Origin of the sequence: Streptomyces camponoticapitis, from assembly GCF_014646115.1 — a bacterium.
GTDB lineage: Bacteria > Actinomycetota > Actinomycetes > Streptomycetales > Streptomycetaceae > Streptomyces > Streptomyces camponoticapitis.
Window position 1 is genome coordinate 115093 of record NZ_BMMV01000010.1, and the last position, 57671, is coordinate 172763.

At 69.2% G+C, this 57671-nt stretch carries 51 protein-coding genes (2 of these 51 only partly in view); 30 read left to right on the plus strand and 21 right to left on the minus strand.

What is annotated here, in order from left to right; genetic code table 11:
• Nucleotides 1–1054, minus strand: the 5' portion of a protein-coding gene (locus IEY79_RS17465; RefSeq protein WP_189108418.1) for a phage tail sheath family protein. The gene continues 494 nt to the left of window position 1, outside the view; the window shows 1054 of its 1548 coding nt (coding positions 1–1054); it begins with the start codon at nt 1052–1054; the stop codon falls past the left edge of the window.
• 259 nt (nt 1055–1313) lie between these two features.
• Here IEY79_RS17465 and IEY79_RS17470 point away from each other — a divergent pair, with 259 nt between their 5' ends.
• The 5 genes from IEY79_RS17470 to IEY79_RS17490 all read left to right on the plus strand — a co-directional run bounded on the left by IEY79_RS17470 (nt 1314) and on the right by IEY79_RS17490 (nt 8382).
• Nucleotides 1314–5054: a phage tail protein gene (locus tag IEY79_RS17470; RefSeq protein ID WP_229700932.1), complete on the plus strand. Its 3741-nt coding sequence runs from the start codon at nt 1314–1316 to the stop codon at nt 5052–5054.
• Between the two features lie 31 nt (nt 5055–5085).
• Nucleotides 5086–5778 (plus strand): hypothetical protein, encoded by a 693-nt coding sequence (locus IEY79_RS17475; protein ID WP_189108419.1) that lies wholly within the window; start codon nt 5086–5088, stop codon nt 5776–5778.
• A 517-nt stretch (nt 5779–6295) separates the two neighbouring features.
• On the plus strand, nt 6296–7207 hold the full coding sequence (locus IEY79_RS17480) for a cellulose-binding protein (protein WP_189108420.1): 912 nt from the start codon (nt 6296–6298) through the stop codon (nt 7205–7207).
• Nucleotides 7208–7702: 495 nt separating this feature from the next.
• On the plus strand, nt 7703–7984 hold the full coding sequence (locus IEY79_RS17485; RefSeq protein WP_189108421.1) for a hypothetical protein: 282 nt from the start codon (nt 7703–7705) through the stop codon (nt 7982–7984).
• Nucleotides 7981–8382 (plus strand): type II toxin-antitoxin system VapC family toxin, encoded by a 402-nt coding sequence (locus tag IEY79_RS17490; protein WP_189108422.1) that lies wholly within the window; start codon nt 7981–7983, stop codon nt 8380–8382. The genes IEY79_RS17485 and IEY79_RS17490 overlap by 4 nt, the downstream gene beginning before the upstream one ends.
• Before the next feature lie 14 nt (nt 8383–8396).
• Here IEY79_RS17490 and IEY79_RS17495 read toward each other — a convergent pair whose 3' ends face one another.
• The 4 genes from IEY79_RS17495 to IEY79_RS17510 all read right to left on the minus strand — a co-directional run bounded on the left by IEY79_RS17495 (nt 8397) and on the right by IEY79_RS17510 (nt 14028).
• Entirely contained in the window at nt 8397–10427 is a 2031-nt protein-coding gene (locus tag IEY79_RS17495) for an ATP-binding protein (protein ID WP_189108423.1), read from the minus strand.
• Nucleotides 10424–11158, minus strand: coding sequence for a Pvc16 family protein (locus tag IEY79_RS17500; protein WP_189108424.1), 735 nt, complete (start codon nt 11156–11158; stop codon nt 10424–10426). The genes IEY79_RS17495 and IEY79_RS17500 overlap by 4 nt, the downstream gene beginning before the upstream one ends.
• Nucleotides 11159–11174: 16 nt before the next feature.
• Nucleotides 11175–13082, minus strand: a complete 1908-nt coding sequence (locus IEY79_RS17505; RefSeq protein ID WP_229700933.1) for a DUF11 domain-containing protein — start codon at nt 13080–13082, stop codon at nt 11175–11177.
• Nucleotides 13083–13404: 322 nt separating this feature from the next.
• The gene (locus IEY79_RS17510; protein ID WP_189108425.1) at nt 13405–14028 is read right to left on the minus strand and encodes a helix-turn-helix transcriptional regulator; all 624 of its coding nucleotides are present in this window, start codon (nt 14026–14028) and stop codon (nt 13405–13407) included.
• Between the two features lie 212 nt (nt 14029–14240).
• On the opposite strand from IEY79_RS17510, the gene IEY79_RS17515 reads away from it, so the two are divergent.
• Complete coding sequence (locus IEY79_RS17515; protein ID WP_189108426.1) at nt 14241–15575, plus strand: COG1470 family protein; 1335 nt, start codon at nt 14241–14243, stop codon at nt 15573–15575.
• A 23-nt stretch (nt 15576–15598) separates the two neighbouring features.
• On the opposite strand, the gene IEY79_RS17520 is transcribed toward IEY79_RS17515, so the two are convergent.
• Complete coding sequence (locus IEY79_RS17520) at nt 15599–16465, minus strand: eCIS core domain-containing protein (RefSeq protein WP_373292567.1); 867 nt, start codon at nt 16463–16465, stop codon at nt 15599–15601.
• Nucleotides 16466–16693: 228 nt separating this feature from the next.
• Here IEY79_RS17520 and IEY79_RS37400 point away from each other — a divergent pair, with 228 nt between their 5' ends.
• The 3 genes from IEY79_RS37400 (at nt 16694) to IEY79_RS17535 (ending at nt 19555) form a co-directional block, all read left to right on the plus strand.
• Nucleotides 16694–17689 (plus strand): hypothetical protein, encoded by a 996-nt coding sequence (locus IEY79_RS37400; RefSeq protein ID WP_229700934.1) that lies wholly within the window; start codon nt 16694–16696, stop codon nt 17687–17689.
• 210 nt (nt 17690–17899) lie between these two features.
• Nucleotides 17900–18562: a histone protein gene (locus tag IEY79_RS17530; protein ID WP_189108428.1), complete on the plus strand. Its 663-nt coding sequence runs from the start codon at nt 17900–17902 to the stop codon at nt 18560–18562.
• Nucleotides 18563–18568: 6 nt separating this feature from the next.
• Entirely contained in the window at nt 18569–19555 is a 987-nt protein-coding gene (locus IEY79_RS17535) for an SRPBCC family protein (RefSeq protein WP_189108429.1), read from the plus strand.
• A 101-nt stretch (nt 19556–19656) separates the two neighbouring features.
• Here the strand turns inward: IEY79_RS17535 and IEY79_RS17540 are convergent, their stop codons facing one another.
• On the minus strand, nt 19657–19923 hold the full coding sequence (locus IEY79_RS17540) for a hypothetical protein (protein WP_189108430.1): 267 nt from the start codon (nt 19921–19923) through the stop codon (nt 19657–19659).
• Nucleotides 19924–20063: 140 nt separating this feature from the next.
• Nucleotides 20064–20432 carry a hypothetical protein gene (locus IEY79_RS17545; RefSeq protein WP_189108431.1) on the minus strand — a complete coding sequence of 123 codons (369 nt, stop codon included), beginning with the start codon at nt 20430–20432 and terminating at the stop codon, nt 20064–20066.
• Between the two features lie 134 nt (nt 20433–20566).
• Between IEY79_RS17545 and IEY79_RS17550 the strand changes: the two genes are divergently transcribed.
• Nucleotides 20567–21232 (plus strand): TetR/AcrR family transcriptional regulator C-terminal domain-containing protein, encoded by a 666-nt coding sequence (locus tag IEY79_RS17550; protein ID WP_189108432.1) that lies wholly within the window; start codon nt 20567–20569, stop codon nt 21230–21232.
• Between the two features lie 174 nt (nt 21233–21406).
• On the opposite strand, the gene IEY79_RS17555 is transcribed toward IEY79_RS17550, so the two are convergent.
• Nucleotides 21407–23152, minus strand: a complete 1746-nt coding sequence (locus IEY79_RS17555; RefSeq protein ID WP_189108546.1) for a SpoIIE family protein phosphatase — start codon at nt 23150–23152, stop codon at nt 21407–21409.
• A 503-nt stretch (nt 23153–23655) separates the two neighbouring features.
• Here IEY79_RS17555 and IEY79_RS17560 point away from each other — a divergent pair.
• Nucleotides 23656–24525: an ATP-grasp domain-containing protein gene (locus IEY79_RS17560; RefSeq protein ID WP_189108433.1), complete on the plus strand. Its 870-nt coding sequence runs from the start codon at nt 23656–23658 to the stop codon at nt 24523–24525.
• A complete protein-coding gene (locus tag IEY79_RS17565; protein WP_189108434.1) occupies nt 24522–25346 on the plus strand; it encodes an ATP-grasp domain-containing protein in 825 nt (274 codons plus the stop codon). Before IEY79_RS17560 ends, IEY79_RS17565 begins: the two co-directional genes overlap by 4 nt.
• A gap of 131 nt (nt 25347–25477) precedes the next feature.
• On the opposite strand, the gene IEY79_RS17570 is transcribed toward IEY79_RS17565, so the two are convergent.
• Entirely contained in the window at nt 25478–25885 is a 408-nt protein-coding gene (locus IEY79_RS17570) for an HGxxPAAW family protein (protein WP_229700935.1), read from the minus strand.
• A 142-nt stretch (nt 25886–26027) separates the two neighbouring features.
• Here IEY79_RS17570 and IEY79_RS17575 point away from each other — a divergent pair, with 142 nt between their 5' ends.
• The 3 genes from IEY79_RS17575 (at nt 26028) to IEY79_RS17585 (ending at nt 28067) form a co-directional block, all read left to right on the plus strand.
• Nucleotides 26028–26510, plus strand: coding sequence for a MarR family winged helix-turn-helix transcriptional regulator (locus tag IEY79_RS17575; protein WP_189108435.1), 483 nt, complete (start codon nt 26028–26030; stop codon nt 26508–26510).
• A 269-nt stretch (nt 26511–26779) separates the two neighbouring features.
• Complete coding sequence (locus tag IEY79_RS17580; RefSeq protein ID WP_189108436.1) at nt 26780–27271, plus strand: hypothetical protein; 492 nt, start codon at nt 26780–26782, stop codon at nt 27269–27271.
• A 64-nt stretch (nt 27272–27335) separates the two neighbouring features.
• Nucleotides 27336–28067, plus strand: a complete 732-nt coding sequence (locus IEY79_RS17585; protein ID WP_189108547.1) for a DUF1775 domain-containing protein — start codon at nt 27336–27338, stop codon at nt 28065–28067.
• Between the two features lie 51 nt (nt 28068–28118).
• Here the strand turns inward: IEY79_RS17585 and IEY79_RS17590 are convergent, their stop codons facing one another.
• From IEY79_RS17590 to IEY79_RS17600, 3 genes are all read right to left on the minus strand, one after another.
• Nucleotides 28119–28763: an NADPH-dependent F420 reductase gene (locus tag IEY79_RS17590; RefSeq protein WP_189108437.1), complete on the minus strand. Its 645-nt coding sequence runs from the start codon at nt 28761–28763 to the stop codon at nt 28119–28121.
• Nucleotides 28764–28919: 156 nt separating this feature from the next.
• Nucleotides 28920–29384, minus strand: coding sequence for a hypothetical protein (locus IEY79_RS17595; protein ID WP_189108438.1), 465 nt, complete (start codon nt 29382–29384; stop codon nt 28920–28922).
• Between the two features lie 72 nt (nt 29385–29456).
• The gene (locus tag IEY79_RS17600) at nt 29457–29894 is read right to left on the minus strand and encodes a VOC family protein (protein WP_189108439.1); all 438 of its coding nucleotides are present in this window, start codon (nt 29892–29894) and stop codon (nt 29457–29459) included.
• 155 nt (nt 29895–30049) lie between these two features.
• Between IEY79_RS17600 and IEY79_RS17605 the strand changes: the two genes are divergently transcribed.
• The 4 genes from IEY79_RS17605 to IEY79_RS17620 all read left to right on the plus strand — a co-directional run bounded on the left by IEY79_RS17605 (nt 30050) and on the right by IEY79_RS17620 (nt 33000).
• Complete coding sequence (locus IEY79_RS17605; protein ID WP_189108440.1) at nt 30050–30442, plus strand: VOC family protein; 393 nt, start codon at nt 30050–30052, stop codon at nt 30440–30442.
• 45 nt (nt 30443–30487) lie between these two features.
• Nucleotides 30488–31291 carry a hypothetical protein gene (locus tag IEY79_RS17610; protein WP_189108441.1) on the plus strand — a complete coding sequence of 268 codons (804 nt, stop codon included), beginning with the start codon at nt 30488–30490 and terminating at the stop codon, nt 31289–31291.
• Between the two features lie 165 nt (nt 31292–31456).
• Nucleotides 31457–32350 carry a metallophosphoesterase family protein gene (locus IEY79_RS17615; protein WP_229700943.1) on the plus strand — a complete coding sequence of 298 codons (894 nt, stop codon included), beginning with the start codon at nt 31457–31459 and terminating at the stop codon, nt 32348–32350.
• The gene (locus IEY79_RS17620; protein WP_189108442.1) at nt 32347–33000 is read left to right on the plus strand and encodes a 4'-phosphopantetheinyl transferase family protein; all 654 of its coding nucleotides are present in this window, start codon (nt 32347–32349) and stop codon (nt 32998–33000) included. The genes IEY79_RS17615 and IEY79_RS17620 overlap by 4 nt, the downstream gene beginning before the upstream one ends.
• Before the next feature lie 59 nt (nt 33001–33059).
• On the opposite strand, the gene IEY79_RS17625 is transcribed toward IEY79_RS17620, so the two are convergent.
• Entirely contained in the window at nt 33060–33482 is a 423-nt protein-coding gene (locus IEY79_RS17625) for a DUF350 domain-containing protein (protein WP_189108443.1), read from the minus strand.
• A 475-nt stretch (nt 33483–33957) separates the two neighbouring features.
• On the opposite strand from IEY79_RS17625, the gene IEY79_RS17630 reads away from it, so the two are divergent.
• Nucleotides 33958–36084 (plus strand): glycoside hydrolase family 3 N-terminal domain-containing protein, encoded by a 2127-nt coding sequence (locus IEY79_RS17630; protein WP_189108549.1) that lies wholly within the window; start codon nt 33958–33960, stop codon nt 36082–36084.
• Nucleotides 36085–36199: 115 nt separating this feature from the next.
• Nucleotides 36200–36553, plus strand: coding sequence for a GNAT family N-acetyltransferase (locus IEY79_RS17635; RefSeq protein ID WP_189108444.1), 354 nt, complete (start codon nt 36200–36202; stop codon nt 36551–36553).
• Nucleotides 36554–36946: 393 nt separating this feature from the next.
• Here IEY79_RS17635 and IEY79_RS17640 read toward each other — a convergent pair whose 3' ends face one another.
• Together IEY79_RS17640 and gnd are read right to left on the minus strand one after the other, a co-directional pair.
• A complete protein-coding gene (locus IEY79_RS17640; protein ID WP_189108445.1) occupies nt 36947–39400 on the minus strand; it encodes a GH92 family glycosyl hydrolase in 2454 nt (817 codons plus the stop codon).
• A gap of 247 nt (nt 39401–39647) precedes the next feature.
• Nucleotides 39648–41087 (minus strand): NADP-dependent phosphogluconate dehydrogenase, encoded by a 1440-nt coding sequence (gnd, locus tag IEY79_RS17645; protein WP_189108446.1) that lies wholly within the window; start codon nt 41085–41087, stop codon nt 39648–39650.
• Nucleotides 41088–41516: 429 nt separating this feature from the next.
• Between gnd and IEY79_RS17650 the strand changes: the two genes are divergently transcribed.
• From IEY79_RS17650 to IEY79_RS17685, 8 genes are all read left to right on the plus strand, one after another.
• Complete coding sequence (locus IEY79_RS17650; protein WP_189108447.1) at nt 41517–42614, plus strand: DUF1996 domain-containing protein; 1098 nt, start codon at nt 41517–41519, stop codon at nt 42612–42614.
• 227 nt (nt 42615–42841) lie between these two features.
• On the plus strand, nt 42842–44560 hold the full coding sequence (locus IEY79_RS17655; RefSeq protein ID WP_189108448.1) for a discoidin domain-containing protein: 1719 nt from the start codon (nt 42842–42844) through the stop codon (nt 44558–44560).
• Nucleotides 44561–45174: 614 nt separating this feature from the next.
• Nucleotides 45175–45936, plus strand: coding sequence for a DeoR/GlpR family DNA-binding transcription regulator (locus IEY79_RS17660; protein ID WP_189108449.1), 762 nt, complete (start codon nt 45175–45177; stop codon nt 45934–45936).
• 152 nt (nt 45937–46088) lie between these two features.
• Nucleotides 46089–47447, plus strand: coding sequence for an ABC transporter substrate-binding protein (locus tag IEY79_RS17665; protein ID WP_189108450.1), 1359 nt, complete (start codon nt 46089–46091; stop codon nt 47445–47447).
• Nucleotides 47444–48427 (plus strand): carbohydrate ABC transporter permease, encoded by a 984-nt coding sequence (locus IEY79_RS17670; RefSeq protein ID WP_189108451.1) that lies wholly within the window; start codon nt 47444–47446, stop codon nt 48425–48427. The genes IEY79_RS17665 and IEY79_RS17670 overlap by 4 nt, the downstream gene beginning before the upstream one ends.
• On the plus strand, nt 48424–49341 hold the full coding sequence (locus IEY79_RS17675; protein WP_189108452.1) for a carbohydrate ABC transporter permease: 918 nt from the start codon (nt 48424–48426) through the stop codon (nt 49339–49341). The genes IEY79_RS17670 and IEY79_RS17675 overlap by 4 nt, the downstream gene beginning before the upstream one ends.
• Nucleotides 49338–50327, plus strand: coding sequence for a zinc-dependent alcohol dehydrogenase family protein (locus IEY79_RS17680; protein ID WP_189108453.1), 990 nt, complete (start codon nt 49338–49340; stop codon nt 50325–50327). The genes IEY79_RS17675 and IEY79_RS17680 overlap by 4 nt, the downstream gene beginning before the upstream one ends.
• Nucleotides 50324–51277 (plus strand): PfkB family carbohydrate kinase, encoded by a 954-nt coding sequence (locus IEY79_RS17685; RefSeq protein WP_189108454.1) that lies wholly within the window; start codon nt 50324–50326, stop codon nt 51275–51277. The genes IEY79_RS17680 and IEY79_RS17685 overlap by 4 nt, the downstream gene beginning before the upstream one ends.
• A gap of 65 nt (nt 51278–51342) precedes the next feature.
• Here IEY79_RS17685 and IEY79_RS17690 read toward each other — a convergent pair whose 3' ends face one another.
• The 4 genes from IEY79_RS17690 to IEY79_RS17705 form a co-directional block, all read right to left on the minus strand.
• Nucleotides 51343–52698 carry a GH1 family beta-glucosidase gene (locus IEY79_RS17690; RefSeq protein ID WP_189108455.1) on the minus strand — a complete coding sequence of 452 codons (1356 nt, stop codon included), beginning with the start codon at nt 52696–52698 and terminating at the stop codon, nt 51343–51345.
• Between the two features lie 62 nt (nt 52699–52760).
• Nucleotides 52761–53639: a carbohydrate ABC transporter permease gene (locus IEY79_RS17695; RefSeq protein WP_229700936.1), complete on the minus strand. Its 879-nt coding sequence runs from the start codon at nt 53637–53639 to the stop codon at nt 52761–52763.
• Nucleotides 53629–54639, minus strand: a complete 1011-nt coding sequence (locus tag IEY79_RS17700) for a carbohydrate ABC transporter permease (RefSeq protein WP_189108456.1) — start codon at nt 54637–54639, stop codon at nt 53629–53631. Before IEY79_RS17700 ends, IEY79_RS17695 begins: the two co-directional genes overlap by 11 nt.
• 10 nt (nt 54640–54649) lie before the next feature.
• Complete coding sequence (locus IEY79_RS17705) at nt 54650–55966, minus strand: extracellular solute-binding protein (protein ID WP_189108457.1); 1317 nt, start codon at nt 55964–55966, stop codon at nt 54650–54652.
• Nucleotides 55967–56105: 139 nt separating this feature from the next.
• On the opposite strand from IEY79_RS17705, the gene IEY79_RS17710 reads away from it, so the two are divergent.
• A complete protein-coding gene (locus IEY79_RS17710) occupies nt 56106–57461 on the plus strand; it encodes an ROK family transcriptional regulator (protein ID WP_189108458.1) in 1356 nt (451 codons plus the stop codon).
• A 66-nt stretch (nt 57462–57527) separates the two neighbouring features.
• Here the strand turns inward: IEY79_RS17710 and IEY79_RS17715 are convergent, their stop codons facing one another.
• Nucleotides 57528–57671: the final stretch of a LacI family DNA-binding transcriptional regulator gene (locus tag IEY79_RS17715; protein ID WP_189108459.1), read on the minus strand. It continues 1002 nt past the right edge of the window; the window shows 144 of its 1146 coding nt (coding positions 1003–1146); its start codon lies beyond the right edge, outside the window; the stop codon is at nt 57528–57530.

Sequence of the window (57671 nt, forward strand, 5' to 3'; positions counted from 1 at the left end):
TCGCCGGGGCCTTGTGCACCCCGCGCGTGTCGTCGTTGCGCGCCCAGACCCCGGCGATGTGCCCGCTCGGCGGTACGAGGGTGGCACGGCCGGACGCCGGGTCGGCGACGCTGATCCACGGGTAGTAGAGCGTGGCGTACTTCGAGTCGAAGTTCGCCCGGTCCGTACGCCAACTCCGGACCTGCTGCGGTGAAAGGCCCGGCGGGGGATCCAGGATGGCGACGCGGTCGCCCATCAACTCGCAGTGGGAGATCAGCCCTTGCTGGACGGCGATCACCGAATCCAGGTCCAGCAGACCGCGTTGGTAGGCGCTCATCAGGTCCGGGACGGCGATCATCGTGATCTCGTCGACCGCCTCCAGACCGCCCAGACCCGTCCGGCGGTCGGCGTCGCCGACGTACACCTCGGGGGCGAGCGCACCGGCACTGCCGGCGGCGGGCGCCGCGGGTGCGGCGGGTGCGAGGGCCACCGTCTGCGGCTCGGGCCGGGCGGGGGCGGCACCGCGCCCCGGGTCGCGTATCTCGATCAGCTCCGACTTGGCGTTGACCCGGGTGGCGACGTTCTCCTTGCTGCGCTTGGTCGTCACGGAGGGGTAGGTCTCCGCGACCTGACCGTCCCGGCGCACGATGAGCTGGAAGGTGTCGGAGGGGGGATCGTCGCCCTCCGCCGCGGTCACCTCGACGGTGATCTCACCGCTCACGCCCGGCCGGGGCTTCACGGCGTACGGCCCGACCTGCACCTCGGCCCCGGCGGCGAGTTCGCCGGTCTCGCCGTCGCCGCTCACGGAGGTGCCGTCACCGATCCGTACGACGTAGCAGACGCCGCCGCCGTTGGAGAAGAAACCGTAGACGGACGAGGCGAGGTACGTACCGTCGACGAAGTCGCCGAAGGTGGTCACGTACTGCGTCCAGTTCGTGATCAGCGTCGGCTCGTCGAACGGCCCCCTCTGGGCGAAGCCGACGAAGGCGGCTATCGAGGTGCCCACCCCTTCGATCGGCCGGGACCCGGACTCGACCTCTTCGACGTAGACGCCGGGGGACAGGTACGACGGCATATGTGCCTCTCTTCGACGCGCTCCTCGACCGTGGAACGCCGGCCATTCTCGCCACTGAGCCGATCACCCGGAACGGATACTCGGCCGCCCTGCCGTGCACGGACGACTGCCCGAAGAGGCAACGCGACCGCTCCCGCCGTGCCGGCGAGATGTGCCCCCACTCCGGTCCGCGCATCCTGCGCGCCGGGGGTGGGGGCCGCACACCCTGACAAGTCACGTCCGAGAACGCGGCCGGCGGCCGAAGGGGAGGGGCGAACGGATGAAGGCGGTCCCGGAGAAGGGCGGCAGCCCCACCCGGCCCGGCTCCCCCGCAGCCTCCCGGGTGGACGTCTCCCGTACGGAGACGGCTCCCGCGCGTCGTCAGGACCGCCGCGGCCTCCAGCGTCTTCAGAGCGCGGCCGGGAACGCCGCGGTCTCGCGCCTCGTCGCGCAGCGGTATACGGCTCCGGTGAAGCCGTCCCCGGCGCAGGCGGCCGGTTTCCGCAAGGTCAAGGCGGATGTGGCGGCGAAGAAGGCGCGCGTCGCCGCACACCCGCCGGCGGCCGGTGAGGCGAAGGCCTCGCAGGATGCGGCGGTGGCGCCGCCGGACGACAAGGAGGCCCAGGGCAAGGCCGCGAACGCCGAGAAGATGAACGAGGCGAAGCCCGGCGAGTTCGACAAGAAGGCGTTCGTCGACGCGGTGAACAAGGCGATCGACGCGCAGGCGCCGAAGAACCTCGACGAGGCGGACAAGTTCTCCGAGTCGGGCAAGGCGGACCAGGTCAAGGCGGAGGTCGACGGGAAGGTCACGGACGGCAAGGAGTCCTCGGCCAAGGACATCGACACCGCGACCAAGGCGCCGCCGGACACCTCGGCGGCCAAGGAGAAAGAGGTCACCCCCCTCACTCCGGACCGGCCTCCGGCCAACCCGGGCGCCCCGTCCGCGTCGGACGCGATCCCGGAGAAGCAGCCGGCGGCGGTGACGGACTTCTCGGAGGGGCCGACACAGAACGACCAGGCGATGGCCGACGCGGAGGTCACCGAGGAGCAGCTGGCGAAGGGCAACGAGCCGGAGTTCAACGAGGCGCTGTCGGCGAAGAAGACGTCGGAGGCCGACGCGGCGAAGGCCCCGGCGAAGGGGAGGGCGGCCGAGGAGCAGCAGCTGTCCACGGCGAAGGAGGGCGCGGCGGCGTCCGGTGCCCAGGCGATGACCGCTCTGACCGCGACGCGTGACGCGGCCGGGAAGCAGGTGGACGGCGGCAAGGGCGACACCAAGACGAAGGACGAGAAGAAGCGCGCCGAGGTCACGGCGAGGCTCCAGAAGGTCTACGACGGCACGAAGAAGGACGTCGAGGAGACGCTGTCGGGCCTGGACAAGAAGGTCGACACGGCGTTCACGTCGGGGGAGAAGGCGGCGCGCGACGCGTTCACGGCGGACCACAAGCGCCGGATGAAGAAGTACAAGGACAAGCGCTACTCGGGCCTGATGGGCAAGGGCCGCTGGGTGAAGGACAAGTTCGCGGGGCTGCCCGAGGAGGCGAATGACCTCTATCAGGAGGCGCGCAAGCTCTACGTCTCGAAGATGCAGACGGTCATCTCGTCGGTTGCGGACATCATCGGCACCGAGCTGGGGCGGGCGAAGGCGCGTATCGCCAAGGGCCGCGCCGAGTTGAAGGCGGAGGTGGACAAACTCCCCGCCGATCTGAGGGCGTTCGGCGAGGAGGCGGCGAAGGACTTCGCCGGCAAGTTCGACGACCTGGAAGCGACGGTCGACGAGAAGTCGGAGCAGCTGGTCCAGGACCTGGCGTCGAAGTACACCGCGGCGCTGAACAAGATCGACGAGGAGATCAAGAAGCTCCAGGAAGCGAACAAGGGCCTGATCGACAAGGCGAAGGACGCGATCGTCGGCGCGATCAAGACGATCAACGAGCTGAAGAACCTGCTCCTGGGGATCCTCGCGAAGGCCGCCTCCACGATCATGAAGATCATCAAGGACCCGATCGGTTTCCTGCGGAACCTGGTCACGGCGGTCGGCGCGGGCCTGAACCTCTTCATGACGAACATCGCGGACCACCTGAAGACCGGGGTGGTGTCGTGGCTGCTCGGCACGGCGGTCAAGGCGGGCCTCGAACTCCCGCAGAGGTTCGACCTCAAGGGCATCATCCAGCTCATCGGCTCACTGCTGGGGCTGACCTGGGACATCATCCGCGCCCGCGTGACGCGCAAGGGCGTCCCCGAGGAGGCGATGTCCAAGGTCGAATCCTCGGTCCCGGTGGCCGGGAGCCTTGCCCGCGAGGGCCCGGCGGGCGCGGTGAAGGAGATCCAGGCGGAGACGGGTGACCTGAAGGCGACGATCCTCTCCAAGCTGACGACGTATCTGATCCCGACGGTGATCATCGCGGGGATCACCTGGATTCTCTCCCTACTGAACCCGGCGTCGGCGTTCGTCAGGGCGGTGAAGGGGATCATCGACATCGTCACGTTCATCGTGACGCAGGGCGCGCAGATCGTGGAATTCGTGAACGCGGTGCTTGACGCGGTAATCCAAATCGCGAACGGCGGCCAGGCGGGCGTCCCCAAACTGGTAGAGGCGGCCCTGGCGGCCAGCGTCCCCCTCCTGATCGGCTTCCTCGCGGCCCTGCTGGGCATCGGCGGCCTGGCGAACAAGGTCAAGTCGGTGTTCCAGTCGGTCTCCCGCCCCGTCACCCGGGCGATCGACAAAATTGTCGACTTCATAGCGAAGCGGGGCAAAGCGCTGTGGGTCAAAGGGAAGGGAGGAAAGGGAAGGAACAGAGACAAAGGTGATGGGCAGGACTCGAGACCGAATCGCCCCGGTCGCACCGGCGCCGACACCAGTAAGGCACAGGACAAGAAACCATTCCTGTACACCCTCCCGAAGAGAAGATTCCGCACGGCAGATTCTGAAAGCCATACGCTTCTCTTCAAGGAAATGGGAAACCGCAGAGAACTGACGGTCCACAGCACGCCAGTTTCGATAACCGATTATCTGGCACGCTGGAAGGACTCCCTGCCAAGCGTTTCTCCACCCGACAGAACGACCCAGGAATCCGCGCACAGCAACGCACTCAGGCAGCACGACGAAGTAATGAGCGCGGAGCGGGCGCTACCAACGAGGAGGTCTGTCGCAGCCAGTCATCCCAACATGCAGGATCGCTTTGATGAGCTGGTACTCAAATTTGAGCGGCTGGCCGAACTCCTGTCCCTCCAGAAGAAGCCGCTGCCACCACTTCCTCCTCCCGTACTCCCACCGTTCCGAAACAGTGTTCTGGCTACGAATTTTACCGCCCATTACATAGTGTGGCCACCTCCCGAAGGTCAGGTCTCCACAGCGAACAAAGGGCTCACACTGAAGGGCTGGCGTTATGTCGATGCCAGAAACCTTCAGGGCCCGCAGGAATACTGGCTGAAAATGCATCTCCTTCCTGGTCGACTAGGAGGGATGGCGACCGACTCAAATCTTGTGCCGGCACGCCAGAGCGTAAACAATCCAGACTTCTTGACAAAAGTCGAGGAGCCTGCTCATTCATTTCTTGCGTCCTCGAATGAGCATCCAGGGAACCCAGCGATCTGGTACCAAGTAAAGGTTGAGTTCGGGCACGGAGCGCGATATGAGGGCTTCCCGAGTCTCATAGACGTCTCCTGGGGGACTTACGACAGTGACGGCAGCCAATGGATACGCAGGCAAACCCCTTCGGGGTCATACTCAGACCCTCAAAACCCCCCGCCGAATACAGCTGTCCAGACGATCAGCCTCAACACGGCCGGAGAAGCGAGAATCGCTTCCCGCATGGGTGGGGAGGAATACCTTTATTTTGCGCGCCAGGTTGTTTTACTCCGAAAAAATTCCCAAGGAATACAAGAACCTTACGACTCGGTTACCGACCTGGAAGACCGGCTGGAGGCATGGAACCAGTCAAAACCCACCCCATGGGCCGATCTACCTGTGATGCTCAACGTACTTAAATCTGTAATTCGACTTGGAAAGATCACGATTCCCTGAACACTTCGAAATTCCCGCGAGAGGGGCAACTGTGACCGAGCTGAGCACTATCGAGCAGAAGTTCGTCCAGGTAACAGAAGATCTCATTGCATCCCCAGCGGTGACTGTACTTTCCAGTAATCAAGGTGATCTCCTCAAGCGAGCCGGGGACGCTCAAAAGGTGTTCGAGCAGCTTGCTTCTCAGGGCTACGCCGTCCTCCCCGAGGAGATGCGGCACTGTTTTATGCGATTCCGAGATGTCGGAGCTCATTGGCAAGCACCCGATCCAGAATCGGAGATAGGTGGCGAATTCAACCTGCTCCACCTTTCCGAGAGTATACGAATGGGTCCACCGCCATGGCACAACCGCAGCGAATGGAGCCCCGAACAGCAGGACCTATTTTCTCGATTCCGGATTTTCGACACCCACTTTCAAAGCGGGTCAGGTACCCTGGGAAGTCTGCGGATGATGCCGTTCGGTGTGACGCCGGAGATTTGGTTCTACGACAATACCCGAGGGCCGTTCAAGCTGCATATTAACTACTGCTCCTACCTTGACAATATCCGAATCACCAAAGGTGGACACTATTGGCAGTACCTCTTCTCGGACATATCCCTGACGGAACCGGGCAACACCTACATCGCAACTTACTTAAGGAAATTACTTGACTTCCTGCAGATTGAGTTCCCTGATGTCGAGTACGGCCCTCTTCTTGATCGCTTATCACTAAAGACCTCGCACTGAGCCTATTTCATCCTGAATAGTTGCACGTTCAAACAGTTGCTTGCCGAGTCAGGGAACGCCCACAGATTCACCGACACGGCTCTGTGCACGGTGCGTCACGGTCGGACGGCCGTGTCGATGCGGCCCGGGGCGCGGGGGTGTCGGAACCTGGCGCGCGCATGGGCGGGAAGCTTCACGCTGAGCGCTACCCGGAGCAGTTTTCTGATTGCAGGACGCTACGATCATGTGATCGTTTCCGGCTGCTGCCCCAGCCGCCGTTGCGTGGTGGAGGGACCCCCGTGCGCAGATATCCGATCGCCGACAGGACCGCACTGTGACAGACCAGAACAGTTCTGACAGCTCACCAGGTGACGTCGGGTGGCGAAAGCGCCACGCTGCCCGCGTATTACGCGGATACCTGCCATGGGGAAGCCGACTTCCGCCGGCCGAACGGATCGATGCGGCCCCCGGTGCTGCGGACCAACGAGAGTTGGAGTGCCAGCGACGTCCATCCCTCTTTTTCTCGAACAGGAAGTCCATGAACGACGCCTCTGTCCGCTTTGAGCTTGTGCGCCGCGGCTATGACAGCGAACAAGTGGACGACCTCGTCACCCAGGTCGTCGGGGACCGGGACAAGGCTCTGGCCCGCATCGCCGCGCTGGAGCAGCGCATCGGAGAGCTGACCGTCGAGACGGAGAACGCCCAGCCGCACGTCGTCGAAAGCTCCCCGTCCTTCGCAGGCCTGGGGGCCCGCGTTGACGAGATCCTGTGGTTGGTTGAGGAAGAGGCCGCGGAACTGGGTGAGGAAGCTCGCGAGGCTGCCCGAGACCACCACAAGGTCGCCAGCGATGCGGCCGAACGGATACAAACCGAAGCCGAGGCGTACATGGCGGATCTCAAGACCGCCAGCGATCGGGAATGCGCGCGGATCGTGGAGAAGGCCCAGGCGGAGGCCGACCGCCTGTACAGCGAAGCGCACGAGAACGCGCAGGCCACAGGCCAGGAGGCCGACGGCTTATTCGAAGACACCCGCGCCAGGGCCGCGCACGCCGCAGCCGACTTCGAGGCCAAGCTCGCCAAACGCCGCCAACAGGCGGGGAACGACCTCGCCTCCCGCCAGTCCGAAGCTGAAGAACGACTCCAGCAGCTCCAGCAACGCGCCGAGCAACTGCGCCTGGAAGCTGAGAAGCGACACAGAGACGCCGAGCACCAAGCCCGTCAACTTACACAAAACGCGCGCCACCAAAGCGACGAGGCCATCTCTGAAGCGAACGCCATGGCCGTCCGGATCCGCACCGAATCCGAACGCGAACTCGCCGCTCTCGCCAACCGTCGCGACAGCATCAAGGCGCAGCTGACCAACGTCCGCGCCATGCTCGCCACACTCACCGGCCCCGCCGTGATCCCGGACACCGGTGATCACGACACGACCGACCAGATGATGGCCTGACACGAGCGCACTGACCAGGCCACAACCGCCGCCGACAGCCAGGTCAGCGTGCCGCACGCAGCGACAAAGGCATTCGTAGTGGACGCGCTCGGTCCGCACCGGCACCCTGCGCAAGCTGGCCATCAGCGTCTTCCGCCAGGACGCCGGTCGAATCTCGCCGCCGCCCTCCGCCAAACCGGCCGCGACTACCACCGGCCCCCACGAGCCTTCGGTCCCTCGTGACGAACCTACAGATTTCGATCACGCTATGACCCGGAGTGCGGGATGCCTTCGTCATTGTTGCCCCGGCCTGTACTCGACGGTGAGCGTCAAGTAGCCGCGCGTGTCCGGGTAGCGTCCTCGACCCTGCATTGGCTGCAGATGTGGTGCGGAGCCCGACGCCAGTGGCGGGCGACCTAAGGCCCGTTGTCACCGGCGGGCGCACGACGACAGCCGCGGCAACGGTGACTGAGTGCAAAGCGAACTTTCTACTAGTCTATGTATTAGACTGCAGTCATGAGCGATGAAGTCAACTACGGGGTCGGTGAAGGCCCCACTGCCAACGTCTCCGTCAGCCTGCACTCGGGGAACATCGCCGCGGTTCGTGCGCGCGTGGGGAAGCGGGGCTTCTCGGCCTACGTGGACGCCGCCGTGCAGCGTCAGATCGAGCGTGACAACCTTGCCGAGCTGACCGCCGCGCACGAGGCCGAACACGGAGCCTTCAGCGATGCCGAGATCGATGCTGCCCGTGCCCTCCTGCGTGGAGACGCCGACGGCGGAGTGGGGAACGCGGCATGACGAGTCGGTCGGGGACGCTCGTGCTGGACTGCGACGGGCTTTCCAAGGTGGTGGCCGACGACCGTGAGGTCATGGCTTTGGTGCGCGGCGCCGAGAAGGAGGACATGAGGGTCGTCACCAGCGTCCTCACCCTGATCGAGGCACATCACTCGCGGGTGAACTCCGCTCGGTTCAACTGGGCGGTCTCCCGGCTCAACGTAGAACCCGTGACCGAGGAGATCGGTCGTACGGCGATGGCCTTGCTCGTCGACGCGGGCCTTCATGGGCACAAGTACGCGATCGATACCGTGGTCGCCGCCACCGCGCTCCATGCTCCGAAGCCGGCCGTCGTTGTCACCTCCGATCCGGAAGACCTGGCCATGCTCTGCGGGGATCGGGTCCGCATCGTCAAGGTCTGACGCCCCAGGTCCGCTCAGCCCTGCACCAGGCTCAGATACGGGCCGAACTCCGAGGCCAACGTCAGCCGGCCCAGTTTTTGGTACTCCCGTTGGATCGCGTGGATCAGCGTTGACATCGTTACTGGGGTGTTCGTGTCCGCCGACAGGTACGCCGATGTCACCGCTATCGAGCGGATGTTGCCCCCTGCCAGCTCGAAGTTGGACGCGCAGAAGTCCAGGTCCAGGTCCTTGCCCCTCGGTAGCAGCGGGCCCAGGCAGCGTTCCCAGAGCAGGAGGCGTTGCGTGGGGTCTGGGACCGGGAAGTCGATGACCAGGTCCAGGCGGCGGGTGAAGGCGTCGTCCAGGTTGGCGCGGAGGTTCGTCGCCAGGATGGCCAGGCCGTCGAAGGACTCCATCCGTTGGAGCAGGTACGCGCTCTCCACGTTCGCGTAGCGGTCATGCGCGTCCTTCACGTCCGAGCGTTTGCCGAAGATCGCGTCCGCCTCGTCGAAGAGCAGCACCCCGTTCACGCCCGCCGCTTCCGTGAAGATGCGCTCCAGGTTCTTCTCCGTCTCGCCCACGTACTTGTCGATCACCGTCGCCAGATCGACCGTGTAGAGGTCCAGGCCCAGATCCGCCGCGATCACCTCCGCCGACATCGTCTTCCCCGTGCCCGAGTCGCCCGCGAACAGGGCCGAGACGCCTCGGCCCCTGCCGCCTCCCGGGCGCATGCCCCACTCGCCCAGCACCCGGTCGCGGTGGCGCGCGCGGGCCGTGAGTTCGCGGAGTTGGGCGTGGGTGTCGGGTGGGAGGACCAGGTCGTCCCAGGTCACCGTGGGCTCGATGCGGCGGGCGAGACGGTTTAGGCCCGCCGCGTTCTGGGCGCGGGCTCCCTGGCGTACATGGTCGGGGGTGAGCACTCCACCCGCGAGGCGCGCAGTCTGGGCGGCGGAGCGGGCCGCGCCCGTTACCTGTTCCGGAGTGAGGAGGAAGGGGGCCAGTAAGTGGTCCGTGTCGATCGTGGGCGGGACCGGCGCCGGGGCGCACTGTTTGTACGCGTCCGTCCACAGGGCACCGCGTGCTGACGGTTCCACCCGTGGGGCGTGCAGGAGCAGTGGGGGAGAGGCGGACCACGACGCGTCCCACGGGGACCGGCCCACCAGGATCGTGGGGATGTGAGTAGTCGTCAGAAGATGCAGAAGGCGGGGGTGTTCGCGCGATACCGCTTCCAACGGGGCGCACACCAGGCCCGCGTTCGTCAGCCGCGCCTCGCGGACCAGGGCCCGTACCGCCTCCGCCGGCGCCGGATCCTCGGCCAGCCGTGCCAGGTCCAGGCCCAGCACGCCGAGGCCCGCCGTCGTCAGGGCGGACGCGGCCAGCGCCGTACCCGCGCCGCCCTGGTCCTCGCTGAGGTACGCCAGTTGGACGCCGTCGGCCAGCACCCCGGCGAGCGGTGCCGGGTCGCCGACGCCCCGTACCGCGTGCCACGGGGCCAGGAGATCCGCCAGCCGAGGGTCAGGGGTGTCATCGCCCAGGAGGTGGGCCGTCACCCGGTCCGGCACGCGCAACGCACGGCTCAGGAAAGGCCGTTCAAGGTCCTCCACCAGCAGCAGTCCACCCGCCCGCAGTGGGGATCGGGCCGCCAGCCGCGCGCGGGCCGCGTGGTCCGCGGGGGCCGAGCCGCACAGGCCGAGAGCCAGGCCGACGGACGGGCGGCGACGGGTCACGTCGTCGTTCAAGTAGCCGTAGAACGCCTCGAACCGGTCGTCCAGGTCCGGTACGAGCGCGATGAGCAGGATCTCGATGTCGAGGGGGGTGAGGCCGAACTCCGCAGCCAGAGAGGTGAGTCGGGAGCCCGGTACATCTGAGATCAGCTGCTCGTCGGGAGGCGGGAACGACCTCGCCCCCTCCTCGTCCAGCAGCCTCGCGACGTTCTCCTCCGTCAGATACAGGCCCCTGAACGCGTCGTCCGGATCCGGGTCGGTGCGCTGCCTGGCCTCGACTGCCCGGCGGACGCGCTGCTCCACCGCGACCGCCCGCGCCAGCAGGTGCCGCAGGCTCGTCACACGTCCTCCGGCGTCGTTCCGCGCGTCTCTGTGATGCGGACCGCGCCGGACGACCGCGGCGCCCCCGGCTCCCGGTGCGGCCGACCCGGCCGGGACCCGTACACCGGCAGTCCCTTACGACCCGGCTGGTCCTGCGTCTCGCCCGACGCCCGCTCGGGTACGTCCCCGAACCGTGCCCGAAGGCCCTCGTCACCCACCGGCGGACCCGTCTCGTAGACCGGCGACGACGTCACCGGGACGCTGACCACCAGGTCCAGCGAGGGCTTCAACTCCCCGCCCAGCGCGCTCCACACGTCCGCGAACGAGCGGTCCTCCGGCGGTGGCAGCGCGATCGACAGCGGGACCACCGCCCCGATCTCCGCCAGGGAGCCCGTCAGCCGTTCCGGCGGCAGCGCCTCGTACCGCAGCAGGCACGCCAACAGCGAGGACAGCAGCCGGTGTTCGTCCTCCGGGCGCTTCGTCCACGCCGTGATCAGATACGACAGCTTGAAGTAGCGCGGCGGGCGGCGGCGGGCGACGATCGCACCGCGCTCGTCGTACTCGTTGTGCAGGCCGCGTTCGCGCCGGCGCATGTCCTCGCGGATGTCGTAGAGATAGAGGTTGACCATCGGCGAGTTGACCTTGGCGGCCCACTCCCTCGTCGGTGCGTCGAAGACCACCGTGATCTGGCCGCCTTCGAGAACCTCCGCGCGGATCAGGCTCCGCAGGACGTCGTCCACCTCGTGGATCATCCGGAGGTCCGCCCCGTCATGAGCGGCCCGCGAAGTCCGGTGGCTGAAGGTTGCGTTGGACCACCAGGACCGGTTTCTGGAGCCGGGGCAGGTCCGTGGCGTCGGCCCGCAGCACGCGCGGACCCAGCGTGTCCTTGCGCAGCACCAGCATCTGCACCTCGAAGGTGCCGTCACGGCTCACCCGTACACCCGCTCTGTCGGCCGTGATCCCGAGGGACCAGGTGAGACGAACGGTCTCGCCCGGCGGATAGTCCTTGCCCCGCGCCAGCACGGGCTGGCCCGGCTTGGCGACCAGTGGGGTCACCTCCAGCGAGGGCTTCAGGACGCGCAGCCGGTCCGTGTCCCTGTTGTTCGCCGCGCGGGGGTCGGGCAGCGCGCCGCGCACGGAGGCCCGTACGTCACCGGTGATCGCCGCGCGATAGGTCGCGGTCTGCGTTACTTCGATACGACCTCCGGCGGGGATCGTGCATGGGCGCGCCGCCGTGCAGCGGTTCAGTGCGGGCAGTGTCCGGTCGGCGGCACGGGACGGCGCGGGCCAGGTTGCCGTGAGCACGACCCCCCTCGCCGCGTCGGGTCCCGCGTTGGTGACCGTGAACCGGGCGCGGGCCGGGCGGCCGATGTACGGACGGTCCGGGCTGACGTCGGCCTGTACCGCGAGGTCCGACGATGGCGGCACGGGAGGCTCCAGCACCTCGAACCGGGCGGTGTCCGTACCGGTGTTGCCCGCCATGTCCGTGGCCGAGCAGCTGACCGTGGTCACTCCCACCGGGAAGAGCGCTCCAGACCCGGGATCGCATGTCACCGGCAGCTCGCCGTCCTGGGCGTCGGTGGCGGTGGCGGGGAAGTTGATACGAGCTCCGTCGTCGTTCTCCGCCCTGACCGTGCGGTCGTCCACGGTGACGACCGGGTCGTTGATGTCGTTCACGGTGATGCTGATCTGTTGTTGGAAGTCGGGATCCGGTACGGCGGCCGGGCCGAGCGTGTCCGTCCCCGGTATTTGGGCGCCGAGCTGGAGGAACTGCACCGTGCAGGTCAGGGTCGCGCCCTGGGGGGCGTCGGCCGACACGTCGACGTTCTCCGTGAACTGCGCGGTTTGGCCGCTGGTGAGCTGCCTCGTCGGCGGGTCCAGCGTCACGGTGAGATGGGGGTCGCAGTCGTGGAGCTCATGGCCCACGGCGGTGGGGAGATTGTCGAAGCCGTCGATGATCGCCTGGGCCACGTCGGTTCCCTCGATGCCTTCCAGCAGCCGGCCACCGGTGGCGTTGATGATGCGGGTGGCCTGGCCGCGGGTGGTCGGCGGAATCTCGATGTAGTTCGGGTTCTGCGGATCGTCGGCGTCGCCGTTGCCGTTCAGTCCGTCTCCGATGGTGGTGTCCACGTCGACGCCGATCACCCGGACGTTCTTGTCCTGCAGGTCGGCGATCGTGTCGTCGATGGTGTGGCCAAAACTGGGCGCGTGGCTGGAGGCGTCGCTGACCAGGACGACGACCGGGCTGGAGCCCTCCCGGAACACCGTCTGGCCTCCAGCGCCGTTGGCGATCTGCCACAGACCGTTGATCCAGTCCTCCGAAGGGCCCCGGCTGGCGCCCCCGAGAATGGTGTCGAGTCTGTCAACGCCCTGCTCCTGCACCAGAACGAGATCGTCCGTCAAGCCCTGGAGGACTTGGAACCCCGCGTTGACGTCGCCCTCCTGGTCGCCGAACGTGGCGACAGCGAAACGCGAATCGGGCTGCTCGGCAAGGATCTTCTCGGTGATGTCGGGCAGGTTCCGCTGGACGCTCCCGATCGAATCCGCCATGCTCGCCGTGCCATCCACCAGCAGGACGACTTCCGGCTTCGGCGGAATCGTCGGCGTCAGCACCTGCTTCTCCACCCCCGTCGAACCGCCCGGGTCGAGCGCCTCGTCGAGGGTCGCGGGCGTCACCCACGGAACCGGAACGGCCGCGGCTCTCCCCGGTCCTGCTTCCGGCCCCGTCGCGGACACCGCCGACGCCGGCGCGAGACCGGTGGCCAGCAGGAGCAGGACGAGACCCGCCGTGCGGCGGCGCCGGGGCCGCCCGCCCGGGAGGCTCCGCTCCCGCGTTGCCGGATCCCGCTGAAACCACCGCACGCTGTTCCTCCCCGTCCCCTACGTCACCGGGCATGCCACCGCGCCTGCACGGTCCCGCACAACCCCCGTACGCACAGCGGAAGTCGAGCCATTCCGACGGGAAGGGGCAACTGCCCTTTGGGGCAATGCGCGTAGATCAAATAAGACCCTGGCGCATCGCGTACGCCACCGCGTGCGAGCGATTGCGCAATTGCAGCCGGGTCATCACGGAATGCAGCACGTTCTTGATCGTGCGTTCGGAATAGGCCAGCTTCGTCGCGATGTCCGCGGTGTCATAGCCCTCGGCGACCAGCCTCAGCACGTCCACCTCACGCGCCGCCAGACCGGTGAAGTGCAGACCGCGCGGCCCGAGCACCTGACCCTGCAGTCTGCCGACCTCTTCGAGGAGACGTCCAAGCAGGTCGGAGGGGAGATGCCCCTCGCCCCGCGCCACCGTCCCGATGACATGCACCAGATGCTCCGGTGTCGACTCGGACCGTCTGACCACACCGGCGACGCCGCACTCCGCCGCGCTCACCAGCTTCTGCTCGTCGATGTTCGTCGTGACAAGAACGGTGCGGCAGGCGGTCGTGCGCTGGATGTGCCGCAGCGTTCGCAGCGCGTCCTCGTCGATCGCGTCCACGACGATGACCACGACCTGCGGAGACGCGTCGTCGTCCCACTCCATGACGCTGACCTCGGGACGGGCCCTCAACTGACTGGCCACGCCCGCCTGGGATATCGGATCTTGAGCCCGTAAAGCGACAGTGGTGCGCTCCATGCGAATGCTCCCCCTGGGCAACAGCCGGAAGCGTCACAGGAAGGCACAGGCCTCACAGCTGTAATTGGTCGCCCCACCCGTTGTGAGGCGGACTGAAGATTCCCGTGTTACCCGACAAGGAAACTGAAAGGTTGCCACGGGCAGCGAATCTGCCCGAAAGTGTTCCTTCACGGCCGATGTCCCACCCGGTCGACGACCTTACGGTCCGCGGTATGAGTCTCACCGCAAGCCTGGACGAATCGTCTGTCGCCGCCGGACCGGGCGAGGAGACGGCCCTTCCTCTGCGGGTCCTGAACTCCGGCCCGACCGTTGAGGAGTACCGCTTCGAGGTGGTCGGCGCGTGCGCCGCCTGGTCGGCGGTGGAGCCCGCTGTCCTCTCCCTGTACCCGGGCGACTCCGGGACCGTGTCGCTCCTGCTGCGCCCGCCCCGCGACTCGACGGTGCCGGCGGGCGAGACGCCGTTCGGTGTCCGGGTCGTGCCGACGGGCGATCAGACCGGAACGGTCGTGCCCGAAGGACGGGTGACCGTGCTGCCGTTCACGGAGACGACGGCCGAGCTGGTGCCGCGCAGTTCGCACGGGTCACGGAACGGGCGGCACCGGTTCGCCGTCGACAACCGGGGCAACACACCCGTCACCGTACGGCTCGGGGCCCAGCCCGGTACCGAGCTGGCGCGGGTGGATTTCGCCGACCCCGAACTCCGTATCGAGCCGGGGCGCGCCGAGTTCGCGAAGCTGCGCGTACGGCCGGCCAAGCGGATGTGGCGCGGCACGCCGGTCACGCACCCGTTCCAGGTGTCGGCCGTCCCGCAGGCGCCGGCCGAGGGCCAGGAAGCCCCGGAACCCGTTCTGGTGGACGGCTCCTACCAGCAGGAACCTCTCCTGCCGCCCTGGCTGCCCCGGGCACTCGTCGTCGCCGCCGTGGTGCTGATCGCGCTGGTCGGCCTCTGGTACGCGCTGCTGCGCCCGGCGGTGAAGTCCGCGGCCCGGGAGGCCGTCACGCCTGAGGCCGTACGGTCGGCGGTCGAGGCCGACCCGAGCCGTTCGCCGGACGGCGGAGACCCGGGCGGGGCGGACTCGGCGGGCGGCGACTCCGCGGGCCCGGGCACGGACGGCGGTACACCGGGGGCCAGTTCCTCACCGAGCCCCGGCCCCTCGGCGGACGACGGCTCGGCGAACGCCCCGACCAGCGCGCAGGTGCGGGTCAGCGACACGGTGGGTGGCGGTGCGAACAGCGGGACGGCCCTGCGGGTGCCCGCGGGTCAGACCTTCCAGCTGACGGACATCGTGGTGCAGAACCCGCAGGGTGACGCGGGGACGGTCGTCGTCTCGGCCGGGCCCGAGACGCGTGTGCTGAGCCTGGGACTGGAGAACTTCCGTGACTCCGACTACCACTTCGTGACCCCGATCGTGGTGCCCGCCGGTGGCACGGTCACGATGACCATCGACTGCCGGAGGGTCGGACGGCCGGTGGGGGCGCCGACGCCCTCACGGTGCACTGAGTCGCTGTTCCTGGGCGGGACGATGAAGCCGGCCACGGCAGGCTGAGGGGAGCGTGACCGGGCCGGTGATCAGGCCGGTGCCTCTTCTTCTTCCTCCGGGCTCTTCGACTCCGCCCGCTGGACGAACGAGCCCTGGACATCGGCGGGTTGCTCCTCCTCGTCCTCGGTGGCCGCCCGTTGTACGGCGGTGGCCGCCGAGGCGGGAGCCGGCGTGGGGTCGGCCGGGGCCACGGCCGGTGCGGACGCCGGCGACGGTTCGGCCAGTACCCGGTCCGCGTTCGCGACGGCCTCCCGTTCGAACCGGTCCGACGGGTCGCTGACCCGGATGCCGCCCGGCGCCTCCGTACCCTCCACAGGCCCTTGGCGCTGCTGGATCACATGGGTCAGCTCATGGGCGAGGGTGGTACGGCCCTGCGGCGACGACGGGTCGTACGCGTCACGCTGGAAGACCACGTTGTTGCCCACGGTGTACGCGTGCGCGCCGACGCCCTTCGCCGACTCGTGGGCGGCCGAGTCGTTGTGGATACGTACGTCGGAGAAGTCCGCGCCCATCCGGCTCTCCAGATCCGTACGGGTGTCGGTGTCGAGGGGCGAACCGCCCGACGACACGACCTCGTGCACCGGCGAACGCCGCTCCTCCTCCGCCTGCTCCGGCGAGCTGTTCCGGGCACGCTGGATCACCGGGCCGAGCGCGCCGTTGCCGACGGTTCGTTGGAGGAGGCCCATTCCGGCGGCGCCGATCACATCGGTACGCCCGGTGGCCGCCGCGCGGTAGAGGCGGTGGGCGCGCCCGTCCGGGGCGTCGGTCGTGTCCTGCGCGCCGCCGGCCGAGGGACGGTCGTGGTCCCGCTCGGGGGCCCGCTCCCACTCCCGCTCGTGATCGTGCCCGCTCTCGTGAGTGAGAGCGTGATCTTGGCCGTGGTCGTGTGAGCTCATCACCATCTCCCTGACCGCACCGGTCGCCCGCCTGTCCGGCCGGGCCCGCGCCGCGGCGGTCCCGGCATTTCAACCCTGACCGCGCGCACGTTCACCGTCCAGGCCGCGCACCAGCCGGACCGGGGTACCCGCAGGTGCCCCTTCGGGCAGCCCGCAAGGGCAATTGCGCCGTCCGAGGAGGCGCATGACACTGGGAATGCGGGGGCGCGCCCAGTGAGGATGTGCCGTATGACGCAGAGCGATGACAACAGGGACGAGTACGACGAGGACGAGACGGAGGTCGTAACTGCGGAACCGGCCGGATATGCCGATGATGACGAGGTCGGTGAAAAGGAGCCCGATGTCTTTCTCGATGTCCCGGTGCTCAACATCGACGAGATTCAATTGGATGTGCATGACCTGCGGGCGCATGTATCACTCCAGGCCGAAGTCCTTGATCTGCTCAAGCTGAATGTCGGGGCCGATGTGGCGCTCGGTTCGGTCGAGCTCGATATCAAGGGCGTTGAGGCCCAAGCACAGTTGAAGGTCCGCTTGCACAATGTCGCGACCATAGTCAATCGGGTACTGACGACGATCGACCGGAACCCCGAGATCCTGGACCAGCTCGGCAAGGGCTTGGGCAAGGCGGTCGAGGACGTCGGTTCGGGGGCCGGGAGGGCTGCGGGGGAGATCGGCCGAGGCGCGGGGGACGCCGCGGAGAGCGTGGGCCAGGGGGCCGGGGACGCCGTGCGCGATGTCGGACACGGGGCTGGTGAGGCCGTGGAAGACGTCGGCGAAGGCGCTGGTGAGGCCGTCGAGGACGTCGGCGAAGGCGCTGGTGAGGCCGTCGAGGACGTCGGCGAGGGCGCTGGTGAGGCCGTGGAAGACGTCGGCGAAGGCGCCGGTGAAACCGCGCAGGACGTCGGGAAGGGAGCCAAGGGCGCGGCGGAGAATCTGGGGGAGAGCGCCGGCGAAGCCGCCGAAGACGCCGGGAAGGACATATCCGGATCGGCGTCGAACGTCGCCGGTGACGTCGGGCGCGAAGCCGCTGACGAGACCGCCGAGACCGCCGACACGGCACAGAAGCAGACTCGGGAGTCCGAGGACGGCGATGTGGCGCGACGGAGGACACCGGCCGCCAAGAACCCGCGGAAACCCGTCAAGTCTCCCGAGGGGCGCGGTGGCGACGCGCGCCAGCGCCGGAGCGACCGGGCAGCCCGTCGCCGTGACACCTACAACCGCTGAATTTCGCGAATGTTGCTCTGTCGCAGTGGTATTTCCCTGAAGCGTCACCCGAATGGCGTTCCGGTGATGCGCGGCGCAGAGTTGAACAGTGGGTGGAAATCCGTCCCATACGCGATAACCGTCGGCTTCGTGGCTACGACAGAGCGTAAGAAACCTTGAATGCGCGGGCTGCTTCGGCCGAGACGAGAACCTCGCGAAGGAGGTTGACTCATGCAGGAACAGACGAAAGTCGCCGTGGCCTCGGCCATCATGGGCGGCTACGTACTTGGCAGGACCAAGAATGGCCGTCTCGCGCTGATGGCCGCCACGGTCGTGGCCGGAAGGGGGCTCGGAGGCCCCCGGGCACTGGCAGCCAAGGGCGCACGTCGGCTGGGGGACATGCCGAAGGTCGCGGAGTTGCAGGACCAGCTCCAGGGCCAGGGCATGGAAGCCGCGCGCAGCGCGCTGTCGGCCGTCACCGACCGGGGCATGGGTTCGCTTGCCGACGCGATCAGCGGCCGCGCCACGTCGCTCATCGCGAAGGACGACGAGGGCGACGAGGGCGAGGAGGCCGACGAGGGCGACGACGAGGAGAGCCCGAAGCAAGAAGACGAGGACGGGGAGACGGAGGACGAGGACACGGAGGACGAGAACGAGAACGAGGAGGAAGAGGAAGAGGACGAGGAGGAGGAGGGCGAAGAGGAGGAGGAAGAGGAACCGCCGTCCGCGAAGCGTCGGCGTCCCGGCCGCGCCTCCGGTGCGAGCCCTGGGCCGAAGAAGAAGGCTCCCGCCAAGAAGGCGCCCGCGGCCAAGAAGGCGCCCGCGAAGAAGGCAGCGCCCGCTAAGAAGGCGGCGAAGAAGACCGCCTCGTCCCGTTCCAGCCGTCGGAGGTGATTCTGTATGACCAGCGCCAAGGAGGACACCGCCGCCGATTCCGCACCCTCGAACGCCCAAAGGCTACGTGGGGAACTCTCCAACTACGTCTCATTGCGGCTGGACCGAGCCGTTGACAAGGTGGGCGGCAAACTGACCGGCCTCACGGGCAAGTTGACGGATGTGGCGGAGAACGGCGGACAGTTGCCCGCGATCGGTTCCCGCATCCTGAAGGGCGAATCCCCGATCCGCTCCCTGGTCTCAGAGAAGGCGAAATCCGTCAAGGACTCGGTGGTGGACAAGGCCAAGGACGTGACGGGCCTCGGTGGGGGCAAGCCGGGCTCCGGGGACCTGAAGGTGACGAACATCGTCGAAGTCCAGGACGTGGGCGTGCCGTTGAGGACCGCGTACGACTACTGGACCGAGTACGAGAAGTTCGCCGGCTTCGCCAAGGGAGTGGGCAACGTCTCGAAGGACGAGGACGAACCCGAGACCAGTAAGTGGACGACGAAGGTGGGTCCCTCGACCCGCAGCTTCGAGGCCACCACCCTGGAGCAGATCCCGGACGACCGCATCGTATGGACGTCCGAGGGCTCGAAGGGCACGACTCATGGAGCCGTCAGCTTCCATGAGATGGCGCCGAACCTGACCAGGATCGTGCTCGTGGTCGAGTACTACCCGTCCGGCTTCTTCGAGAAGACAGGCAACATCTGGCGTGCCCAAGGCCGCCGCCTGCGCCTCGACTTCAAGAACTTCCAGCGGTACGTGACTCTCACCGACGACGAGCCCAAGCCCTGGCGCGGGGAGATCCGGGACGGCGAAGTCGTCCGGACACACGAGGAGGCCATGGAGGAGGAGGAGAACGAGGGAGCGGAGGACGAGTCCGAGGGCCAGGAGGAGGACGACCAGACCGAGGAAGACGAGGGGGACGAGGAAGAGGAAGAGGACGAGGGGGAAGAGGAGGACGAGGAAGAGGACGACGAGGAAGAGGACGACGAGGAACGGAAGGGCTAGCCCTGTCGATTCTCGATTCGTGGGGGTCCGCATCCCGCCGGGATGCGGACCCCCACGACCTGTCCGTGGATCAGGCCCCTTGCCGATCCCGCGTCACGCGGTCACTTCGAGACCCGCTCCGGCATGGGGGAGTAGTTGGTCGACCCCGGAGTCTTGCCCTCCGGAGGGTAGTCGCAGTCGAGAGTCGACATCTCGTAGTCGTCTCCCTCGTTCTGCTCCTGGTCGACGACCACCGCCGCGGTGCACGCGCGGCCGTGCTCGTCGGTGAACGTGACTATCTCGCTGTAATCCGTCGGGGCGCTGCACCCCGCGAGCAGCAGCGCCGCCCCCGCGGCCACCGCCACGCCGAACCCCCGTACCCGCTTCATCTGTTACCCCTCCATGTCCGCTTTCGCCGACCGACTCGGCTGCCGCGCCACACCGTAATCGGCGACGACGGCCCGTTAATCGTGCCCAGAAGATGGTGGTTCTGGATATGACCGGAGGGTGATGTCCAGCCGAACATTCGTCAGCGGTGCGCCGGCGCCGCGGGCTGTCCGACGTGGGGCTCGGACCGGGTCGGCGGATTCCGGCGCCAGGCGAAGAGCACGGTCATCGCCATGCAGATCAGCGCGAAGACGACGACCCCGCCCGTCTCGCCCCTGACGAAGTACGAGAACGAGGCGACCGTGAACACGCCGGACGCCAGCCCGAATGAGGACGTGAGCACCGGCACCGCCCGCTCTCCGGGCAGAACAGCGCCGACGGCCAGCGCCGCGACGATCATCGCGTCGGGGACGACGAACGCGCTGTCCACGTCGCTCAGCAGGAGATTGACGAACGTTCCGAGGCTGATGAAGACAGCCGCGTATCTGCCGGTGGTGAGGGTGTTCGGCACTGCCGCCTCCTTGGGTGCGGCACCGCGGACGCGACGGGGCTCCGCCGACCGCGGTGGTCGATTTCATCTGTCTACACCGTAGACAAGCTCGGAGGTTTTTGTCTACGGCGTAGACAAGGTGCGACAATGCGAGCATGTCCAAGCCGCGCTTCCTCACCCCCGACCTGATCGCCCTCACGGCCCTGGAGCTGGGCGACCGCGCCGGCGAGAAGGCGATGACCATGCGCCGGATCGCCTCGGAGCTGGGCTGTGACCCCATGGCGCTCTACCGCCACTTCCGCAGCCGCGAGTTGCTGCTCGACGCCGTCGCCGATCTCGCCATCGCGGACGCGGCCGATCCCGACCCGGATCTCGTCTGGGACGAGCGCATCACGGCGACGGCGCACGCCATCCGCGGCTCCGCGCTGAGGCATCCCGGGATCTCGGCCCACATCGCCTCGCGCCCGCCCATGGGGGAGAACGGCCGGCGGCTCGGAGCCGCCATGCTCACGGCGCTGGACGAGGCGGGGCTGTCCCCCGTCACTGCCGTACGGAGCGTGCAGACGCTGGTGGCCTACCTGGCCTCCTCCTTGGCCATGGCCGTACGGGCAGGGGTGCGGGACCAGCGCTGGGAGGAAGTGAGCGATGTCATCTCCGAGTTGCCCGAGACAGAGGCCCCGGGCGAGGAGCTGTTCGTCGTCGGGTCCGCCGAGCAATTCCGTTTCGGGCTAAGGCTGTTGCTGGCCGGCATCAAGGCGGAAGCGGTCGCCGAGTCCGACGCGAATGAGAAGAGGAAGGGGAAGGCGACCGGCCCGCGGTAGGCGGAGGTGAAGCCCTGGGTATGCCCAACTCCCTTTGCACGCAGGGTTAGAGGCTCCACGCGCCTGGAAGAGCAAGGGCGCGTGGACGAGTCGGAGCAGGGCGATCCGAAGTGGATCGGCCGGCTGTCGACTGCTCGCGAGAGAGGAGCGGACTGCGCCGACCGGGGCCCTGACTCAAGGACGCTCGCTGCGTAGGTTGTGTGTCGTTTCTGCTTCCGGGGTGCGCAGGGCGAGGATGGCGACATCGTCGTCGTTGCGTCTGCCGCCTGACTGGGCGCGTTCGAGCAGCAGGTCGGTGAAGGCGGCCAGCGGTCGGTGGGCCAGTGAGGCGGCGTGCTTGCGGAGCTGGTCCAGGCCGTGGTCGATCGGGCGGTCGCGGCTTTCGACGAGTCCGTCGGTGTAGAGGACAAGTGTCGATCGGGGCGGGAGCGTGAGGGTGGCGTCACTGCGCGTGGGTGCCAGGCCGGTGCCCAGAAGCAGCCCGTGGTCTTCGGTGAGGTAGTCGGCTCTTCCGTCGTGGGTGATCAGCAGTGGTGGCGGGTGGCCGGCATTGGTCCAGGTCAGACACCAGGTTCCGTCGGCATTCCGCTCCATCTTCCCGAAGACAAGCGTGGCTGTCGGGACTCCGGTGAGGTGGGTCATTGACGCATCGAGCCGTTGCACGATCGCGCTGGGGGGCTCGTGGTGGGTCCACGCGTAGGCCCGGAGCATGCTGCGGACCTGCGCCATTCCGGCGGCGGCGTCCAGGTCATGACCGACCACGTCTCCGATCACCAGGGCTGTCGTGGCGTCGGCGACGGTGAACGCGTCGTACCAGTCACCACCTACCTGCGAGTCGTCCGGCGCGGGCACGTACCGCGCCGTCAGCTGGAGGCCCGGCACAGAAGGCAACTGAGCCAGCAGGTGACGCTGCATGGTCTCGGCGACCTTGCGCTGGCGCTGGTAGAGCCGGGCGTTGTCCAGGGCCAGCCCGGTGCGGCGGGTGAGATCATCCAGCAGCGACAGGTCTGCCCCGGTCAGCGGTGCACGGCCCTTCGACCGTCCCAGAGTCAGCGCTCCCAGCACGTCGCGCACCCCCCGTATCGGCGCGATTGCCGCCGAGACCATGCCCGTCTCCTCGAACAGCCGCTGCTGCTCGATGGCGACGCCGGTGTCCGGCGGCCCCTGATACGTCTCCGGCGTCACCAGTGTGGAGGCCGCACCCCGCAGTGCCCGCGACAGCGGCATCGGGGAGTTCTCCGGCACCGGTGGCATCGGCCCCTGCAACTCTTCCCGGGTGACGAACGCGCCGTCCTCGTAGTGCACGACAATGGCGCGTTCCACCTCGTCGAGCTCGGTGATCAGGTCGACCACCGCCCAGTCCGCGACCCGAGGAACCACCAGGCGCACCAGCCTGCGCAGCGCCTCGTCGGTGTCGAGAGTCGAGGTCAGCTGCGTGGTCGTCTCAGCCAGCAGGGCCAGCCGCTCCAGCTCCGACAGGGTCGGGCCGAGTTCGGCCGACGGACCGGGTCCCTCAAGGCCGGGGTGCAGGCCGGTGAAAATGACCATCGTGTCGGCGTGACCGTCGGCGGGCGCGCACGGCGCGACCAGCCAGGCGAGCTCCACCAGCGATCCGTCGCCCCGCTCGAACCAGCCGCTGCCGGCCCGCGCGTCGCGGGCCAGGAACGCCTCGGTCATCCGGCAACTGGCCCTGGCTAGCGGCTGGCCATGCTGGTCGCGGTGGAGCAGATCATGGGCGTCCCGGCCCACGAGAGCGGCGGCGTCCCTCCCCAGCAGGCGCTGCGCGTACACGTTCGCCCATGTGATGGCCCCGCCTTCATCCACCACGCATACCGCTGCGGCGACCATGTCCGGTACTTCGCCGGGGTGTGCCGCCGGCATGGGGGGTACGCCGCCGTCATCCGCCTTGGCCTCGACCATCACCCACACCTCCCCGGAGCTCTCGGCCCCCGCCCGCACGCTGTCGAATCACCTTAGACGGTGGCATGTCCGCACTCCCGTCAGCCAGGAGGATGCCCGGGTCCGGGCATCCTCCTCACGAGACGGTCGCCACCGGCGGTTTTACGGGCCGCGCCGACCAGTTCTGTTCGCGTCTCACACCACGCGCACCGCGATCACCCGGCGCGAGCACCGGCGGCGACCTCGACAACGGCCCGGCTTGAGTCGCGGACCGTACGCGCCCACTCACCCGCCGTCACGGACGTCACCGCGCCTCGGCCACGGCCACCACTGCGACCTCAAAGGCACCTTTCGGGTGATGAGCAGGCCCTCGGCCGGACCGGGCCCCGGCTTCGCGACGCCGGGCGGCCCCCAACCCCCGGCCCCCGCCCGGGGGTTGCCGTTGGCCTCTATGCGATCTTCGCTGTGGGAGCGTGCGCAGCGGCGTTCGCGGCTATCCGGTGATCACCGGGCGGGGAAGGTCGATGAAGCTCTGCTTTTTGGTGGAGGAGCAGTACCGCTACGACGGTATGCCGGTAGAGGTGATCTCCCAGCTCAGGGAGTGGGGGCACCACGTGGACGTGCTGCGGCCCGGCAGTTCACTGATACGGGTGTCGGACGCCGTACGGGCGGGCAGTCACGACGCCTGGGTGCTCAAGACGGTGTCCGGCGGCCCCGGGCTGACACTGCTGGAGGCCGCGGCGGCCGTCGGCCTGACGACCGTCAACGACGCTCGGTCGGTCCGGGGTGTGCGGGACAAGGCGCTCGCGGCGGCGGTCGGGCGGAGCGGGGGTCTGCCGGTGCCGATGACGTACGCGGCGGCTCGCCCGGAGTTCCTGGCGGAGATACCGGACGCCGAATTCCCTCTCGTCGTGAAACCCGCCGACGGGAGTTCCGGCAGAGGGGTGCGGCTGGTGGTGTCGCCGGGCGCGCTGGCCGGGATGAAGGAGGAACTGGCGGCGGAGGGGATGCTGATCGCCCAGCCGTACGTGCCCAACTCCGGCGTGGACCTCAAGGTCTACAGCGTCGCGGGCGAGCTGTACGCCGCGCAGCGGTCCTCACCCCTGCATCCCGGACAGACCGTCTTCGAGCGCCGGGTCCCGCTGAGCGCGGAAGTGGCCGCCGTCGTGGCCGCGGCAGGGGCGGTCCACGGGCTCGATCTCTACGGTGTGGACGTACTGCTGGGGCCGGACGGACCGGTGATCGTCGATGTGAACGACTTCCCGAGCTTCCGCCAGGTACCGGACGCGAGGGCGCGAGTGGCACGGGCGATCCTGGATCTGGCCCGTGGGGGCGGCAGCGTGATGGGGTCGCCCGCGCTGCGGGTTCCGGCCACGGCGGGTGAGGCCGGATGAGGGTCTGTCTGATCACTCCCCGCCCCGACCATCCCCTCCTGGCCGGTATGGCGGCGCTTCTCGCGGCCCGGCACCGAGTCGAGTCGATGGATCCGACGTCGGACGATCAACTCCCGGCCTACGGGGAGGAGTTGGCCGGCCCACTTGCGGACGTCTATCTGCTCAAGGCCAGAACCCGGCAGGCGTTGGTCCTGGCCCGGTCCTTGGAGGAGCGGGGTGCCACCGTGGTGAACTCGGCCGCGGCGACGGAGCTGTGCCAGGACCGTACGGCGATGGCCGCGCTGGCCCACGGCGCCGGACTGCCGTTCGCGAAGACCACGACCATGGCGACCCTGCGCCAACTCGCCACACGGGCCGACCTCACCCATCCTCTGGTCGTGAAGAGCCGGCACAGTCGGCGGAACGATCTCGTCGCCCGCGTCGACACGGCCGCCCAGCTGAACATCCTCCGCACCACGTGGGGTGATGAACCGGTCGTGGTCCAGCCCTTCATGGAGAACAGCGGCTGGGACCGGAAACTCTGGGTGATCGCCGACCGCGTCTTCGCCGCGCTCCGGCGCTCGGAGCTGGCGGACGCGGGAGGCCGGGGGCCCACCCTGCCGCTCGCGCCCGGCGATCTGCCGGACGGCTGGATCGAACTGGTCCGTGCGGTCGGGTCCGTCTTCGCGCTGGATGTGTACGGCGTCGACATCATCGATGCGGGCGGCGCACCGTTGATCGTGGACATCAACGCTTTCCCGGGAATCCGCGGCCAATCGGGCGCGCCTTCGGCCCTCGCGGCACTGGCACTGCGCAAAGCCCGGGCAGCCAAGGGCGGTTAGGGCCGGTCGTTTGGATCGGGCCGGATCAGGGGGCGCCGCCTGCGGCAGCGGCTGATGTCTCCTTGGTGCGGGCGATCGCGAGGCGGAGGAGGGCGGCATGGCGGAGCCATGCCCTCTGTGGGCCCACCGGCTCAGAGTCCGGCGATCCCCGCCTGCCCGCCGGCCGGCACGGGTGGGGCGCTCCCGGCTTCGACTCTTCCCTCGACGGCCGCGCTCGGCGCCGGAGCCCCGGCACGTACGCGACGACCGGCCAGGCGGCAGCCGACGCACTCCGGGTGACCGGCCCGCGCCGTGCGGTCCCTGACCCGCCAGTCCCACTGGTCGGCCGGGCGGGGTCCCGCCGGTTTGCCCCAGCCCACGAGATGCAGGACCAAGGTGACCACCGCCGCCAGCGCGCAGATCGCGAGCCCGAGCCAGATGCCGGGGCGCCACACGCACATCCCCACCCCGGCGACGGTCGTACCCACGACCGCGACGGCCCAGCCCGTCCACCCCGCGACGGTGTGTCCGAGGTCGACGTCCTCGTGGAGTTGGCTCATGGTTACTCCTCACAACTCGCCGTGCCGCACGTGCCGCACGTGCCGCACGTGCCGCACGTGCGGTGCGACACGCGTCGACGGATAGGGTCGAGTCAGCAGATCTTTCATCAAGTAGATCTCTTAGATGCTAAGGGGATTTTCAGTGGACGGCAAGGCGCGCCCTCCGGCGACCCCCGCCGAGGCGCTGGCCGCCATGGACCGGCTGATCGCCACGAGCCTGGTGGCGCAGCACGCCATCGCACAGCGACTCGGTCTGAACGTCACCGACCTCACCTGCGTGGGACACATCCTCGGCGCGGTGGACGCCCCGCTGACGGCGGGGGAACTGGCCGTACGCGCCGGCGTCACCACCGGAGCGATCACCGGGGTCGTCAACCGGCTGGAGAGCGCCGGGTTCGTCGAACGCCGGCCCGACCCCGCCGACCGGCGACGAGTGCGCATCGTCGCCCAGGACACGGCGTCGCGCCGGATCCACGAGGTGTACGAACCCTTCTACGACCGCCTCGCCGATGTCTTCGCCGACTACTCGCCCGACGAGATCGCCGTACTGGGGGACTGGCTGACCCGCGCCGGAGGCCTGATGACCACGTATCTCGCGGAGCTTCGGGAGCGGGGAGACGCCTGACGGCCGGGCGGAGGGCGCTCCTCGGCAGATCCTGCCGGAAGGAACATTCCGGATCTCTCCCGGACGGGCGGCCCCGATAGGTCATGCTGGTGGACGCCATGCTCCGGACAACAGGTTCCCGTGCGGCGCGACGATTCAAGTCGGGCCAACTCAGCGGCGTGCCGGTGGCCGCTGCGCGCGGCACGGTGTTCAGTGCCGCGAGTACGGCGCTCGCTGTCACCGGGCACCATCTCGCCTCCGGACAGCCCCTACCCGGTCGCACCCTATGGGTGGCCTTCGGGCTGCTGCTCCTGGTGACAGTCCCTCTCTCCGGTCGGCCGCGGTCGCTTCCCACGGTGATGGCGGCGACCGGCACGGCACAACTCGCCCTGCACTTCTGGCTCTCACGTGCCCAGGTCCCGTCGGGGACGGCCGGAGACACGCACACGAGGGCGGGGCACGGCGGTACGCACGACCTTCACGAGGCATGGCACTCCGGCGGGCACGGCGCGACGATGGCCACGGCGCACCTCGTCGCCGCTCTGCTTGTCGCCTGGTGTCTCCAACGCGCCGACTCCGCTTGCTCGTCCGCGGGAGAACGCCTCGGTGAGGTCGTTGTCGCGTTCGTCGTACGGCTCCTCCCGGTGGCAGCGGTCCTGCCGGCGATCCGCCCGCCGCGGCCTCTCGCAGCGCGGGCGAAGTCCCCTCCGTACGACTTCCTGATGCTGGCGTACCTGGTGGTGCGCCGAGGTCCTCCGACGGTCCCGGCTGTCGTCAGTTGACCTCGCGGCCTGCTTGGGCATGCCGCAAAACCGTTTACCACCACGGGAGTTACCTGTGACACGTATGTCCGGGCGGCCCTTCGCCCGCCGTCTGTCCGCCGTCACCGCCTTCACCGGCCTGGTCCTGGCGGCCTCGTTCACCCTCGCCGTACCGGCGTCGGCGCACGTCGAAGTCGAGTCCAAGGGGGCGAGCGCGCTCGCCGAGAACGTCACCCTGGACTTCAACGCCGAGACCGAGTCGGACAAGGCCGGAATCGCCAGGCTGGAGGTGGTCCTGCCGGAGGGCATCGAGCCGGCCGACATCACGTACGAGGACGGCCCGGCGGGCTGGAAGCTGACCGCCACCGACCGGGGTTACAGCGTGGGCGGTCCGGCGGTCGCGGCCGGTGAGGACGTCGCGTACGCCGTGACCGTACGCCAGCTCCCGGACGCCGAGTCGGTGGCGTTCAAGACCCTCCAGACCTACAGCGACGGCCGCGTCGACCGGTGGATCGAACTCGAAGAGCCCGCCGGGGGCGGGCACGGCAGCCTCGCCCCCATCCTCGAACTCGCACCCGCCGAGCCCGGGGCGAAGCCGCTCAGCCCCACCCCGTCCCCCGAGCCGGCCACGGAGACACCGTCCAGCCCGGCCGAGGAGACGGACACGGCCACCGACAGCGCCGAGTCCAGTGCGGCCGACACCGAGGACGAAGGCACGAACACCCTCGCGATCGTGGCGGTCGTCGTGATCGCCGTCGCGTGCGTGGGCGGCGGTGCCTGGTGGTTCCGGCGCCGTAGCGGCGCCGGCACGAGCTGACCGGACGGGGCGGTCAACTCGGCCTCTCCGGCGACTCGCCGGCGGACAGGATCATGCGGACGGCAGTACCTGGGCCGGGGGTCGGGTGACCACCTTGATGTTGAACGTGTGGGCACCCAGACCGCCCGCGATGCCCATGAAGAGCAGGGCGAAGTGTTCCTGTCCGCGTGAGGTCGTGATGCCGCCGATGTCCAACTGGGCCGACGGGGGCCAGCCGAGGTCGGTGAGCAGCCGGCCTGTGGTGCGTTTGGCGTCGGCGTCGTCGCCGGAGAGGAAGACGGTGCTCGGCCCGTCGAGACCGTCCGGGGCGGTCATCACGGTCGAATCCATGGTGCACAGCGTCTTGACGACGGGGGTCAGGGGGAATGCCTCCTGGATCTCTTCGGCCAGGCTGCTGTTGGGGTGCGAGAGCTCGGTGAAGTCGTCGGAGAGGCCGACGCCGACATCGATCAGCAGGGTGCCGGCCAGTGCCGGTGCCCCGATGGAGCGCAGCAGTTCCACGGAGGCCGTTCCCGGGGTGGCGTTGACCAGTACCTCCGCGTGGTCTGCTGTCGCGCTCAGGCCCGCCACAGGGAGGCCGATGTCCTTCCGTTCAGCAGGGTGACGTGAACCGAGGAGTACGTCGTGTCCTGCGGCGCTCCAGCCGTGGGCCAGTGCGCGGGCGACGTTGCCGGTGCCGAGTAGTCCTATACGCATGGTGTGACGCTAGCCGCTGTCAGTACTCGGCAGATCGGACCGCGGGCCCGGGTGGACCGGCACCAAAGACGTAGTTCCGCGGTCGCGACCGGCCGAGTCACCCCACTTCGGCGAGTCTTTCCTCTGGACGGCGCACTTCCAGAGCTCGCCCGGGCGTCAGATATGGGCCAGGACCTGACGTACCGGTCGGCCGAGCGCGTCGGCCAGCGCGGTCAGCTCCTCGCCGGTGAACCAGTCACGTCCCGGGTTCCAGACCGCGATCTCGAACCGGGCGAAGCCGCAGGGCCACTCGTACTCCAGCGTGTCGATCGACAACTCCGCTCCACAGCAGGGCACGTGGGCCAGCAGCGTGGCCAGACCGTCGTCAGCCCGGGTCTCCAGGAGCTCGTTCCACCAGTCGATGCCGACGGATCCGGCGCAGCGCGGACACCCGATCCTCTCCAGATTGGCTCCGCAGTCGACGATCGCGACCGCGTCGTGCCAGCTGACCTCGACCTCGGCGAAGCCGTCGGCCAGCGCCGGGACCAGTTCGGCCACGATGGCGACCGTCCGGTCGGCAGCCTCGGGGGCGGGCTGCCAGTGCGGGTCGGCCGGTATGACCGACAGGATGTTGTCGCTCACCTGAGGGCTCGATTCGTCGTCGGGAGGCCCCGGGGCTCCGGGGGCGCGGCAGGCTGCGGTGGCCGGGCGGAGTCAGACGACGCAGAACTCGTGTCCCTCGGGGTCGGCCATGACCACATGATCCGGCTTCCCCCGCAACTCGTGCTCACCTATCACCGTCGCCCCCGCGGCGGTCAGCCGCGCGACCTCGGCGAGGACCCGCGGCCACCGCGTCTCCCAGGGGACCTCCCGGCCGCCGCCGACCCTGAGATCCAGATGCAGCCGGTTCTTCACCACCTTCGACTCCGGGACCTTGAGGAAGGACAGGGTGGGTGCGACCCCGTCCGGATCCGAGAGATACGCCCCGTCGTCCCACTCCTCCTCCGGGACTCCGTATTCGATGAACCACGCCTCCCAGGAGGAGAAACCGGTCGGTGGGGGCGGCTCGACATACCCCAGCGCCAGCGCCCAGAACTCCGCCAGCCTCGCGGGGTGCGCGCAGTCGATCGTCAGACTCCACTTGGTGGACACGGTGCCTCCCAGGTCGTATGTACGAACCGTATCGGGCACCACTGACAACGCCCGGCGCCCGAGGCCCCGCCGGGAAAGCATTACCGCCCGCCCATCCCGACCGATAACCTCACGCCCCGTGAAGCGGAGCCGCTATGTGACCGGAGGGTCCTGACATGGCCAGTAAGTTCACCGAGCTTGCGATCGACTGCGCCGATCCCGCCGGTCTCGCCCGGTTCTGGTGCGCGGTCCTCGACTACGAGGTACAGGACGAGGACCAGGACGACGGAATCGTCATCATCGGCTCCCCCGCGGTACCCGAAGGCAAGGACCGCCCCGGACCGGTGCCACCGACGCTGACCTTCGCGAAGGTGCCCGACACCAAGACCATCAAGAACAGGCTCCACATCGACGTCAACCCGACCGACAGGGAGCAGGACGAAGAGGTCGGCCGCCTGCTCGGTCTGGGCGCCCGACACGCCGACGTCGGCCAGGGCGACGTGAGCTGGGTCGTCCTCGCGGACCCGGAGGGCAACGAGTTCTGCGTCCTCGCGAGCCGGCACCCCTGATCGGAGAAGGCGCCTCCCGGCGCCGTCCGGAAAGCGTCGACCACCATGCCGCAGCGCCCCGGCGCATCAGCCGAGTTCACCGACTTCATCACCCGGGCTTCCGCGTCCCCGGGCGTGCTCGGCCTGGTCCTGAGCGGATCGCAGGCCCGGCAGGGCATGGCGACCGCCCGCTCCGACCACGACGTCTATGTGATCACCGCCGACGACGGCGCGGCCGTCCCGTCCGCCGTCGCCGAGGGCCGGCGCTCGCCCGCGCTGGACGTCATGCCGCTGTCCCTGTCGGAGTTCCGCACCCACGCACTGCCCGGGGACACGTACGCCTGGGACCGCTACGCCTTCGTCCACAGCCAGGTGCTGCTCGACCGGCTCGACGGCACGATCACACGGCTCGTCCACGAGAAGGCCGTGCTCAAGGATCACGAAGCACACCGCCTGGTCCGCTCCGGAATGGACGCGTACATCAACTCCCTCTACCGGTCGGCCAAGAGCCACCGGGACGGCCGCCCCGCCGTCGCGCACCTCGACGCGGCGGAGAGCGTCCCGTACCTGCTGACGGTCGTCTTCGCCCTGCACCGGAGGGTCCGGCCGTACAACAAGTACCTGCCCTGGGAGCTGGAACACCATCCGCTGGGCGCGCCGCAGTGGGCTGCCGACACGCTGCTTCCGCGGATCCGGCGCGTCCTCGCCGACGGCGACCTCGCCACGCAGCACGCCCTCTTCGCGACCGTCGAACGCGCCGCCCGGCAGGCCGGGCACGCCTCGGTCCTCGACTCCTGGGGCACCGACATCGACCTCCTTCGCCCCGCTCCTCCTCAGGCTGCTCCCGGGCGCCGCGGCAGGGGAGATTAGGGGTTGATCGTCGGAGGCGCCCGCATATCCTTGGACGATGCGCTACTTGCGGGCCCGCCGAGTTCGGAGCGATTGCCGGTGACGACCTATGAGATACGTGGCGCGGCGCCGCCCCCCTCCGCCGGCCCGGCCACGCTGAACGGCACTTCCCCAACGCCGGACGCCGTGCCGTCCCCGGCGGGGCGCGCCCCGTCCCCGAAGAAGCCCGGACGTCTCGTCGCGACGAGCGACCTGCACATCAGGCACCCGGAGAACAGGAAGATCGCCGACTCCCTGTGGCCCGAGTCGGAGCACGACTGGCTCCTGGTCGCCGGTGACATCGGCGAGTTGGTGTCCGACATCGAATGGACCCTGCGCACGCTGAGCGAGCGGTTCGCGAAGGTCATCTGGGTGCCCGGCAACCACGAGCTGTGGACCGCTCCCGACGATCCGATCCAGCTCAGGGGCGACGCGAAGTACCGCCATCTCGTCGAGCTCTGCCGCCGGATCGGCGTCGTCACGCCGGAAGACCCCTACCCCATCTGGGAGGGCGAAGGCGGCCCCGCCGTGATCGCGCCGCTGTTCCTCCTCTACGACTACTCCTTCCGGCCTGCCGGCACCGACTCCAAGGCATCCGCCCTCGCGGTCGCCGAGGCCGCCGGTGTCGTGTGCACCGACGAGTTCCTGCTCCACCCCGACCCGTATCCCAGCAGGGAGGCGTGGTGCCGCGCCCGGATCGCGGCCACGGAGCGCCGACTGGCCGAGATCCCGGCCGAGTTGCCCACCGTTCTGATCAACCACTGGCCGATCGTGCGTGAACCCACGAACGTGCTGTGGCGTCCGGAGTTCGCGCTGTGGTGCGGCACGGAGGCGTCGGCCGACTGGCCGCGCAGATTCCGGGCGGCCTCCGTCGTCTACGGGCATCTGCACATCCCCCGGCTGATGTGGTGCGACGGGGTGCCTCACCAGGAGGTCTCGCTCGGCTATCCGAGGGAGTGGGGAAGGCGCGCGCAGCAGCCGGGCCGCCCCGTACAGATTCTTCCCCTGCCGATTCGTGAGGAAGCGGGGCAGCCGCGGTGATCGAGCGCATCGTGCCCGCCGAGGTGGAGACCGCCGAGGCGTACGGCGACCTCGCCGAGGCCAAACTCTTCCCGGAGGAGGCCCTGTTGGTGAAGGCCGCGGTGGCACAGCGCCGGGGCGAGTTCGCCACCGCCCGGCACTGCGCGCGCCAGGCGCTCACGCGGCTGGGCGCGCCGGCGGGGGCGATCCTCACCGGCGAGCGTGGCTCGCCGGTGTGGCCGGACGGAGTGGTCGGCAGCATCACCCACTGTGTGGGTTACCGCGCGGCCGTGGTCGCCCGGCCCGCGCATGTCACCTCGATCGGTGTCGACGCGGAGCCCGCGCTGCCGTTGCCCTCCGGGGTCCTGGAGGCGGTGGCCCTGCCCGACGAGCAGATCGCGGTCAAGGAGTTGCTGGAGTCGGCGCCGGGCATCGCGTGGGACCGGCTGCTGTTCAGCGCCAAGGAGTCGGTCTACAAGGCGTGGTTCCCGCTGACGAAGCGCTTCCTGGAGTTCGAGGAGGCCCGGCTCGTCTTCGACCCGGCCGGGACGTTCACGGCCCAGCTGCTCGCCGGTCCGGCGCGGGCGGGAAGCCGGACCCTGCACACGTTCGACGGACGCTGGCTGTCGGAGAAGGGCATCGTGCTGACCTCGGTCACGATCCCCGCGTAGACGAAGTGACCGGGCTGCCGGAGGACGGACAGCCCGGTCGTACGCCTGTACGCCGCCGTTCAGGCGATCGACGCGGCCACGATCGCGGACACCGCGATGTTGCAGGACGCCGTGACCCACACCGCCGGGTGCGGCTCCGCCTCGACCAGCGTCGCGCCCAGCTTGCCCGGCGTCACCAGATCCACCACGAGGAACGCCACCGCCATCATCACCAGGCCGAGCACCCCGAACGCGGCCGTCGACGCGAGGCCCTTGCCGAAGTCGTCGTACGTGGTCCAGATGGACGTGAAGACGATGCCGCCGATCCCCAGGAGCGCCGAGCTGAGCAGGAGCGCGGCGTTGCGGTTGCGGTCCTCCCAGATCTGCTTGCCGAGCTTCCCCGGCGTCAGCAGGTCGACGAGGACGATACCGAGGATCAGAAGGACCACACCGAGCGCGCCGTAGGCGCCGGCCCGGCCAAGTCCGTTGACTATGTCGTTCATTGGGAAGCTCGTCTCCGCTGCTGAAGATGATCGTGGCAAAGGCGTCGCAAAATGTATCGCACGGTGCCTGAGGTGCGAGCGGGAGCGGGAAACCGCAGCCGAACCGCGTCCCGACCGTGGCCGGAAGCTCGTGTTCCCCGCCCGAAATATCGATCGGCATGACTTAGCTCAGGATTCGTCCGGCTGTACGGGGCGCGGGGAACAGGCACAGACCCGCACGGGACGAGGCGGCGGACCCGCTCACTACGATCGGTGCGACCGCCGTCGCGGCAGGCGCGCCGGCACGCGCGTCCGCCGCCACCGGCGGTCCCCGCCCGCCACCGAGAGGACACCAGTCGTGCAAGCCGCCACCCCGGCCAGTTCCCCGGACGCCCCGTCGGACATCTCGTCGGACGGCTCACCGGACGGCTCACCGGCCGACTCCTCGGCCCGGAACGATCCGTACGACCGTCCCGTCGCCGAGCTGCTCGCCCGGATGACCGACGACGAGAAGCTCGGCCAGCTCCAGCAGCTCGCCTGGGCGGGAGCCACCGGCCCCGGCGGCACCCAGACCCAGCAGGCCGAAGAGGCGGCCCGCGCCGGCCTGTTGGGCTCCGTACTGAACATCCACGGCGCCAAGGAGAGCAACGCCCTCCAGCGGATCGCGGTCGAGGAGTCCCGGCTCGGCATCCCGCTGATCTTCGGCCTCGACATCATCCACGGCTTCTGGACCACCTTTCCGATCCCGCTCGCGCAGGCCGCGAGTTTCGACCCCGCGGTGTCCGAGCTGGACGCGTCGGTCTCGGCGGCCGAGGCCCGGTCCAACGGCGTGCACTGGACGTTCGCGCCGATGATGGATGTCACCAGTGAGCCGCGCTGGGGCCGGATCGCCGAGTCGGGCGGCGAAGACCCCTATCTGAACGGCGTGCTGGCGGCGGCCAAGGTACGCGGCTACCAGGGCGGCGACCTCAGGGCGAAGGACCGGATCGCCGCCTGCGCCAAGCACTACGTCGCGTACGGCGGGGCCGAGGGCGGCCGGGACTACAACACCGTCGACGTGTCCGAGGCGCGGCTGCGCAATCACTACCTGCCGCCGTTCAAGGTGGCCGTGGACGCCCAAGTGGCCACGGTCATGGCCGCGTTCAACACCATCAGCGGTGTCCCCGCGCACGGCAACGAGCACACCCTCACCCGAATCCTCAAGCAGGACTGGGGGTTTGACGGCTTCGTCGTCAGCGACTGGACGGGGGTGCAGGAACTCGTCCCGCACGGCTTCGCCGCCGACGGCGCCGACGCGGCCCGGCTCGCGGTCAACGCCGGGGTCGACATGGAGATGGTCAGCACCCATGTCGCCGACCACGGAAGGAAGTTGCTGAGCGAGGGCCGGATCGACGCGGCGCGGCTGGACGACGCGGTGACGCGTGTCCTGCGCGTCAAGTTCCGCCTCGGGCTCTTCGACGACCCGTACGTACCGGAGGCGGCCGAGATCCCCGGACCGACGGCGCGAGCCCGGTCGGCCGCCCGCACGGCCGCCGCGCGCTCGATGGTGCTGCTCAGGAACGAGGGGGGAGCGCTGCCGCTCGCCAAGACCGTGCGCTCCGTCGCCGTCGTGGGGCCGTTCGCCGACTCCGACGATCTCCAGGGCACGTGGGCGGGGCCGGGTGCGGAGAAGTTCCGGTCCGTCACGGTGCTGAACGGCGTACGCGCCGCCCTGCCGGACGCCGAGGTGACCCACGCGCCGGGCATCGACCCGGCGGGCGAGGACACCGGCACGCTCCCGGCCGCCGTCGCGGCGGCGCGGGCCGCCGACGTCACGGTCGTCGTGGTGGGGGAGAGCCCCGCCATCAGCGGCGAGGGGAACTCGCGCAGCGACATCGGACTGCCCGGCAGGCAGGAGGAGTTGATCGCCGCGATCGCGGCGACGGGCAGGCCGTACGTCGTCGTCCTCGTCAACGGCCGCCCGCTCGCGCTCGGCGACTGGGCCGACGACGCGCCGGCCGTCCTGGAGGCGTGGCACCCCGGCATGGAGGCCGGGAACGCGGTCGCCGACGTGCTGTTCGGCGATGTCGACCCCGGCGGCCGGCTCCCGGCGTCCTTCCCCCGTACGGTCGGCCAGATCCCGGTCAACTACAACCACGAGCGGACGGGCCGCCCCTACAACCCCGCCGACCCGGACCAGCGCTATGTGTCCCGCTACCTGGACGTGGCCGACGGGCCGCGCTACCCGTTCGGCCACGGTCTGAGCTACACCACCTTCACGCTCACCGAACCGTCGCTCAGCCGGAACTCGATCGCCGCCGGGGCCCTGCGGCGGGGAGACACGGTGGAGGTCGCCGTCACCGTACGCAACACGGGCGAGCGCGAGGGGGACGAAGTCGTCCAGCTGTATCTCCACGACCCCGTCGCGAGCATCGTGCAGCCGGTGCGGCGACTGCGCGGATTCCGCCGGGTGACGCTGGCGGCGGGGGAGTCCACCACCGTGCGCTTCGGCCTCGGCGCGGACGATCTCGGCTTCTGGACCAACGATCCGGACGGACGCTTCGTGGTCGAGGAGGGCACGGTCGACATCATCGTCGGCACCAGCTCGACGGCCACCGCCAAGGACACCCTGACGATCAGCTGAGGCGCGGGGCCCACTTGCTTCCGACGGAGGCCCGCCGGATGATTCCGGCGGGCCTCCACCTCGTACGGAGAGCACCCGGAACGTTATCTCCGACGAGCAGGGAGACGAACCAGCCATGGCAGAGATCGACATCCGCGACAACCGGGCGCAGGGCCGGCTGGAGGCGTACGAGGGCGACGAGCTCGTCGGCGTCGTCGGCTATTTCGTGATGGCCGGTGCCCCGGCCGCGCTCGTGGCCGTCCACACGGTGGTGGAGCAGGGCCACGAGGGAAAGGGCATCGCGGGCGCCCTGGTGAAGGAGTTCTACGAGATGGGTGGCCGCGAGGGCGTACCCGTCGTACCGCTGTGCCCGTACGCCGCCAGGTGGGCGCAGCGGCACCCGGACGAGGTGACCGTGGCGCCGGCGGCCGACGAAGCGACCGTACGCGCCGCCGAGGCCCAGCTGAAGGCGGACTCCAGGCGCTGGTGAGGCCGGCGGGGGGCGATACGCCGGGCCGATCATGAGTGGACCCGGCGCGCGTGGGCACGCGCATCGCGAGACATTGGGAAGGCACGAGTCCGTACTTTTGGAGGACTGGCATGACCCATCCGTATCCCGACCCCGTACCGCCCTCGCCCACCCCTCCGCCGGGGCCGCCGGGCCCCGTCCCGGGCCCCGCGCCCGTCCCCGCGCCCCCGCCGGGCCCCACTCCGGACCCGATCCCCAGTCCGCCGGGCCCCGACCCCGTCCCGGACCCGGAACCCCAGCCGGGGCCGGTGGGCTAGGTCGTGTCTTCGAAGACGGGAATGACGCACCGGAGCCCTCGACCGTCACGGTCGAGGGCTCCGGGCACGCCCAGCAGGGGCGTCCTGCGAGGCGCGATCAGTGGGGCAGTGTCCCCGGGGCCGTCGCCCACGTCGTGTTCGGGTGGTCCGTGAGGGTGAAGGTCAGTGAGCCGCCGTGGCGTACGAGCGAGGAGTCGATCCAGGACGCGTCGCGGGCCCGGCCGTTGAACCGGACCTTGTCCACGTACTGGTTCGTGTCCGAAGCCGCCGGAGCCGTGATGGTGACCGCGTGCCGGCCACCCGACGCCGCGATCACCGCACGTGGGAACAGCGGAGCCGTCAGCAGCAGGTCCGCGCGGCCCGGGGCCTGCGGGTAGACACCGAGCGCGGCGAAGACGTACCAGGCCGACATCGTGCCGAGGTCGTCATTGCCCGGGAGCCCCGAAGGGCCGGTCCCGTACACCGTGTCGACGATCTCGCGGACGGTCTCCTGGGTCTTCCAGGGCTGCCCGAGCGCGTTGTACAGCCAGGGCGCGTGGATGCCCGGCTCATTCGTGGGGTCGTAGCGCAGCGCGTCGCCGCCGCGGAGCGACCAGGAGCCGTCCGGCTTGTGGAAGAAGAGGTCGAGCCGGGCCGCGGCCGCGGCCCGGCCGCCCATGGCCTCGGCCAGGCCCTGGACGTCCTGCGGGACCATCCACGTGTACGTGGCCGCGCTGCCCTGGGCGAAGCCGCGGTCGGACGCCGGGTCGAAGGGAGTCACCCAACCGCCGTCCAGGTTCCTGGCCTGGATGTAGCCCGCTCCCGCCGTGGCCGCCGGGTTGAACACGTTCTTCCAGTAGCCGCCCCGCTCGCTCAGCTCCCGGTACTCCCGCTCGCGGCCGAGCTCCCGCGCCCACTGGGCGAGCGCGGCGTCCGCGACGGAGTCCTCCAGGGTCTCGGCGGCTCCGCCCCAGCAGTGGCAGACGTCCTGAGCCGCGTAGCGCGAGTCGAGGTACTGGGCCAGATTGGGCCGCTGGCCCTCGCACTGGCCGGGGCAGCCCGCGTCGGAGAGCCCGTCCGGGTGCGGGACGCTGGCCTGGCGGTAGAGCGAGTCGAAGGCGCCCTTGGCATCGAAGTTCCGAACGCCCATGGCGTAGAACGTCGCCAGCGTCGCGGCCGTCGGGTCGCCCGTCATCACATGCGTCGCTCCGCTGATGTGCACCCAGCGGTCCCACACCCCGCCGTTCTGCTTCGAGAAGTTGAACAGCGACTGGGCGAAGTCCCCGGCGACGCGAGGCTCCAGCAGGGCGAGCAGCTGCACCTGTGCGCGGTACTGGTCCCAGCCGGAGAAGTTGCTGTACTGCGCGCGCTGACCGTGCGCCACGCGCTGTGTCCTTCGGTCCATCCCGGGATAGCGGCCGTCCCTGTCGCTGATCAGGTTGGGCTGCTGGAGCGAGTGGTACAGCGCGGTGTAGAACGCGGTGCGCTGCGCCTCGCTGCCTCCGCTGATCGCGACGTCGCGCAGCTGCCGGTCCCAGGCCGCCCGGCCCGCCGCCGCCACGTCGGCCACGCTCGCCCGGGACGGTATCTCCCCGCGGAGGTTGGCCTCGGCGCCGGCGAGGGAGACGTACGAGATGCCGAGCCGTATTTTGACATCGTTGTCGCGTGCGGTGTCGAAGCTGACGTAACCGCCGGATCCCTGCCCGGCCCGGTCCGCCCCGGTCTTGTAGCCCTCGCCGCCGTCGGCCGTGGTGGAACCGGCGGACAACTGGTCGTTCCGCCATGTGCCGACGCCGGAGAAGGCGCGGTCGAAGGAGGCGGTGAAGTAGAGGCGGTAGTAGCTGTTGCGGTTGTTCTCACCGCCGTTGGCACGCCGCCCGCAGAACGCCCCGGTCTCCACCCAGCCGGTGACCTTGCGCGCCTTCTCGTCGATGTCGACGTGCGCGTCCTCGCTGCCGTTCAGGGAGTTGGAGACCCGGAAGAGCAGGTTGGCGGGCTTGTCGGCCGGGAAGCTGAAGTCCGCGACACCGGCCCGCTCGCTGACCGCGAGATCGGCCGCCGCGCCCGAGTCGAGCCCGACCCGGTAACGGCCGGGCTCGGCCTTCTCGTTGTCGTGCGAGAAGTCCGCGGCGTACTTCGCGTCCTTGGTGTCGGCGGAGGGCGAGCTGTCGACGTCGCCCACGAACGGCATGATCGGTACGTCACCCGCGGCCCCGGGATGGCACCCGGCGCCGTTGACGTGGGTGAGGCTGAGGCCGCGCATGCGGGTGGTGTTGTACGAGTAGCCGTTGGCCGCGCCGGTGTCCGTCTGGTCGCCCCTGGTGCTGGTCGGGGACCAGGCGATCATGCCGAACGGCAGATTCGCGCCGGGGTAGGTGTTGCCGCCGTTCGCGGACCCGATGAGCGGGTCCACGTACTCCACGGGATGCCGCACCTGGGCGGCGGAGGGCTCGGCGACCGCGGTGGTACCGGCGGCGAGTGAAGCCACCAGTCCGGCCAGAGCCGCGACCGATCCACCGCGGAACAGTGCCGATCGGCTCCTTCTTCTTCGCTTCTCCCGCAACGCTTCCATCGCGAACCACGACCTTTCCTGTGTAGCCACATTGCGTGAAACCGCTGTGACCCTAGGAGCGTTCGGCGGTCCGGCTTCATCCGGTGAGAAGCACAGCCGGTGAACTTCGCGTGAAACGGCCGCGGGCGGTCGACGGCCGCCGCCGCCGAAGGCCGGACGCCGACGGGCAACTGCCCGCCGGCGTCCGGTGGTTCGTCTCGTGCGCCGCGCCCCGCTCAGGCGGGACCCGACCGGCGGGCCCGCCCGATCAGCCGGAGACCTCGGAGCGGTCGCCACCCCACAGGGTGTGGAACGACCCCTCGCGGTCCGTGCGCCGGTACGTGTGCGCACCGAAGAAGTCCCGCTGCCCCTGCGTGAGCGCGGCTGGCAGCCGCTCCGCGCGCAGCGCGTCGTAGTACGAGAGCGCCGCCGCGAAGCCCGGGGTCGGCACACCCTGCCGTACCGCCGTCGCGAGCACCTCGCGCCAGTCGTCCTGCGCCGCGCCGATCTCCTCGGCGAACTGCTTGTCCGCCAGCAGGCTCGGCAGATCGCGCTGCGCGTCGTACGCGCCCCGGATCCGGTCCAGGAACGCCGCCCGGATGATGCAGCCCGCACGCCAGATCGCGGCGACGGACCCGAGGTCGATGTTCCAGCCGTACTCCTCGCTGCCCGCCTGGATCTGGTGGAAGCCCTGCGTGTACGACACGATCTTCGACGCGTACAGCGCCTGCTCCACCTGGTCCGCGAAGCGCGCGGCCTCGGCCTCGCCGAGCGCGGTCGCCCTCGGGCCCGGCAGCGTCTGCGAGACGTCCCGCAGCCCGGCGTGCCCCGACAGCGAGCGTGCGAAGACCGCCTCGGCGATGCCGGAGACCGGCACACCGAGGTCGAGCGCGATCTGCACCGTCCAGCGGCCGGTGCCCTTCTGCTCGGCCTGGTCGACCACGACGTCGACGAAGGGCTTCCCCGTCTCGGCGTCCGTGTGGGCCAGCACCTCGGCGGTGATCTCGATCAGATACGAGTCGAGCCGCCCGGTGTTCCAGGTCCGGAACGTCTCCGCGATCTTCTCGGGGGAGTAGCCGGCGACCGCGCGCAGCAGGTGGTACGCCTCGGCGATCAGCTGCATGTCGGCGTACTCGATGCCGTTGTGCACCATCTTGACGAAGTGCCCGGCGCCGTCGGGGCCGATGTGTGCCACCGTCGGGGCGTCGTCCGGAGCCTTCGCGGCGACGCGCTCCAGCAGCGGGCCGAGCGAGGCGTAACTCTCGGTGGATCCGCCCGGCATGATGCTCGGTCCGTGCAGCGCGCCCTCCTCGCCGCCGGAGATGCCCACGCCGACGAAGTGGATGCCGCGCTCGCGCAGCTCCTTCTCCCGGCGCCGGGTGTCCGCGAAGTGCGCGTTGCCGCCGTCGATGATGACGTCGCCCTCTTCGAGCAGCGGGGCGAACTCCTGGATCACGGCGTCGGTCGGGTCGCCCGCCTTCACCATGATGACGAGACGCCGCGGGCGCTCCAGCGCCGCGACGAACTCCTCCGCCGAGTCCGCCGGTACGAAGACGCCCTCGTCGCCGAACTCGTCGACCAGGGCATGGGTCTTCGACGCTGTGCGGTTGTGCAGGGCGACGGTGAAGCCGTTGCGGGCGAAGTTCCGGGCGAGGTTGCGGCCCATCACCGCGAGCCCGGTGACGCCGATCTGGGCAGTACCACTCATGCGTGTGTGCTCCTGGGTCTCCGTCGGATGTACCTCGTCCGGCGGTAGGGGTGTACGTGCCGGCGGACGGGGCTGTTCATCGATCTTCAAGCCGCCCCGCATTCTTCCGCATTCCGGGTCGGCCGCGTCGTTTCCGTTCATCTCTTGGGCGGAAGTGGGGTCCGTACGGGTCATCGTTCACCAACTCTTGACACTCTCTCAGCGGCGGCGTAACACTGGCGGGGCTTTGGAGAGCGCTCTCCCACAGTGATCCCGGCGATCGCGGTGTCCGCCGTTCCTGCCGAACCCGGCGTATCCGGCGTTCCGGCCGGGTCTCCGGGGATCCTCGCCGGATCCGGGAGCCGCTCCCCGCGGTGCACCGTCCTGTACCACTCTCTCCCCCCACCGCATACGGCGCGTATGCGGACGAAGAGCGGCATGGAGGTCCGCATGGCCGAAAGACTCCGCAGAACCACCCTGGTGTCCGCGTTGCTCGTATTCACCGCCCTGGCCCTGGTGGCCATGGGTCTGACCGCGATCACGGACACCGCCACCGCCGACCCCAAGAACGACCGCGGCACCACCGCCGCGTCCCACGCGGGACACAAGATGCCACCGGCCGTCCCCGTCCCCTCGGGCGACGATCCCGACGGTGACGGCTACATACCGGCGAACCCGCCGGTCACCGGCGTCGTACCGTCGGACGAGATCCCGCCGCACCGCTACTTCCACGAATTCCAGGCCAACTGCGAGGTCACCCACACCAGGCCGGACGACCCGATCGTCTACCCGGGGCAGTCGGGCGCTTCGCACGACCACACCTTCATGGGCAACAGGACCACCGACGCCAACAGCACCACGGCCTCGCTGGACGCCGGCACCACCGCGTGCAAGGCGCCGGGGGACCGGTCCGCGTACTGGATGCCGACCCTGCTCAACGGGGACCAGCCGGTACGGCCCATCGGCCCGCAGGTCATCTACTACAAGGCGGGAGTCACCGACTACCGCACCGTGCGGCCGTTCCCGAAGGGCCTGCGGTTCGTGGTCGGCAGCCCGACGCAGACGGCCGACGAGTTCCGCAACCACCCGGGCTGGGTGGAGGGCTGGGAGTGCGGCAACTCGTTCAACAACACCGAGATCCCGCTCAGTTGCCCGGCCACCCGTGATGTCCAGCTCAACCTCCGCTTCCAGGCGCCCAGTTGCTGGGACGGAGAGTATCTGGACACCCCGGACCACAAGAGCCACATGGCCTATCCGCTGGTCCAGGGCGCCAACCAGGACGTCTGCCCGACGTCGCACCCGGTGGCGCTGCCGATGGTCGAGTTCAAGATGGCCTGGCCGGTGAACGGGGACATGTCCAAGGTGAGACTCGCGAGTGGGACGGGGCACTCCTTCCACTACGACTTCTTCAACGCCTGGGACAACGCCACGCTGGGCGCCATGGTCAACCACTGTGTCGTCGGCGGCCTCCAGTGCGACGCGCGCGGCTACGACCAGAACAATCCCGGGGCCGGTGCGGCCCTGAACGAGGACTACGAACTGCCGTGACCGGGAGCGCTCTTCCGCCGGGGTGCGACACGCCCTGACGGGAGAGCGCTCTCCCAGGCTCGGTCCGCATCCCGCTTCCCATATCCCTCCGCCCGCACTCTCCCCACAGGTGACTCATGAGCGATTCACGACCATTCCCGTCACGGCTCCTCCCGTCGCGGCTCCTCCCGTCGCGGCTCCTTCCTTCACGGCTCTTCCGGAGAACCTCGCAGGGCCGCCCGCGCACGATGGCGTCGGTCGCCGCCACCGCGCTCCTCGCGGCCTTCGCCGTGACCATCCCGGCCGCCGCTCCCGCGCAGGCGGCGGGCAGCGTCGTCAAGGTCACCGGGTCCCAGGGCGCCTGGCAGTTGACCGTCGACGGAGCGCCGTACCAGATCAAGGGCCTGACCTGGGGCCCCTCCGTCGCCGACGCCGGCAGGTACATGCCCGACGTGGCCTCCATGGGCGTCAACACCATCCGGACCTGGGGCACCGACGGCACCACCAAGCCCCTCCTCGACTCGGCTGCCGCCAACGGCATCAAGGTGATCGCCGGCTTCTGGCTCCAGCCCGGCGGCGGCCCGGGCAGCGGCGGCTGCGTCAACTACCTCACCGACACGCAGTACAAGAACGACATGCTCGCCGAGTTCCCGAGGTGGGTGGAGACCTACAAGGACCACGCGGGTGTGCTGATGTGGAACGTCGGCAACGAATCCGTACTCGGACTCCAGAACTGCTACAGCGGCGACGCGCTGGAGCAGCAGCGCAACGCGTACACGACCTTCGTCAACGACATCGCCAAGAAGATCCACGCGGTCGACCCGAACCACCCCGTGACCTCGACCGACGCATGGACCGGAGCCTGGCCCTACTACCAGCGCAACTCGCCCGACCTTGACCTGTACGCGGTCAACTCCTACGCCGACGTGTGCAACATCGAGGAGACCTGGAACGCCGGCGGCTACACCAAGCCCTACATCGTCACCGAGGGCGGTCCCGCCGGTGAGTGGGAGGTGGACGACGACGTGAACGGTGTGGCGTCGGAGCCCGCCGACACGGCGAAGGCCCAGGGCTACAAGGACGCGTGGAACTGCGTCACCGGCCATCGGGGCGTCGCTCTCGGAGCCACGCTCTTCCACTACGGAACCGAGTACGACTTCGGCGGTGTCTGGTTCAATCTGCTGCCCGCGGGCCAGAAGCGGCTCTCCTACTACGCGGTGAAGGAGGCGTACGGCAGGAGCACCGCCGGCGACAACAAGCCGCCGGTGATCTCCAACATGGCCGTCGACGGCGCCACGTCCGTACCGGCCGGACGTCCGTTCAAGGTCACCTCGGACATCACGGACCCGAACGGTGACGCGCTCGGCTACGAGGTGCTGGTCAACAGCAAGTACATCGACAACAGCGGGCAGTTGACCCCGGCACAGTTCACCGCCGAGGGCAACGGGGACTTCACCGTGACCGCGCCGGACCGGCTCGGGGTGTGGAAGGTCTACATCAAGGCGTCCGACGGCAAGGGCAACGTCGGGATCGAGACCAAGTCCTTCAAGGTCGTGCCGCCGCCCGTCGACGGCACCAACGTGGCCAAGGGGAAGCCGGCCACGGCGTCGTCCTTCCAGCCCGACAGCGTCGGCTGCCCCTGCCCGGCCGCGAGCGCCGTCGACGGTGACTTCGGGAGCCGGTGGGCCAGCGACTGGTCCGACCCGCAGTGGATCCAGGTGGACCTGGGCGCGCGGACCGACTTCAAGCACGTACAGCTCGCCTGGGAGGCCGCGTACGCCAAGAGCTACACCGTCCAGACGTCCGACAACGGGCAGGACTGGAGCACCCTGCGGACCGTCACCGGGGGTGACGGAGGCATCGACGACATCGCGGTCACCGGCGCCGCCCGGTACATACGGGTGAACGCGACCGAACGCGGCACCCCGTGGGGCTACTCGCTCTACGAGTTCGGGGTCTACCGCTGACCGCGGCGGGCCGGCCACAGCCGGCCGCCGCCGTCGGCTGATCATTCCTGCCGCGCCGTGCTCTCCCCGCCGGCGGCGCGGTGGTCCCGCGGCGGGTCACGGAGACTCCGTGACCCGCCGCGGGTTCTCTTCGTGCCCGCGTCCCGGCACCCGGCCGTGCCCGTTTCACCCACGGCCGGTTCTCGCCCCGGCCGGGAGGCCCGTCGGGCACCCGCCGCGAACCTCCGCATCCCCGCCGCGCCCCGCGATTCAGGCGTGCTCGGCAGTGATCCGCGGGCGACTCGTACATGGTCCGTACACGTTTCCCTGCCCGTTTGAGTGCCCGTTTTGGGGCGCCGGACGGGACGCAGCTCACGTTTAGAAGGCCGATCGCCGGAAGCCCGCCCACCGCTTCGGGCGCCGTTCGGGCGTGGATCAGCGCCAAACGGGCACCGAAGCGGGCGCCGGAGTCTGGCATTCCTGGTACGACCAGCGCAGACTCCGACGAGCAAACGGGCATGAACGGTCACACTCAAAGCAGCGAAGAGCCTGGTCGAGCCGGGCCTCTTGCTTGTAGAAACGACCCATGAGCCCGAACGGGTGCTGAGCCGCAGCAGAGCAGGGAAGTGTGTGTCGTGGACACGGACGAACGCCGACGAGAGATTCTTGAGATCGCCCGACGTGACGGGTCGGTGGAGGTCACCGCCTTGGCCGCCAAGTTGAGCGTGGCCAAGGAGACCGTCCGGCGCGACCTGCACGCCCTGGAGGAGCACGGCCTCCTGCGGCGCACCCACGGCGGTGCCTATCCGGTGGAGAGCGCCGGCTACGAGACGACCCTCGCTGTCCGGACCACCCGGCTCGTACCTCAGAAGTCACGGATCGCGGTCGCCGCCGCCGACCTCATCGGGGACGCCGAAACGGTCTTCATCGACGAGGGCTTCACCCCCCAGCTCGTCGCCGAGGCCCTCCCCAGGGACCGGCCGCTGACCGTCGTCACCGCCTCCCTGGCGGTCGCCAACGGGCTCGCCGACGCCGAGAAGATCGCGGTCCTGCTGCTCGGCGGCCGGGTGCGCGGCGGCACCCTCGCCACCGTCGACCACTGGGCGATCCGGATGCTCTCCGACTTCGTCATCGACCTGGCGTTCGTCGGCGCGAACGGCATCTCGCGCGAGTACGGGCTGACCACCCCCGACCCGGCCGTCAGCGAGGTGAAGGCCCAGGCCATGCGCAGCGCCCGCCGGAAGGTGTTCGCCGGAATCCACACCAAGTTCGGCGCCGTGAGTTTCTGCCGGTTCGCCGATGTCGGTGACTTCGAGACGATCGTCACCGACGTCGGACTCCCGTCGGCGGAGGCGCAGCGCTATTCACTGCTCGGCCCCCAGGTCATCCGCGTCTGACGCACCCCATCCGTTCCGGAACCCCCGCCGAGGCGGCCAGGGGGCGGGACCCGTACGGCCTCACGACCCCCCCGCAAGATCTCCTCCCCCAGAACTTCCCCACCCCTCCCACCCATCAGCGACAACCGCAACCGAATGATCAGGAGAAACTCATGCCCCTCCAGCAGCGACGACGTGGCATAGGCGTACGTGTGGGCGTGGGAGCGGCCTTGACGGCACTCCTCGCCGGATGCAGCGGCGCGGGCGGCAGCACCTCCGACGGTGGTGAGACGGTCAATGTGCTGATGGTCAACAACCCGCAGATGGTGGAACTCCAGAAGCTGACCGCCGCGAACTTCACCAAGGACACCGGCATCAAGGTCAACTTCACCGTCCTGCCGGAGAACGACGTCCGCGACAAGATCAGCCAGGACTTCTCCAACCAGGCCGGCCAGTACGACGTCGCCACCATCAGCAACTTCGAGGTGCCCTTCTTCGCGAAGAACGGCTGGCTGCACACGCTCGACGAGTACGTGGAGAAGGACAAGGCGTTCGACCAGGACGACATCCTCAAGCCGCTCAAGGAGTCGCTGACGGCCGAGGACGGCAAGCTCTACGGCCAGCCGTTCTACGGCGAGTCGTCCTTCCTCATGTACCGCAAGGACGTCTTCGCCGAGAAGAAGCTGAAGATGCCCGCCAACCCCACCTGGCAGGAGGTCGCCGACCTCGCCGCCAAGACCGACGGCGCCCAGAGGGGCATGAAGGGCATCTGTCTGCGCGGTCTGCCGGGCTGGGGCGAGGTCATCGCCCCGCTCACGACCGTGGTCAACACCATGGGCGGCACCTGGTTCACCGAGGACTGGAAGGCGCAGCTGACCTCGCCCGAGTTCAAGAAGGCCACCAAGTTCTACGTCGACCTCGTGCGTGAGCACGGCGAGGCGGGCGCGCCGCAGGCCGGTTACGCCGAGTGCCTCAACAACATGACGCAGGGCAAGACGTCGATGTGGTACGACGCCACGGCGGGCGCGGGCTCGCTGGAGGCCAAGGACTCCCCGGTCAAGGGCAAGATCGGCTATGTGCCGGCCCCGGTCGACAAGACGGACAGCTCCGGCTGGCTCTACACCTGGGCCTGGGGCATGCAGAAGGCGTCCAAGAACACCGAGAGCGCCTGGAAGTTCATCTCCTGGGCGTCCAGCAAGGAGTACGAGGAGCTCGTCGGCAAGGAGATCGGCTGGGCCAACGTCCCGGCGGGCAAGCGCGCCTCGACGTACATGAACCCCGACTACCGCAAGGAAGCCGCCGCGTTCGCCGACGTCACCTCGGAGGCCATCTCCAGCGCCAACCCGCGTGACCCGGGCACCCAGCCCCGCCCGACCGTCGGTATCCAGTTCGTCGGCATCCCCGAGTTCACCGACCTCGGCACGAAGGTCTCGCAGGAGATCAGCGAGGCCATCGCCGGCCGCCAGTCGGTCGACGAGGCCCTGGAGGCTTCCCAGAAGCTCGCCGAGAAGGTTGCCGAGGAGTACCGGTGAGCACTTCTGTCAGCGCCGCACCCCCCGCCCCACCGGACCAGTCGCCGCCGGCCAAGTCCCGCCCCCCGGCGGGGCCCCGGTCCGGCAAGGCGCGCGCCTGGGGCACCCGTGCCCCCCTCCTGCCGGCTCTTGTCTTCCTGATAGCCGTCACCCAACTGCCCTTCGTGGCAACGCTGTTCATCTCACTGTTCGACTGGAACTCGCTCAACCCGGACGCCCGCAGCTTCTCCGGTCTTGAGAACTACGGCTCCGTCTTCAGCGACGCGGACCTGCGTGACTCGGTGTTCACCACGATGCTGCTCACCGCCACCGTGGTGATCGTCAGCGTAGTGCTCGGACTGCTGCTCGCCCTGCTGCTCAACCAGCGGTTCGCGGGCCGGGGCCTGGTCCGTACGCTGCTCATCACCCCGTTCCTGCTGGTGCCCGTCTCGGCCGCGCTGCTGTGGAAGCATGTGCTCTACAACCCCGAGTACGGCCTGCTGAACGGTGGTTGGGCCTGGTTCACCGGGCTGTTCGGTGTCGAGAACGCCTCGCAGCCCGACTGGATCTCGGACATGCCGCTGCTCGCCGTCGAGGCGTCGCTCGTCTGGCAGTGGACGCCGTTCATGATGCTGATCCTGCTGGCCGGGCTGCAGAGCCGGCCGCTGGACATGATGGAGGCCGCGCGCCTGGACGGCGCGAACGCCTGGCAGATGTTCGCCTTCCTGACCCTGCCGCATCTGCGCCGCTACCTCGAACTCGGCGTCCTGCTCGGCTCGATCTACATCGTGCAGAACTTCGACGCCGTGTTCACCATCACCGCGGGCGGACTCGGCACCGCCAACCTCCCGTACACCATCTACCAGACCTTCTACCAGGCTCACGAGTACGGACTGGCCTCCGCGGCAGGCGTGGTCGTCGTGATCGGCACCATCGTGATCGCGACCTTCGCCCTGCGCGTCGTCTCGTCCCTCTTCAGTGAGGAGGCGAGGCGCGCATGAGCACACTCTCCGCACCGAAGACCGCCGGCGCCCCTGGCAAGGCGTCCACCTCTCCGGGGGCCCACGACACCTACGGCCCCGCGGCCCGGCGCGCCAAGCGGCGCTCCACCGCGCTCGGCCTGCTGGCCTGGGTGGTCGGAGTCGTCTTCTGCTTCCCGGCGCTGTGGATGTTCCTCACCTCCCTGCACTCGGAGGCGGACGCGGCGACCAATCCGCCGTCGCTCACCGCGCCGCTCACCTTCGACAACTACAGCAACTTCTTCGGCGCCGACGGCGGGGCGAGCCCCTGGCCGCCGCTCATCAACTCGGTGACGGCGTCCCTGTTCTCGACCCTGTTCGTCCTCGTGCTGGCGCTGCCGGCGGCGTACGCGCTGTCCATCAAGCCCGTCCGCAAATGGACGGACGTGATGTTCTTCTTCCTCTCCACGAAGATGCTGCCGGTCGTCGCCGGACTGCTGCCGGTGTATCTCTTCGCCAAGAACATCGGCATGCTGGACAACATCTGGCTGCTCGTCATCCTCTACACCTCGATGAACCTGCCGATCGCGGTCTGGATGATGCAGTCCTTCCTCGCGGACGTGCCGGTCTCCATCATCGAGGCCGCACAGGTGGACGGGGCCCGGCTGCACACCGTGCTGATCCGGGTGGTGGCGCCGGTCGCCGCCCCCGGTATCGCCGCCACCGCGCTGATCTGCTTCATCTTCAGCTGGAACGAACTGCTCTTCGCGCGGGTCCTCACCGGCGTGACAGCGCAGACGGCGCCCGTCTTCCTGACCGGATTCGTCACCAGCCAGGGCCTCTTCCTCGCCCAGCTGTGCGCCGCTTCCGTCGTCGTGTCCCTGCCGGTGCTCGCCGCCGGCTTCGCAGCCCAGGACAAGCTCGTCCAGGGCCTTTCTCTTGGAGCCGTCAAATGAGGGCAGCGATCGTCGAGGGCATCGGCAAGGTGTCCGTCGCCACGGTCCCAGACCCGACCCCGGGCCCGCGCGACGTCGTCGTGTCCGTCGCCGTCTGCGGCATCTGCGGCACCGATCTGCACATCCTCCAGGGCGAGTTCGCGCCGACCCTGCCGATCGTCCCCGGGCACGAGTTCGCGGGCGAGATCGTCGGCATCGGCGCGGACGTCACGGAGCTGGCGGTGGGCGACAAGGTCGCCGTCGACCCGTCGCTGTACTGCCACGAGTGCCGCTACTGCAGGGCCGGGCGGGGCAATCTCTGCGACCGCTGGAACGCGATCGGGGTCTCCGTCCCCGGTGGCGCCGCCGAGTTCGCGGTGGCGCCGGTCGCGAACTGCGTCAAGCTCCCGGACCATGTGGACGTACGGGACGCGGCGCTCATCGAGCCGCTGTCCTGCGCCGTACGCGGCTACGACGTGCTGAGCAGCACGCTCGGCGCGGAGGTGCTGATCTACGGTTCCGGCACGATGGGGCTGATGATGCTGGAGCTGGCCAAGCGCACGGGCGCCGCCGCGGTCGACGTGCTGGACATCAACCCCGAGCGGCTGGCCACCGCGGCCAAACTCGGCTGTTCACGGTCGGGCGCCTCGGCGGAGGAGTTCGAGCGGCCGGGCGGCTGGGACGTCGTCATCGACGCGACCGGCAACGCGGGCGCCATCCAGGACGGCCTCGGCCGGGTCGCCAAGGGGGGAACGTTCCTCCAGTTCGGGGTCTCCGACTACGCGACGACGGCCGTCATCGAGCCGTACAAGATCTACAACCAGGAGATCACCATCACCGGCTCGATGGCGGTGCTGCACAGCTTCGAGCGGGCCGCCGCGCTGTTCGCCACCGGGGTCCTGGACCCCGCGGTGTTCATCAGCGACCGGCTGCCGCTGGACCAGTACCCGCAGGCGATCGAGCGGTTCCAGGCCGGCCAGGGACGCAAGATCGTGGTGGAGCCGTGACCGACGTTCCCGGCGCGGCGCCGGAGCCCGTTCCGGGTCCCGGCGCCGTCCTGGTGCTGGGCGAGGCGCTGATCGACCTCGTACCCACGGCCGACGACGCGGAGGCGCGCCTGGCTCAGCCGGGCGGCGCCCCCGCGAACGTGGCCACCGGACTGGCCCGGCTCTCCACGCCGAGCTGGTTCGCCGGCGCCCTCGGGAGCGACGGGTTCGCCCGGTCGATCGAGCGGCGGCTGGTCTCGGCGGGAGTCGAGCTCGGCCTCTGCGCCCGGCCGGACCTCCCCACGGCGCTGGCCGTCGCGGACCCGGGCCCCGAGGGCACCGGCTACCACTTCCACCTCCAATCCACGGCGACCTTCCAGTTGCCGCGCCGCACGGACGTGGAGCGCTTCGCCGCCGTGTACGTGGGTGGTCTCGCAGCCGTCGTCGAGCCCGCGGCCTCGGCCGTGGCGGCGACGGCGAGCGCGGCGGCGGCCGGTGGCCCGCTGCTGGTGGTGGATCCGAACGTGCGCGAGGACCGCACCATCGACCCGCGGGACGGTGCCCGGCGCTTGCGTGAACTGTGCGAGCTGGGCCAGGTCGTCAAGGCGAGCGACGAGGATCTGGCGCGACTCTGGCCGGACTCGACGCCCGACGAGACGTGCCGCAGGCTCGCCGACGGCGGCCGGCTGGTGGTCCTGACCAGAGGATCGCGGGGAAGTACGGCCTACACCGGCTCGGCCGAACCCGTGTCCGTGCCCGCCGTGCGCGTCGAGGTGGTCAACACCATCGGCGCGGGCGACGCCTTCATGGCGGCCATGATCACCTGGATGGTCTCGCGCGGTGTCCACCCGGGCGGGGCAAGGGAGTTCACCCCCGCGCTCGCCGAGGAGATGCTGGGCTTCGCCTCGCGGGTGGCGGCATCGGTGGTGGCCCAGGCAGGCACCGAGCCGTCGCTACCGGCACACGCCTGACGCACCGTCAGGCTAATAACGCCCGCCGCGGGCAGCGGTCTTGACCGCTGCCCGCGACGGTGTGCTCAAGCCGCCTTGTGGCTCCGGGCGTTCGACTGCCGGATGATCTCGGCGTACCGGTACCCGCTCGACTTGATCGTCCGTCGCTGCGACGCGTAGTCGACATGGACGAGGCCGAACCGCTTGTCGTAGCCGTAGGCCCACTCGAAGTTGTCCAGCAGCGACCAGGCGAAGTACCCGGCGAGCGGCACCCCCTTGCGTACGGCGCGCGCGCACGCCTCCAGATGCTCCTCCAGATAGCGGGTGCGCTCCGGGTCGTCGACCGTGCCGTCGTCCAGCAGGACGTCCGGGTAGGCCGAGCCGTTCTCGGTGACGTACAGACGCTGTGCGCCGTACTCCCTGGTCAGCCTGAGCAGCAGCTCCTCCAGGCCGTCCGCGTGCACCTCCCAGTCCATGGCCGTGTGGCGTACGCCGGGCAGATAGACCTGCTTGGCGTACGGCGCGGGCCCGGACGGGTCGTCGGCGACGACCTGGCGGAAGTAGTAGTTCAGCCCCAGCCAGTCCAGCGGCGCGGCGATGGACTCCAGGTCGCCGGGGCGCTCGGGCAGCTCCACCCCGTACAGGTCGAGCATGTCCTGCGGGTAGCCGCGCCCGTGGACGGGGTCGAGCCACCACCGGTTGATATGGCCGTCGGCCCGTACGGCCGCCGCCCGGTCCGCCTCGCGGTCGGTGGCCGGCTCGATCGGGCTGAGATTGTTGACGATGCCGATCCGGGCGTCGGACGAGGCCGCGCGGATCGCCTGGACGGCGAGTCCATGACCGAGATGCAGATGGTACGAGGCGTGCACGGCGGCCTTGAGATCCGTCAGCCCCGGCGCCATCCGCCCTTCCAGATGCCCGATCCAGGCCGAGCAGAGCGGCTCGTTGAGCGTCGCCCAGTCCTTCACGCGGTCGCCCAGGCGCTCGGCGACGACGGAGGCGTAGGCGGCGAAGTGCTCCGCCGTCTCACGGGCCGGCCAGCCGCCGCGGTCCTGGAGCGTCTGCGGGAGATCCCAGTGGTACAGGGTGGCGAACGGGGTGATGCCCGCCTCCAGCAGGCTGTCCACCAGCCGGTCGTAGAAGCCGATCCCGGCCTCGTTCACCGGCCCGTCGCCACCGGGGACGACACGCGGCCAGGCCAGCGAGAAGCGGTACGAGCCGACGCCGAGGCGCTTCATCAGCCCGATGTCCTCGGGGACCCGGTGGTAGTGGTCGCAGGCGATGTCCCCGGTGTCGCCGTTGTCGACGGCGCCGGGGGTGTGGGAGAAGGTGTCCCAGATCGAGGGGGAGCGGCCGTCCTCGGCGACGGCGCCCTCGATCTGGTAGGCGGCGGTGGCGACGCCCCAGACGAAATCGTGGGGGAGGGCGTTGAGTTCGTTCACTGACTGCCTTTCCGGAGAGGGCGCCTGGGAAGACGGCTGACGAGTGGTCATTTGACGTTCGGTCACTTCACCGCTCCCGCCGTCAGCCCCGCGACGAGATAGCGCTGGAGGAGCAGGAAGCCGACGACGACCGGCACGCTGACGACGAGCGAGGCCGCCATGATCTGGTTCCAGTACACGTCGTTCTGGGTGGCGTAGCCCTGGAGACCGACGGCGAGCGTGCGGGTCTCGTCGTTCGTCATCACGGATGCGAAGAGGACTTCTCCCCAGGCCGTCATGAACGCGTAGACCGCCACCGCCACGATCCCCGGGATCGCCGCAGGCACGACCACGCGGAACAGCGCGCCGAACGGGCCGCAGCCGTCCACCTTCGCCGCCTCGTCCAGATCCCTCGGGATGGAGTCGAAGTATCCGATCAGCATCCAGATGGAGAAGGGCAGCGAGAAGGTCAGATAGGTGAGGATGAGCCCGCCGCGCGAGCCGTAGAGGGCGACGCCCGTGCTGTTGCCGATGTTGACGAAGATCAGGAACAGCGGGAGCAGGAAGAGGATGCCCGGGAACATCTGCGTGGAGAGCACCGTGACGGTGAAGACGCGTTTGCCCCTGAAGCGGTAGCGGCTCACGGCGTACGCGGAGAACACCGCGATCGTCACCGACAGCACGGTCGCCGCACCCGCCACCAGGAGCGAGTTCATGAAGTAGTGCGCGAGCGGGACGGTGTCCCAGATGTCGAAGTACGGGCGGATGGTGATCTCGGACGGGATCCACTGGAACGTGTCCGTGACGTCCTCCAGCGGCTTCAGCGAGCTGCTGACCATCACATAGACGGGCAGCAGGGCGAAGGTGGTGAGGAACGCCAGGATGATCCGGCGCGTCCAGCGGAAGGACGCCGGAGGAGCGAGGGGAGATCTGGCCTTGCCGGCCAGGGCCTTATTCGGCACCGGAACCCTTCCTTCCGCGCGAGGTGGCCACCAGATAGACCGCCGTGACCAGCAGCAGGAAGAGCAGCAGCAGGACGGACATCGCGGAGCCCGTGCCGAAGTTCCAGGTGACGAACGACGACTGGTAGATATGGATCGAGATGAGGTCGGCCGCCTCGGGCGCCGACTCGCCGAACAGGACGTACGGCGTGTTGAAGTCGTTGAACGTCCACAGGAACAGCACCAGCACCAGCACCTGGTTGACCGGGCGCAGCGAAGGCAGCGTGATCTTGCGGATCTGCTGCCAGATGCCCGCGCCGTCGATGGACGCGGCTTCGTACAGCTCGCGCGGGATGTTCTGGAGCCCCGCCATCAGCATGAGGAAGGCGAACGGCCAGGACTTCCAGACCGCCACGACGACGAGCGCGATGAAGCTGTTGTCACCGATCAGCCAGAAGGACGGCTCGTCGGTCAGACCCAGTTGGTCGTGCAGGACGTGGTTGATCATGCCGTTGTCGCGCTGGAACATGAACGCCCAGGTGATGACCGCGGCGTACACCGGCAGGGCGTACGGCGTGAGGAAGACGGCCCGCAGCAGTCCCCGGCCGCGGAAGTTCTCCTGGAGCATCACCGCGGCGGCCATGCCGAACAGCCAGGACAGGCCGACCGTGATGACCGTGAAAAGACAGGTGACGTAGAACGAGTGGAGCAGCGCCTCGCCGAGGGGGGCGTCGAAATCGACGGCGATCTTGTAGTTGTCGAACGCCCGCCACGGCGCGTTGCCCCAGTTGTTGATGTAGAGCTGGGTCAGTTCGCGGAAGCTCATCACGATCCCGATGACCATCGGGACGATGTGCACGAGCAGTTCGAGCAGGACGGCCGGGAGCAGCAGAAGGTAGGGCAGCCCGCCCTGGCGGATCCGGTCGGGGATGCGCGGCAGTCGTCTCCGCCGCGCACCCCCGTCGCCCTGGTCCGCACCGCTGCCCGACTTGCGTACGGGGGGAGTCACGGTGGACGTCATGGGCGGTGCCTCACTGCTGCATCTGCTGCTGGGCCTTGTCCAGCCGCTTCTTGACGGACTCGGTGGTCACCGGGGTCCCTGAGGCGGCGTCCGCCCACAGGTCCTTGACGGCCGTGCCGACGGCGGTCTCGAACTGCGACTCCTCGGGCACCTGGGGGAGCGGCGCCGCGCTGTTCGCGAGGGTGTCGCGCAGGACCTTCAGATCGGGCGCGGCGAACGCCGGGTCGGACTGGGCCGCCGCGACGGGCGGAATGGAACCGTAGGTCTTGTTGAGGAGCTTCTGCTCGCCGTCGCTCGTCATGAACTTGACGAACTTCTTGGCGCCTTCGATGTTCTTGGTGTTCTTGAAGACGGCGATGTTGATGCCGGCGACCATCGAGTTCACCTGGGCGCCGGCGCCAGGGGCACCGGACGGCACGGGTACGGGCGCGGCGCCCCAGTCCTCGGGCTTCATGCCCTGCGAGGCGAACGTCGAGGCGGCGGCCTGCCACAGCACCATCGCCGTCTTGCCCTTGGCGAAGTCGGTCAGCGACTGGTTCTGGGCGTACTCCGCGTTGCCCGGGGCGATGATCTTGTCCTTGGCCATGAAGTCCACGTACTGCTTCACGGCGGCCACATTGCCGTCGGTGGTGAACGTCGGCTTGCCGGACTCGTCGAAGAAGTTGTCGCCGTGCTGCTGGCCGAGCGCGAACACCTGGTGGATGTTGTTCGACAGGTTGCCGCCCTCGGCGCCGAGCGCCCACTTGCCGTCCTTGGACAGCTTCTTGCCGTCGGCGACCAGCTCGTCCCAGGTGGCGGGCGGTCCGTCGATACCGGCGTCCGCGAACATCTGCTTGTTGTAGTAGAGCGCGTACGCGAGCGAGTACAGCGGCACGGCCGCCGGAGGCTGGCCTTCCGCGCCGGCGGAGGCGACGGCCGAGTCGACGAAGCGGTCCCGGCCGCCTATCGCCTCGAAGTTCTTGTCGTCCCAGGGCAGCAGCGCGCCGGTCGCCTGGAGCGAGGCGGACCAGGTGTTGCCGATGTTCAGTACGTCAGGGCCCTGGCCGGACGTGGTGGCGGCCAGGATCCGGGTCAGCAGATCGGACCACGGCACCACTTCGAGCTTGACCTTGATCCCCGTCTCCTTCTCGAACTTCTTCAGCTCGGGAGTCAGGATCTTCTTGTCGGCCTCGATGTTCGGGCCCTGGTTCGACGCCCAGTAGGTGAGCGTCTTCGGTGAATCGTTGCTGCCGCCCTCGTCGGTGGAGGTACCGCCGCCGCACCCGGTGAGGGTGGCGGCGAGGGCGGTGGCGAGGGTGACGACTGCTGCGGCTCTGATTCCGCGCATGGGAGGCCCCTTTCCGGGGTGGCTGTGTTCGAGAGTCGAACGCTGCCTCACGGCTTAATTTATGTCGTGATTTAAGAGGTGAGAGAAGGTCGCGTCAAGGTCTGGGGCCAGGGTATGTTGCGTCCTGGGAGGGAGCACCATGGCGGAACGGGACAGAAGAACAGTGCGTGACCTGCGCCGGGGCAACCGGGCGAGGGTGTTGCAACGGTTGTATTTCGACGGGCCCCTGAGCCGTCAGGAGCTCGGTCCCGCGACAGGTCTGAGTTCAGGTTCCATCAGCAACGTCGTCACCGAACTCGCCGCCGAACGCCTCCTGGAAGAAGCCGGAGTGGTCGACTCCGACGGCGGAAGACCCCGCACGCTGCTGCGGGTCGCCCCCGGCGGAGCGCTCCTCATCGGCATCGACATCGGGGAGACCCGCGTCCGCGTCGAACTCTTCGACCTGTCCCTGACCGAACTCGCCCGCACCGAAAGGCTGCTGGCCCAGCACGGCCACGACGTCGAACGCATCGTCGCGCACGTCCGCACCGGCGTCGCCCACGTCCTGAGCGACGCCGGGGCCGACCCGCACGAACTCCTCGGCATCGGCATCGGCGTCCCCGGCATCATCGAACGCGAGGGCCCCGAGGGCGCGGTCGTGCACGGACAGACCATGGGCTGGGCCGCCGTGCCCTTCGAGAAACTGCTGCGCACGGCGGTCGACGTACCGGACGAGGTCCCGCTGTTCATCGACAACGGCGCCAAGACCCTTGGCCAGGCGGAGATGTGGTTCGGCGGCGGCCGGGGCGCGGGGACGGCGGCGATCGCCCTCATCGGCTCCGGTGTCGGCGCGAGCGTGATTCACGGTGGCGAAGACGGCGCGTTCGACGGGAACGACCGGAGCAACGCCCTCGAATGGGGCCACACCACCGTGCACATGCGCGGACGGCGCTGCCGCTGCGGCTCCATCGGCTGTCTGGAGGCGTACGCGGGCGCCGAGGCGATGCGCGAACGCTGGCAGGAGGCGGGCGGCCCGCTCCCCGCCGACTCCGACGACGAGACGGCCCTCGCGGCCCTGCTCGCCGCGGCCTTCCCACCGCCCGGCGGCCCCGCTCCCGACCAGGTCGCGGTGTCACTGCTCGACGAGACCGCGGAATGCCTCGGCGCGGCCGTCGCCGACCTGATCAACCTGTTCCTGCCCGAACGGGTGCTGCTCGGCGGCTGGGCCGGCCTCCAGATCGGACCGCACCTGCTGCCGGACATCCGCCGCTACGCACGCGAGTACGCGCTGCGGCACACGGGGGCGCGGGCGACGGTCGAGCTGGGCCGGCTGGGCCCCGACGCGGTCACGGTCGGCGCGGCGACGCTGCCGCTGTCGGACTTCCTGGCCCGCGGGGGGACGAGGCCGCTGCCGGTCGGCGGTGACGAGCCCTCTCGGCCGGGCAGCGTACGGAAGTCGGTGCCGGCGCCCCGGTGGAGCCACACCCCGACGACGACGCTGGAGACGAATCCCTGACGGGCCCCTCCGGGGCGGTGGGCGGTTCCGTCCACCCCTCCGGAGCCTGAGGACAGTCCCCGGCGGTCAGGCCGAGGCGCGGACGATCAGGGTGGGTTCGAAGATCACCGATGTCACCGGGCGGTCCGGGCGGGACAGCCGGTCCAGCAGGAGGCGCGCCATCTCCGCCGCCATGTCCTCCACCGGCTGACGGACCGTCGTCAGCGGCGG

Coding starts and splice junctions, on each gene's coding strand:
- IEY79_RS17470 (WP_229700932.1), top strand. CDS start 1,314: ATGAAGGCGGTCCCGGAGAAGGGCGGCAGCCCCACCCGGCCCGGCTCC.
- IEY79_RS17480 (WP_189108420.1), top strand. CDS start 6,296: ATGAACGACGCCTCTGTCCGCTTTGAGCTTGTGCGCCGCGGCTATGAC.
- IEY79_RS17485 (WP_189108421.1), top strand. CDS start 7,703: ATGAGCGATGAAGTCAACTACGGGGTCGGTGAAGGCCCCACTGCCAAC.
- IEY79_RS17490 (WP_189108422.1), top strand. CDS start 7,981: ATGACGAGTCGGTCGGGGACGCTCGTGCTGGACTGCGACGGGCTTTCC.
- IEY79_RS17500 (WP_189108424.1), bottom strand. CDS start 11,158: ATGATCCACGAGGTGGACGACGTCCTGCGGAGCCTGATCCGCGCGGAG.
- IEY79_RS17510 (WP_189108425.1), bottom strand. CDS start 14,028: ATGGAGCGCACCACTGTCGCTTTACGGGCTCAAGATCCGATATCCCAG.
- IEY79_RS17515 (WP_189108426.1), top strand. CDS start 14,241: ATGAGTCTCACCGCAAGCCTGGACGAATCGTCTGTCGCCGCCGGACCG.
- IEY79_RS17520 (WP_373292567.1), bottom strand. CDS start 16,465: ATGAGCTCACACGACCACGGCCAAGATCACGCTCTCACTCACGAGAGC.
- IEY79_RS37400 (WP_229700934.1), top strand. CDS start 16,694: ATGACGCAGAGCGATGACAACAGGGACGAGTACGACGAGGACGAGACG.
- IEY79_RS17530 (WP_189108428.1), top strand. CDS start 17,900: ATGCAGGAACAGACGAAAGTCGCCGTGGCCTCGGCCATCATGGGCGGC.
- IEY79_RS17535 (WP_189108429.1), top strand. CDS start 18,569: ATGACCAGCGCCAAGGAGGACACCGCCGCCGATTCCGCACCCTCGAAC.
- IEY79_RS17540 (WP_189108430.1), bottom strand. CDS start 19,923: ATGAAGCGGGTACGGGGGTTCGGCGTGGCGGTGGCCGCGGGGGCGGCG.
- IEY79_RS17550 (WP_189108432.1), top strand. CDS start 20,567: ATGTCCAAGCCGCGCTTCCTCACCCCCGACCTGATCGCCCTCACGGCC.
- IEY79_RS17555 (WP_189108546.1), bottom strand. CDS start 23,152: ATGGTCGAGGCCAAGGCGGATGACGGCGGCGTACCCCCCATGCCGGCG.
- IEY79_RS17560 (WP_189108433.1), top strand. CDS start 23,656: ATGAAGCTCTGCTTTTTGGTGGAGGAGCAGTACCGCTACGACGGTATG.
- IEY79_RS17565 (WP_189108434.1), top strand. CDS start 24,522: ATGAGGGTCTGTCTGATCACTCCCCGCCCCGACCATCCCCTCCTGGCC.
- IEY79_RS17570 (WP_229700935.1), bottom strand. CDS start 25,885: ATGAGCCAACTCCACGAGGACGTCGACCTCGGACACACCGTCGCGGGG.
- IEY79_RS17585 (WP_189108547.1), top strand. CDS start 27,336: ATGTCCGGGCGGCCCTTCGCCCGCCGTCTGTCCGCCGTCACCGCCTTC.
- IEY79_RS17590 (WP_189108437.1), bottom strand. CDS start 28,763: ATGCGTATAGGACTACTCGGCACCGGCAACGTCGCCCGCGCACTGGCC.
- IEY79_RS17605 (WP_189108440.1), top strand. CDS start 30,050: ATGGCCAGTAAGTTCACCGAGCTTGCGATCGACTGCGCCGATCCCGCC.
- IEY79_RS17610 (WP_189108441.1), top strand. CDS start 30,488: ATGCCGCAGCGCCCCGGCGCATCAGCCGAGTTCACCGACTTCATCACC.
- IEY79_RS17625 (WP_189108443.1), bottom strand. CDS start 33,482: ATGAACGACATAGTCAACGGACTTGGCCGGGCCGGCGCCTACGGCGCG.
- IEY79_RS17630 (WP_189108549.1), top strand. CDS start 33,958: ATGACCGACGACGAGAAGCTCGGCCAGCTCCAGCAGCTCGCCTGGGCG.
- IEY79_RS17635 (WP_189108444.1), top strand. CDS start 36,200: ATGGCAGAGATCGACATCCGCGACAACCGGGCGCAGGGCCGGCTGGAG.
- IEY79_RS17640 (WP_189108445.1), bottom strand. CDS start 39,400: ATGGAAGCGTTGCGGGAGAAGCGAAGAAGAAGGAGCCGATCGGCACTG.
- gnd (WP_189108446.1), bottom strand. CDS start 41,087: ATGAGTGGTACTGCCCAGATCGGCGTCACCGGGCTCGCGGTGATGGGC.
- IEY79_RS17650 (WP_189108447.1), top strand. CDS start 41,517: ATGGCCGAAAGACTCCGCAGAACCACCCTGGTGTCCGCGTTGCTCGTA.
- IEY79_RS17655 (WP_189108448.1), top strand. CDS start 42,842: ATGGCGTCGGTCGCCGCCACCGCGCTCCTCGCGGCCTTCGCCGTGACC.
- IEY79_RS17665 (WP_189108450.1), top strand. CDS start 46,089: ATGCCCCTCCAGCAGCGACGACGTGGCATAGGCGTACGTGTGGGCGTG.
- IEY79_RS17675 (WP_189108452.1), top strand. CDS start 48,424: ATGAGCACACTCTCCGCACCGAAGACCGCCGGCGCCCCTGGCAAGGCG.
- IEY79_RS17680 (WP_189108453.1), top strand. CDS start 49,338: ATGAGGGCAGCGATCGTCGAGGGCATCGGCAAGGTGTCCGTCGCCACG.
- IEY79_RS17700 (WP_189108456.1), bottom strand. CDS start 54,639: ATGACGTCCACCGTGACTCCCCCCGTACGCAAGTCGGGCAGCGGTGCG.
- IEY79_RS17705 (WP_189108457.1), bottom strand. CDS start 55,966: ATGCGCGGAATCAGAGCCGCAGCAGTCGTCACCCTCGCCACCGCCCTC.
- IEY79_RS17710 (WP_189108458.1), top strand. CDS start 56,106: ATGGCGGAACGGGACAGAAGAACAGTGCGTGACCTGCGCCGGGGCAAC.